The 57,347-nt window shown below is 62.2% G+C and carries 49 protein-coding genes (2 of these 49 only partly in view); 14 read left to right on the top strand and 35 right to left on the bottom strand.

The features are described from left to right. The 11 genes from casA to ACWJKU_RS15930 form a co-directional block, all read right to left on the bottom strand. Nucleotides 1–1,092: the 5' portion of a type I-E CRISPR-associated protein Cse1/CasA gene (casA, locus tag ACWJKU_RS15980; protein WP_454143818.1), read on the bottom strand. Its footprint begins 498 nt before the window's first position; 1,092 of the gene's 1,590 nt are visible here — the first part of the coding sequence; its start codon is at nt 1,090–1,092; the stop codon falls past the left edge of the window. Further along, the gene (gene cas3 / locus ACWJKU_RS15975; protein ID WP_454143816.1) at nt 1,076–3,688 is read right to left on the bottom strand and encodes a CRISPR-associated helicase Cas3'; all 2,613 of its coding nucleotides are present in this window, start codon (nt 3,686–3,688) and stop codon (nt 1,076–1,078) included. The genes casA and cas3 overlap by 17 nt, the downstream gene beginning before the upstream one ends. Nucleotides 3,689–4,240: 552 nt before the next feature. Continuing rightward, the gene (locus tag ACWJKU_RS15970) at nt 4,241–5,080 is read right to left on the bottom strand and encodes a DJ-1/PfpI family protein (protein WP_454143814.1); all 840 of its coding nucleotides are present in this window, start codon (nt 5,078–5,080) and stop codon (nt 4,241–4,243) included. A gap of 245 nt (nt 5,081–5,325) precedes the next feature. Continuing rightward, the gene (locus tag ACWJKU_RS15965) at nt 5,326–7,635 is read right to left on the bottom strand and encodes a TonB-dependent receptor domain-containing protein (RefSeq protein ID WP_454143812.1); all 2,310 of its coding nucleotides are present in this window, start codon (nt 7,633–7,635) and stop codon (nt 5,326–5,328) included. A 307-nt stretch (nt 7,636–7,942) separates the two neighbouring features. Continuing rightward, nucleotides 7,943–8,959 (bottom strand): FecR family protein, encoded by a 1,017-nt coding sequence (locus ACWJKU_RS15960; protein WP_454143810.1) that lies wholly within the window; start codon nt 8,957–8,959, stop codon nt 7,943–7,945. A 69-nt stretch (nt 8,960–9,028) separates the two neighbouring features. Further along, nucleotides 9,029–9,532, bottom strand: a complete 504-nt coding sequence (locus ACWJKU_RS15955) for an RNA polymerase sigma factor (protein ID WP_454143808.1) — start codon at nt 9,530–9,532, stop codon at nt 9,029–9,031. Nucleotides 9,533–9,686: 154 nt separating this feature from the next. After that, complete coding sequence (locus ACWJKU_RS15950) at nt 9,687–11,033, bottom strand: ATP-binding protein (RefSeq protein ID WP_454143806.1); 1,347 nt, start codon at nt 11,031–11,033, stop codon at nt 9,687–9,689. Beyond that, on the bottom strand, nt 11,030–11,731 hold the full coding sequence (locus ACWJKU_RS15945; protein WP_454143804.1) for a response regulator: 702 nt from the start codon (nt 11,729–11,731) through the stop codon (nt 11,030–11,032). Before ACWJKU_RS15945 ends, ACWJKU_RS15950 begins: the two co-directional genes overlap by 4 nt. A gap of 3 nt (nt 11,732–11,734) precedes the next feature. Then, a complete protein-coding gene (locus ACWJKU_RS15940) occupies nt 11,735–12,439 on the bottom strand; it encodes a cytochrome b/b6 domain-containing protein (RefSeq protein ID WP_454143802.1) in 705 nt (234 codons plus the stop codon). A 4-nt stretch (nt 12,440–12,443) separates the two neighbouring features. Further along, nucleotides 12,444–12,917, bottom strand: coding sequence for a diheme cytochrome c (locus tag ACWJKU_RS15935; RefSeq protein ID WP_454143800.1), 474 nt, complete (start codon nt 12,915–12,917; stop codon nt 12,444–12,446). Between the two features lie 8 nt (nt 12,918–12,925). Beyond that, entirely contained in the window at nt 12,926–13,330 is a 405-nt protein-coding gene (locus ACWJKU_RS15930) for a DUF1924 domain-containing protein (protein WP_454143798.1), read from the bottom strand. Between the two features lie 214 nt (nt 13,331–13,544). Here ACWJKU_RS15930 and ACWJKU_RS15925 point away from each other — a divergent pair, with 214 nt between their 5' ends. Then, nucleotides 13,545–16,991: an HAD-IC family P-type ATPase gene (locus ACWJKU_RS15925; protein WP_454143796.1), complete on the top strand. Its 3,447-nt coding sequence runs from the start codon at nt 13,545–13,547 to the stop codon at nt 16,989–16,991. A gap of 199 nt (nt 16,992–17,190) precedes the next feature. On the opposite strand, the gene ACWJKU_RS15920 is transcribed toward ACWJKU_RS15925, so the two are convergent. The 11 genes from ACWJKU_RS15920 to ACWJKU_RS15870 form a co-directional block, all read right to left on the bottom strand. Next, nucleotides 17,191–18,450, bottom strand: coding sequence for a helix-turn-helix domain-containing protein (locus tag ACWJKU_RS15920; protein WP_454143794.1), 1,260 nt, complete (start codon nt 18,448–18,450; stop codon nt 17,191–17,193). Nucleotides 18,451–18,454: 4 nt separating this feature from the next. Then, nucleotides 18,455–19,168 (bottom strand): C39 family peptidase, encoded by a 714-nt coding sequence (locus ACWJKU_RS15915; RefSeq protein ID WP_454143792.1) that lies wholly within the window; start codon nt 19,166–19,168, stop codon nt 18,455–18,457. 271 nt (nt 19,169–19,439) lie between these two features. Next, nucleotides 19,440–19,748, bottom strand: coding sequence for a hypothetical protein (locus ACWJKU_RS15910; protein WP_454143790.1), 309 nt, complete (start codon nt 19,746–19,748; stop codon nt 19,440–19,442). Nucleotides 19,749–20,042: 294 nt separating this feature from the next. Next, entirely contained in the window at nt 20,043–21,491 is a 1,449-nt protein-coding gene (locus ACWJKU_RS15905) for a diguanylate cyclase domain-containing protein (protein WP_454143788.1), read from the bottom strand. Nucleotides 21,492–21,739: 248 nt separating this feature from the next. Next, complete coding sequence (locus ACWJKU_RS15900) at nt 21,740–22,072, bottom strand: DUF3301 domain-containing protein (protein ID WP_454143786.1); 333 nt, start codon at nt 22,070–22,072, stop codon at nt 21,740–21,742. Between the two features lie 144 nt (nt 22,073–22,216). Then, a complete protein-coding gene (locus tag ACWJKU_RS15895; protein ID WP_454143784.1) occupies nt 22,217–22,777 on the bottom strand; it encodes an HdeD family acid-resistance protein in 561 nt (186 codons plus the stop codon). A gap of 107 nt (nt 22,778–22,884) precedes the next feature. Continuing rightward, complete coding sequence (locus tag ACWJKU_RS15890) at nt 22,885–23,298, bottom strand: PRC-barrel domain-containing protein (RefSeq protein ID WP_454143782.1); 414 nt, start codon at nt 23,296–23,298, stop codon at nt 22,885–22,887. A 269-nt stretch (nt 23,299–23,567) separates the two neighbouring features. Continuing rightward, a complete protein-coding gene (locus tag ACWJKU_RS15885) occupies nt 23,568–23,915 on the bottom strand; it encodes a hypothetical protein (protein ID WP_454143780.1) in 348 nt (115 codons plus the stop codon). Nucleotides 23,916–23,917: 2 nt separating this feature from the next. Then, nucleotides 23,918–26,629: an AAA family ATPase gene (locus ACWJKU_RS15880; RefSeq protein ID WP_454143778.1), complete on the bottom strand. Its 2,712-nt coding sequence runs from the start codon at nt 26,627–26,629 to the stop codon at nt 23,918–23,920. Further along, nucleotides 26,626–27,753: a metallophosphoesterase family protein gene (locus tag ACWJKU_RS15875; protein ID WP_454143776.1), complete on the bottom strand. Its 1,128-nt coding sequence runs from the start codon at nt 27,751–27,753 to the stop codon at nt 26,626–26,628. The genes ACWJKU_RS15880 and ACWJKU_RS15875 overlap by 4 nt, the downstream gene beginning before the upstream one ends. A gap of 178 nt (nt 27,754–27,931) precedes the next feature. Continuing rightward, nucleotides 27,932–28,174 carry a hypothetical protein gene (locus ACWJKU_RS15870; RefSeq protein ID WP_454143774.1) on the bottom strand — a complete coding sequence of 81 codons (243 nt, stop codon included), beginning with the start codon at nt 28,172–28,174 and terminating at the stop codon, nt 27,932–27,934. 185 nt (nt 28,175–28,359) lie between these two features. Between ACWJKU_RS15870 and dhaK the strand changes: the two genes are divergently transcribed. Further along, nucleotides 28,360–29,349, top strand: a complete 990-nt coding sequence (dhaK, locus tag ACWJKU_RS15865) for a dihydroxyacetone kinase subunit DhaK (protein ID WP_454143338.1) — start codon at nt 28,360–28,362, stop codon at nt 29,347–29,349. On the opposite strand, the gene dhaL is transcribed toward dhaK, so the two are convergent. After that, nucleotides 29,346–29,990 carry a dihydroxyacetone kinase subunit DhaL gene (dhaL, locus tag ACWJKU_RS15860; protein WP_454143772.1) on the bottom strand — a complete coding sequence of 215 codons (645 nt, stop codon included), beginning with the start codon at nt 29,988–29,990 and terminating at the stop codon, nt 29,346–29,348. The two genes, dhaK and dhaL, sit on opposite strands and share 4 nt — an antisense overlap. A 118-nt stretch (nt 29,991–30,108) precedes the next feature. On the opposite strand from dhaL, the gene ACWJKU_RS15855 reads away from it, so the two are divergent. Further along, complete coding sequence (locus ACWJKU_RS15855; RefSeq protein ID WP_454143770.1) at nt 30,109–30,900, top strand: HAD-IIA family hydrolase; 792 nt, start codon at nt 30,109–30,111, stop codon at nt 30,898–30,900. Nucleotides 30,901–30,947: 47 nt separating this feature from the next. Beyond that, a complete protein-coding gene (locus ACWJKU_RS15850; RefSeq protein WP_454143768.1) occupies nt 30,948–31,586 on the top strand; it encodes a transaldolase family protein in 639 nt (212 codons plus the stop codon). Nucleotides 31,587–31,975: 389 nt separating this feature from the next. On the opposite strand, the gene ACWJKU_RS15845 is transcribed toward ACWJKU_RS15850, so the two are convergent. Continuing rightward, complete coding sequence (locus ACWJKU_RS15845; RefSeq protein WP_454143766.1) at nt 31,976–32,212, bottom strand: hypothetical protein; 237 nt, start codon at nt 32,210–32,212, stop codon at nt 31,976–31,978. A gap of 55 nt (nt 32,213–32,267) precedes the next feature. Continuing rightward, a complete protein-coding gene (gene uvrB / locus ACWJKU_RS15840; RefSeq protein WP_454148161.1) occupies nt 32,268–34,322 on the bottom strand; it encodes an excinuclease ABC subunit UvrB in 2,055 nt (684 codons plus the stop codon). Nucleotides 34,323–34,372: 50 nt separating this feature from the next. Here uvrB and ACWJKU_RS15835 point away from each other — a divergent pair, with 50 nt between their 5' ends. Beyond that, nucleotides 34,373–35,557 (top strand): pyridoxal phosphate-dependent aminotransferase, encoded by a 1,185-nt coding sequence (locus ACWJKU_RS15835; RefSeq protein ID WP_454143764.1) that lies wholly within the window; start codon nt 34,373–34,375, stop codon nt 35,555–35,557. Between the two features lie 208 nt (nt 35,558–35,765). After that, the gene (locus tag ACWJKU_RS15830; protein WP_454143762.1) at nt 35,766–38,135 is read left to right on the top strand and encodes a hybrid sensor histidine kinase/response regulator; all 2,370 of its coding nucleotides are present in this window, start codon (nt 35,766–35,768) and stop codon (nt 38,133–38,135) included. Between the two features lie 18 nt (nt 38,136–38,153). Here the strand turns inward: ACWJKU_RS15830 and ACWJKU_RS15825 are convergent, their stop codons facing one another. The 5 genes from ACWJKU_RS15825 to ACWJKU_RS15805 all read right to left on the bottom strand — a co-directional run bounded on the left by ACWJKU_RS15825 (nt 38,154) and on the right by ACWJKU_RS15805 (nt 45,039). Further along, nucleotides 38,154–38,522, bottom strand: a complete 369-nt coding sequence (locus ACWJKU_RS15825) for a hypothetical protein (protein ID WP_454143760.1) — start codon at nt 38,520–38,522, stop codon at nt 38,154–38,156. Nucleotides 38,523–38,656: 134 nt separating this feature from the next. Continuing rightward, nucleotides 38,657–41,137 carry a spermidine synthase gene (locus ACWJKU_RS15820; protein ID WP_454143758.1) on the bottom strand — a complete coding sequence of 827 codons (2,481 nt, stop codon included), beginning with the start codon at nt 41,135–41,137 and terminating at the stop codon, nt 38,657–38,659. A 2-nt stretch (nt 41,138–41,139) separates the two neighbouring features. Beyond that, on the bottom strand, nt 41,140–41,886 hold the full coding sequence (locus ACWJKU_RS15815; RefSeq protein ID WP_454143756.1) for a protein-L-isoaspartate(D-aspartate) O-methyltransferase: 747 nt from the start codon (nt 41,884–41,886) through the stop codon (nt 41,140–41,142). 299 nt (nt 41,887–42,185) lie between these two features. Further along, on the bottom strand, nt 42,186–44,009 hold the full coding sequence (locus ACWJKU_RS15810) for a YVTN family beta-propeller repeat protein (RefSeq protein WP_454143754.1): 1,824 nt from the start codon (nt 44,007–44,009) through the stop codon (nt 42,186–42,188). Between the two features lie 37 nt (nt 44,010–44,046). Continuing rightward, nucleotides 44,047–45,039 (bottom strand): multicopper oxidase domain-containing protein, encoded by a 993-nt coding sequence (locus ACWJKU_RS15805; protein WP_454143752.1) that lies wholly within the window; start codon nt 45,037–45,039, stop codon nt 44,047–44,049. A gap of 259 nt (nt 45,040–45,298) precedes the next feature. Between ACWJKU_RS15805 and ACWJKU_RS15800 the strand changes: the two genes are divergently transcribed. Then, entirely contained in the window at nt 45,299–45,748 is a 450-nt protein-coding gene (locus ACWJKU_RS15800) for an Rrf2 family transcriptional regulator (protein WP_454143751.1), read from the top strand. A 24-nt stretch (nt 45,749–45,772) separates the two neighbouring features. Here the strand turns inward: ACWJKU_RS15800 and ACWJKU_RS15795 are convergent, their stop codons facing one another. Next, the gene (locus ACWJKU_RS15795; RefSeq protein WP_454148159.1) at nt 45,773–47,008 is read right to left on the bottom strand and encodes a competence/damage-inducible protein A; all 1,236 of its coding nucleotides are present in this window, start codon (nt 47,006–47,008) and stop codon (nt 45,773–45,775) included. A 6-nt stretch (nt 47,009–47,014) separates the two neighbouring features. Continuing rightward, nucleotides 47,015–47,950, bottom strand: coding sequence for an AEC family transporter (locus ACWJKU_RS15790; protein WP_454143749.1), 936 nt, complete (start codon nt 47,948–47,950; stop codon nt 47,015–47,017). 96 nt (nt 47,951–48,046) lie between these two features. Here ACWJKU_RS15790 and pyrF point away from each other — a divergent pair, with 96 nt between their 5' ends. Next, nucleotides 48,047–48,778, top strand: a complete 732-nt coding sequence (gene pyrF / locus ACWJKU_RS15785; RefSeq protein WP_454143747.1) for an orotidine-5'-phosphate decarboxylase — start codon at nt 48,047–48,049, stop codon at nt 48,776–48,778. A 37-nt stretch (nt 48,779–48,815) separates the two neighbouring features. Beyond that, the gene (locus ACWJKU_RS15780) at nt 48,816–49,769 is read left to right on the top strand and encodes an MDR/zinc-dependent alcohol dehydrogenase-like family protein (protein ID WP_454143746.1); all 954 of its coding nucleotides are present in this window, start codon (nt 48,816–48,818) and stop codon (nt 49,767–49,769) included. A 133-nt stretch (nt 49,770–49,902) separates the two neighbouring features. On the opposite strand, the gene ACWJKU_RS15775 is transcribed toward ACWJKU_RS15780, so the two are convergent. Beyond that, nucleotides 49,903–50,511: a DUF4124 domain-containing protein gene (locus ACWJKU_RS15775; RefSeq protein ID WP_454143744.1), complete on the bottom strand. Its 609-nt coding sequence runs from the start codon at nt 50,509–50,511 to the stop codon at nt 49,903–49,905. Nucleotides 50,512–50,685: 174 nt separating this feature from the next. Between ACWJKU_RS15775 and ACWJKU_RS15770 the strand changes: the two genes are divergently transcribed. Then, nucleotides 50,686–51,408, top strand: coding sequence for a sulfite exporter TauE/SafE family protein (locus ACWJKU_RS15770; protein WP_454143742.1), 723 nt, complete (start codon nt 50,686–50,688; stop codon nt 51,406–51,408). Nucleotides 51,409–51,432: 24 nt separating this feature from the next. Then, on the top strand, nt 51,433–52,374 hold the full coding sequence (locus tag ACWJKU_RS15765; protein ID WP_454143740.1) for a sigma-54 interaction domain-containing protein: 942 nt from the start codon (nt 51,433–51,435) through the stop codon (nt 52,372–52,374). An 87-nt stretch (nt 52,375–52,461) separates the two neighbouring features. On the opposite strand, the gene ACWJKU_RS15760 is transcribed toward ACWJKU_RS15765, so the two are convergent. Beyond that, complete coding sequence (locus ACWJKU_RS15760; protein WP_454143738.1) at nt 52,462–53,688, bottom strand: argininosuccinate synthase; 1,227 nt, start codon at nt 53,686–53,688, stop codon at nt 52,462–52,464. A 159-nt stretch (nt 53,689–53,847) separates the two neighbouring features. Continuing rightward, on the bottom strand, nt 53,848–55,197 hold the full coding sequence (locus tag ACWJKU_RS15755; RefSeq protein WP_454143736.1) for a sigma-54 interaction domain-containing protein: 1,350 nt from the start codon (nt 55,195–55,197) through the stop codon (nt 53,848–53,850). A gap of 231 nt (nt 55,198–55,428) precedes the next feature. On the opposite strand from ACWJKU_RS15755, the gene ACWJKU_RS15750 reads away from it, so the two are divergent. The 3 genes from ACWJKU_RS15750 to thiE all read left to right on the top strand — a co-directional run. Continuing rightward, nucleotides 55,429–56,136, top strand: a complete 708-nt coding sequence (locus ACWJKU_RS15750; protein WP_454143734.1) for an MBL fold metallo-hydrolase — start codon at nt 55,429–55,431, stop codon at nt 56,134–56,136. A gap of 97 nt (nt 56,137–56,233) precedes the next feature. Beyond that, entirely contained in the window at nt 56,234–57,172 is a 939-nt protein-coding gene (locus ACWJKU_RS15745) for a sulfite exporter TauE/SafE family protein (RefSeq protein ID WP_454143732.1), read from the top strand. Nucleotides 57,173–57,257: 85 nt separating this feature from the next. Further along, a protein-coding gene (gene thiE, locus ACWJKU_RS15740; RefSeq protein WP_454143730.1) for a thiamine phosphate synthase crosses the window boundary here: on the top strand, nt 57,258–57,347 show its beginning. It continues 549 nt past the right edge of the window; 90 of the gene's 639 nt are visible here — the first part of the coding sequence; its start codon is at nt 57,258–57,260; its stop codon lies off the right edge, out of view.

The following is a 57,347-nucleotide window of genomic DNA, read 5'->3' as shown; positions in this document are numbered from 1 at the left end:
ACTGGCCTTGTTGGTAAGGAGGGCTCCTACCCAGAGGTCAAATGGGACGTTATCGGGGATATTGCTCAGAGTTAGCGCACCGCCTGTTTGACCTTGTTTGCGGGAAGCAATAAGCGCGGATAACTCGCGCCAGATAGCCTTGGCACCAGCACCAAGCAACTGCCTTTCCTCATTGTTCCGGCTGATAACTATCGTCGCAGCAGCTTCTGCCGGAAATTCAGGAAAAGCGGGATAAACGAGGCCATTACCTAACAGTATTCCGTCGCCATTGGCTTGCAATCGGAGCAGCCGAGAAAGAGGAACCAAACGTCCGAGATAGGTTCGTGTGGCATTCTCCACCGCTGGTTTATCGTCGAGATTGGCAGGAATGCATTCCCAGACCGGTTTCCCCCAACTCACGTGGCTTACATCATTGAAATGTTGGGCCACAGTCTCTTTGGTCAGCAGGTTGACACAGATAGTGTCGTACAACGTTTCGCAGCGAAGATAGGCGTGGAGCATCGAAGAGGGAGTACATGGCGCATGAGCGCTGGATTTGCTGGTTTCCTTACCATCCCAGCGCACTTTGGCGATCAAACCACCAGGAGAGAATTGTTGTGAGGTTAGTAACATCAACGCCAGAACTGCCGGGGGAAAAGTTCGAGTAGCCGTCGGAAAACCTCCGTGATCAAACAATGTAGTGTTATTTCCCGTGGCTAGAGCGAAATCCAATTTACTTGCCGAAGTAAGAGTTCCCAAATCGCTGTCTTGATCAGCTTTTGCGTTTTTTGCTGGCTTCTCGATACAGGCGACCTGCAAAAATGGTTTTTGTGAGTGAAACAAATCGAACGAATCCCGCCATTTTTCCAAATAGTGTTCCGCCGCTTGGGGTAGGTTTTTCGGCGCTTCGTCCCAACTATCGATGTCCTCCGGTCCATCCAATGCCGCTTGAGCAACACAGATCAATAGCCGCATCAGGGCAATGCGTTCGTGCGGACGCACTGACAAATCGGAAAATTGCTGGCCTTCCGTGAAAACTTCCAAAAGGCTGGCGAGTCGGTGCTCGCCGCCCGGTTTTACCACTGGAATCCAAGGTTCAGTCACAAGATTCATGATCGATTTTCCCCTCCTTTCCGCGCCGAATTTCCAGGCCGCGGTCAACATGCCAATAAAGTGAGATGTCTTCTTTCAAGCCCGGAATCTTTATCGTGCCGTCAGGTTGCACCCAGGCGATGGCCTGTTCGCCCTTGACGTAACGGCGCGTGGTTTCTTCACGTTGAAAGACCGCAAATGCGGACTTAGGGACCTTCACCAGATTGCGGTGAAGAGCACGCGCAGTGTCGAGCCGGAAAATATCGTCCGTCAGATTAGCCACTTCTCCATTGAGTAGGGTAAGTTGTTTGCTTTGAAGTGAAACCGCCAGGATCAATTGGACGGTTTTTACCTCGCTGACACGTGTCTGTACGCCTTCCTGATCATCCAGCATAGGATTCCAAATGTTGGCCGCCATGTGGGCGACTTGTTTTTTGGCGAATTCATCGCCATGGATTTCCTCTTTCCAGGCTTGCCAACCTTCTGGTTCATTCTCGCGTTCGACATAGGTTGCCTTTAACAAAGCTCGGATATCCATTGGAATCCGGATAATCGACCGCGATGGCGATGACCATTCCTCCAACGAGCGTAGCAGCACATAAGGGGAATACACCCAAGCTTTTGCGCCGAATGTTTTTCGAATTTCTTCCTTGCCCAAGACACGCAGTTCGGCCAGCGGTTTAGCCTCCCGCAAAATCCAGCACTCCGGGCGTTCGGTCGGACGTGGGCTGCGTGGATGCCGCCATAAGCGGCCGATACGTTGCAGCAACATGTCAGTCGGGGCGAGTTCCGTAACCAACAAATCCGCATCTAAATCGACGCTTTGCTCTACTACCTGGGTCGATACGAGAATGCATCCCGATGGCCGCAGCCCCTTGGCTTCGCCATCCTTGCCCAAGGCATCCATCCAGTACTCTTCCAGTTCTTCCCGTCGGAAATGCGGAAATCGGGAATGCAGCAATCCTAAAGCCGGGACATCGGCATCATGTTGGGCCAAAGCCTCAAACTCGCCATAGATCATTTGAGCGCTGGCAACCGTGTCGCAAATCCACAGCACACAAGCACCCCGGCGAGCTTTATTCCAGACATCCCGTAAGGCCTCTTTAGGTTCTACGAAGTCGATATGGACGGAGCTGTCTTTCGGCGGCTCTATCGGGTGTGGCGTAATGAATGCTCCGCCGGACTGTCGTCCGGAAATTAACGGGTAAGCCGTGGCTTCTTCGGATGACTCGGACTCGTCCAACAATGCCGCACGGCGTTCCGGAGTTAGCGTGGCGGATAAGAGAATGACGGTGCAGCCCAAATCTTCCAAGGTCTTGCATAGCACTCGGATCAATGTGCCGGTATAGAAATCATAGGAATGAATCTCATCCAAGATGACGACTTTGCCTGCCAAGCCGAAGCGCCGAACAAAGAAGTGCTTGGCAGCAACTACCGAGAGCAAGGCTTGATCCACTGTGCCCACGCCAAATGGTGCGAGGACCGAACGCTTGGCGGAGGCGAACCAATCACGGGCGGCTCGGGCGTCTTCCGCTGGCTTGCCGGATGCGGTTGCCGAAGGTTCTGGTTGATTGACTCCATCCATCAACCAGGAATTGGCGTGGATCAGGCGAGTCGTTGGGTTCTCCGGGCAAATGACACCGATGAAGTCGTTGACCCTAAGATGAATGCGGTTGCTGGTGGCTTGGGTCGGGAGAGCGAAGTAAATGCCGTTTGCCTTGCCTTCGGTCAGCAAACGATAGGCGCAGGCTAAGGCAGCCTCGGTCTTGCCCATGCCCATAGGGGCTTCGATGACATAGACGCCGGGTTCGGTGATGGCTTCCAGAGCTTTGCTTTGCAAGTCATTCGGTGGGAAACGGAATAGTTGGTCGAAGCTGAAGCCGGTCTTCGTTGTGGGATCGGCAAAGCCGATTCTTTCCACGGCCTTCCGTGCCCGTTTCCGGCTTTCCTCGGGTGAGAAGTTCTGGTCCGCTTCCGGCGGGAAATTGGTTTCATCCGAACCGATCCAGTCGGCGACCGAGATTAAGCCGGCCAGCCACCAGAGATGCGGAGAATCCGGGCCGATTTCGGTATCCGGCAATTCTCCAAGCGCTTCTATTAGCTGACGCGCTACTTGCCTACGCTCCTTTTCCCACTCGGCATCGGTTGAAGCATTATTGTCGTTCGACATACCAGCTATTGCCTGCAAACCACGATCACCGGGACGATGCAAGCGGCCATGATGAGCGCCCACGGATACCGCCCAATAAATCGCGCTTTTGCGTTTTATGCCGGTTTCGAACAGCAGGCTTTGCACGGTGAACTGGCTTACCTTCGAGTGGTCCTTTTCCAGGTTTTGCCAACCCTGAGAGGTGCTGATTTCGGTCAAGCCATTCTGTTCGAGCCAAGCTGGACACTTGCATTGAAAGCCTTGGGAAATCTTGCCGATATCGTGCAGCGCGGCCATAACAGCTACTGCTTGCGGATTGAGCTTGAAATCTGCGAGCAAAGATGGCTTATGAGAAGCAATGAAGTGGGCTACATGGCCGACATTGAGCATATGATGAAAAACGCCTATGCCAGGGCGCTTATCTTCTGTGGTTTTGGCCCAAAACTCGATTTGATCGAGGTTAAGCATGGATTCCTCCCGCCAGGTTCGCACAATGCCAGCCGGGACATTGCTCCTGCTTCGGAGGCAGAATCGGGACGCTCTTCCCCCAATATTTCCAATAAGCGCGCTCAGCAGTCATGATTCATCCCCTATGTGTAACGTCGAGGTTATAGCATGGGTAGTGGCTCACCAGATGAGGCGATAAACGGCGGCGTTTGTCGGAAAAGGCTGAATTTTGTGTAAGCGATGGCTTACGTGTAACGATGAGCGGCGCCGTTGCAAGGGCATCGGCCGCTTCGAGGGGCGGGGCTTTTATCGTCACATCTTCCGTACACGTTGCCGCGTATGGTTTTTCCTGGGCCGACGCGGGATTTTCCCGCTTTTGTCGTGCGCGGATTTCGGGAGATGTTGAACGAGACGCGTCTTTCCGATGCGGAAGGCGGCATCAAAACGTCGCCGCCAGTTCGCCGCGGATGCACGGCCCAGATCCTGATGGAAAAAATCGACCTCGTTACAACAATGTGTTTTCCGAGCGTGGATTCCGGACCTGGCCGGCCGGGCCGAGCGTATTTCGTGACCCTAGATTTCCAATTCGATATCGGTGCGCAAGCGTTCGAACATGCCTCTGAGATTGTCTTTGACGAATACGTCGGCCTTGTCCGGCGAGCCCGAGTCATACGGCGGTCGCGGATCGTATTCCGATTGCAGTTGGATCGCTTCGGCGTAAAGCCTGCCCCGTAGCGCGGCGATGATTTGCAGGCCGAAATCGATGCCGGCCGTGACGCCGCCGCCGGTGATCAGGTTGCCGTCCCATACCACGCGTTCTTTTACCGGCGTCGCGCCGAATTTCGGCAGCAAGTCCAGGGTGACCCAGTGCGAGGTGGCTTTCTTGCCGCGCAGCAGGCCGGCCTTGCCGAGCAGCATGCTGCCGGTGCAAACGCTGGTCACGTACTTCGAAACGGCGGCCTGGGTTCTGATGAATTCGATGAATTTGGCGTCCTTCATCGCCTTCGCCAGGCCGACCGCGCTGCCCGGTACGAACAGGATGTCCAGGGCGTCCGGGCATTCTGCCTGGGTGTGGGTCGGTACGACGGACAGCCCGGTATCGCTTTTTACCGGCGCCAGATCGTTGGTCGAAGAAATCAGGTAAATCTTGGCACCCATCATCGAGGCCAGCATATATTGCGGTCCCGCCAGATCCAGCGCGGTAAAGCCGGGATAGATCAGCATCGCGATCCGTTCGCTGCCGTGCATTTTGAAGCCTTCTGCGGCCGTGACGGCCTCGTGAGCCTTGCGCGATACTTCCATGCCCCGGTTTTTTCTGGCCTCCCGGCCGGTCGGCGATTCGGCAATGGCCATGAACGGCGCCAGGCAGCCGCTCAGACAAGCGAACTTGGTGAAAAAATGTCGTCGATTCATCAAACTCTCCTGATGATAGCGATAATCGGGGCGGGACGGGTTGTCCCCGGCCTTTTCCCCATTCGAGTCTCGTTATGGCGTCCCGGCTCCAAGAGTATTTTCATCCCGCGTTGACGGCATTCCGTGCGGAACGGATGTGTCGAATGTCGTGGGGGGAGGCGACTGAAGTCGCCCCTACACCGCCCCCGCGGTCATATTGAAAACGCTCCGGTCCTCCCGGTCCGGGGGAGGAATCGGCCGCCTCGTCAGAACTCCACCCCTAGCTGGACGAATCCCACCCTCGGTTCGGTGAGCACATCGATCCACCGGGTTTCATTGCGGCGGTCGAGCAGATTGCGCACGCCGGCCGACACGTCCAGGGTGTGCTTTTCGCCGATGGGATGGCGGTAGGTGACGCGGAAATCGGCCGTCACGTACGAACCCAGGGCGTAGGCCGGATCGTTCCGGGTATCTCCTGCGATGAACTGGCGATCCACGTAGCGGCCTTCGAAGCGGCCGCTGAAGCGGTCGGATTCGTACATCAGTCCGAAGGCGGCCTTGTTGCGCGGCGTCAGCGGCAATTGTTTGCCTTTCTCCGGCAGGCCCGAGGCGCCGGGCGGCGAATCGCTGGCCGCCTCGGAGAGGCTGTACGTGTAGTTGGCGAACAGCGCCAGTTCGGGGGTGATCCGCTGCCGAATCTCCAACTCGGCGCCGTAGCTCTGCACCTTTCCGAGGTTCCGGGTCTGGTAAATCTGCCTGCCGTTTTCCAGATACATGGACTGGAGCTGGTATTGGGTCAGTTCGTTGTAATAGCCGGTGGCGGATAGGCTCGTGCCGAACGGCGTCGTCACGTCCAGGCCGAGATCGAAGCTGTCGGATTTCTCCGGCTTGAGCGACGGGTTGGGCCTGAACTCGTAAAACGGCATGTTCACCCCGCCCGTCAGGCCGGAAGAATCGGGCGGGCGAAATCCGGTGCCGACCGAGGCGCGCAGCGAGACTTCATCGCTGAACTTGAAGCGCACGCCGCCGCGCGGATTGAAGATGCCGTAGGACTGCCGGGCGGCGCGCCCGGTGACGTCGTTGGCGAGGTCGTACTCGAACCAGTCGGCGCGCCCGCCCATAGTCAGGAACAGCCGGTCCCACAAGGCCAGTTCGTATTGGCCGTAAACCGCGTAATTGGTGATGTCGTTGCGGGGATGGTTATCCAGCGTCCCCTTGGCGAGATTGATCGTGCGCAGATTTATCCAGTCCTGACTGCCGTAGAAGCCGACCAGCAGGGTGTGGCCCTCGGCGATATTCCAGCGGTTGCGGATTTCCCCGCTCAGCTTCTTGCCGTCTTCTTTCTGAAGATAAAGGGGATTGGTGCTCAGGGAGAAGGGATATAAATAACTGTCGAAGGTCAGACTGGCCTGATGGTCGCGGTAGCTCAAGTTGACGGTGAGCTGGTCGTCGTCGGTGAGCCAATGGCCGTATTCCAGGCTGTACTGGCCGTACTGGCCGTCGGCTGGGGTGTGGGGGCGATCGTAGGCATTGTTGTGATCGTCCAGATAATTGAATCCGAGCTTCAGATCGGCATTATCGGAAATGGTCCAGTTCAAGCGCCCACCGGCCAGGGTCTTGTTCCATTCGCCCTTTTCCAACGAGTGAAGCATCGTACCCATCTCGCCCGTGGGAATCGCAGGTTCCGGCGCGGATTGGTAGCCGTCCGAACTCAGGTGCTTGAAGTCCAGGAAATAGCCGATGCCGTCCACGGTGCCGCCGGTGGTGAAACCGCCGCCATAGGTGGGCAGCGAATCGAACAGGAAGAACGGGCGGGTGACGTTGGGGCCTTCGGGCGCCTCCTTGGTGATGATGTTGACCACGCCGCCCATCGCGTTCGGGCCGTACAGGGCCGATCCCGCGCCGCGCACGATTTCCACCCGATCCACGTTGTCCCAGTCGACGGTCTGGATGGCCGAACGACTGCCGATGCCGGGATCGAGGAAATCGGCGAACTGGCCGTTGATCAGCGTGGAAGTGCGCCCGAATCCGAGGCCCCGGATATCGATCTTGGCGATGCCGTTGGTGCCGGTTCGCTGCACGTCCAGCCCGGCCGCGCGTTGCAGCACGTCGCTGAGATCGCGGTTGTACATCTCCTTGATCTGCTTGTCCTCGATCACCGCCGTGGTGGCCGGGACTTCCGACGCCGGCCGCTCGATCTTGGTCGCCGTCACCACCATCGGCTCCAGGCTGATGGGCGGCGATTCTTCGCTTTGCACGGCGGGGCGCCGGGAGGCCGGGCCGCTCGGCCGGATCGCCACCGTCTGTGCGCCGGTGTATCGAAACGTCAGCCCCGTGCCCTCGAGCAGCTTTTCCAGCGCCGCTTGCGGGGTGTAGCGACCGGAGAGACCGGCCGTTCGCTTGCCGGCCACCGCTTCGGCCGGGTAGAGCAGTTGCAGCTTGGTTTCCTGAGCCAGGCGCTCCAGAGCGCCGGCGAGCGGCTGGGGTTGGATGTCCAGGGCGACCGCCTCGTCTTCCGCATGCGCGGAGCTGACGGCGAGGAGCGGAACGAGCGCGAGGTACAGCGGATTCTTCATCGGCATTTCCACAATAGTGACAAGGTTGTACCGATAAAGACGCATGAGCGAGGGCAAACTGGACAGGCGTTTCCGTTTTTTTCGGGAAGCTCCGAACAAGTGGATTCCGTTCATGATTCGACAAGCCTGTTCTGAGTCGAGTCGAAGGGCTTGATCGGAGTTTCCTTCGAATGCGCGGTTCGATCGGCATCGAGCCGGGTTGGACCGGGCTGTCGGAAGCTCAGGCCCGGCGGCCGGGAGCCGGGATGCTTTGGCGGGGCGCGAAGCCGGCGGATGGTCCGGCGGTCCGGGCCCGCAAGGCAAGACGTTACCGTTTCGCCCGTTCCACCACGATGCTGCCGTCTCCGGTCTGCCTGGTTTTCACCGGCAGGACGGCCTCCAGGGTGGCGAGAAAGAGCGGCAAGTCGTCGTTGTGAAAGACGCCGCTCAAGGACAGGCGTTCCAGGCCGGGGTCGGCGATGCGGAAGGTGGCCGCATGATAGCGGCCGAGTTCCGCAAAGACTGCCGACAACGGCGCCGCGCGGAAGACCAGCTTGCCCTCGCGCCAGGCGGTCGCCGCCGAGAGGTCGGCCGGCGCGGCTTCGGTGAGTACGCCTGCCGCACTGTAGCCGGCCGTTTGTCCCTCGTTCACTTGCCGCTCTTTCCCGGTGCCGGAGAGCCTGATCCTGACCGCCCCTTCGAGGACCGCCACTCGTACCGAACCGGGACGCAGGTCCACGTCGAAACGGGTGCCGATATCGCGGATCAGTCCGCCCGCCGCCTTCACCTCGAACGGCCTGAGCTTGCCCGCGGCGATGCTGAACAGCGCCTCGCCGCGCGCCAGTTCGACCGAGCGCGAGGACCAGCCGTAGCGCACGGCCAGCACGGTGTCGCTGTTGAGTTCGACCTGGCTGCCGTCCGGCAGGATCGCCGTCCGCCGTTCCCCTTTGGCCGTGCGGTAGACGCCGGTGTCGGCCAGGGGCCAGCCTTCGAAAGCCGCCAATCCGACCGCCATGACCAGCAGGGCGGCAACAGCGGCGCTCCAGGCCCGCCAGGGAGAACTGCGGCGGTGGACGTAGCGGCGCGCGGCGGCCAGCTCCGCCGCCGGGAGCGGCAGCTCGCTCCAGGCGGCGCGGAGCGCTGCGTAAGCCTGCCGATGCGCGGGACTGGCCGCCAGCCAGCGCTCCAGGGCGGCCCGGTCGGCGGCGTTCGCTTCGCCCGACTGGATGCGCGTCAGCCAGTAAAGAGCGCGTTCGCGGATTCCGTCGGAAGGGGAAATGGGATCGGCCATGTCAGTGTGTCGGTCGTTGTCGCAGGCGGCCTCTTGGCGATCGTTTTCCGTCATTGAACGTTCGAAGGCGATCCCGAAGGTCGCCGGTGGTTTTACAAACGGGCGGCGCGTGCATGGATCGCTCTAATTTTCCAGTCGGCTCAAGCAATGGTCCAGAGCTTTCTGGATGTGGCGCTGCACGGTTTTGGGGGACAGCCCCAGACGCTCGGCGATTTCGGTATGGGTCAGGCCGTCGAAGCGGTTGAGCACGAAGGCGTGGCGGCACAGGGGCGGGAGTTCGGCGAGCGCCGCCCGGAAGCGCTCCATACGTTCGGTGCCGATGGCGGTGTCCTCGGGATTCGGAGCGGGAGCGACGAGATGCTCTGCGATGTCGTCGACGTTTTCGTGGCCGCGATGGATTTCCCTGCGCAGATGGTCGACGACCAGATTGGCCGCGGCGCGGAACAGGAAAGCGCGCGGCTCGCGGATGGCTGCCGCCGCGGGATAGGAGATCACCCGGAGGTAGATGTCCTGAACCAGGTCGGGCGCGTCGGAATCGCCCACTTTGCGGCGCAGGAAGCCGAGCAGGTCGTCGGCATAACGGAAAAACCAATGATGGAGGGTGGTTTCGGGTAACGGTTCGATCACGGAGACGGGCCACATCGTTGCGATGACGAGGGAGCCTTTGAGCAAGACGTGTGCCGACCGGACATCGCCCGGAAATCCGCGGTCCGGCGGCGGGATCGTCCCGATGATTCTGCGGCAAAAGCCTGAGCGTTGCGGGAATTGCCGCAGCGCCGGCTTATCCGGACCCTCCCCTGACCGAGGCCGATGGCGGAAAGACCACCGAAACCCGCAAGCCGCGCCGTTCCGGACCGTCGAGCAAGCGCAGGGTCGCGCCCGACAGCCTGGCGATGCGGGCGACGATCGACAGGCCGAGTCCGGAACCTTCCTCGAAAGTCGCCAGCCGCTTGAAGCGTTCGAAAACCTGCCGGCGTTCGTCGGCCGGAATGCCGGGGCCCTGATCGATGACGTCCAGGCGATGCGCTCCGATGTTCACGGTCACGACGGTATCCGGCGGGCTGTAGCGGATCGCGTTGTCCACCAGATTGCGCAGCAGAACGCGCAGCAGGGCCGGATCGCCTCTGACGATCATCTGCTTTTCGCCGAGCCGCCGAACCGATACGCGACGGCCGTGGGCCCACGGTCCCAGTTCCGCGAGTACGCCCTGCGCCACTTCGGCCAAATCGGTCAGTCCGGGCGACGGCTGCGTTCGGCCGCTTTCCAGCCTAGCCAGGGTGAGTAGCTGGTCGATCAGATGGGCCGCCCGGTCGCCGCCGCGGATGAGGTTTTCCAGTGCCCGGCGGCGTTCCGCCGCATCGTCGGCGGCCAGGGCGACCTGCGCCTGGGCGCGAATCGCGGCGATCGGCGTCCGCAGTTCGTGGGATGCGTCGGCCGTGAACCGGCGTTCGTTTTCGAACGACTTTCCGATTCGCTCGAAAAGTTCGTTGAGCTTTTCGACCAAGGGCCGCGCCTCGGCGGGTATCCGTTTCGCGCCGACCGGCTCGAGGCGTTCGGGATCGCGGGAGGCGATTTGCAGGGCGAGATCGGTCAACGGCTTGAGGCCGCGCCCGATGGCCAGGGCGAGCGCGACGCCCAACACCGGCAGGACGACGAGCAAAGGCGTCAGCAGATGGCCTGCGATTTTACGGCCGAGTTCCTCGCGGGCGGCGACCTGCTCGCCGACCTGGATCAGCGTCTCATGGTCGTCGGTCCACGTGCTGAACACCCGCCAGTCGCGGCCTTCGACCCGGTTGACGCTGAAGCCCTCGCGCACCGGCGACAGGAGCGCCGAAGGCGCCGAGACCGAATGGAGTTTGAGGCGTCGGCCGTGCTCCCAGATCTGGAAGGCGACGCGCCGCGCATAGCGATGCAGTTGCGGGACGTGTTCGAGGTCGATTTCGTCGGCCTCTTCGCCGAGTTGCGCCACCAGAATCGACGCGGATTGGGCGAGATGGGCGTCGAGCAGTTCATCGAGTTCGTGCCGGGCGGCGAGATAGCCGGTCACGACGGCGGCGAGCCACGCGCCGGCCACCACTGCGAGCACCCCGGCCAACAGCCGCCAGCGCAGCGACCGCGCGGTCTTCATCGAAGATCCTTGGGCACCAGATAGCCCACGCCGCGCAGGGTCACGATGACTTCGGGCGCCAGTTTGCGCCGGAGACGGTGGACGTGGACTTCGATGGCGTTGGACTCGATCTCTTCGCCCCAGGGGTAAAGACGCTGGACCAATTGCTCCTTGGACAGGACCTGTCCCGCCGCGCGAACCAATTCGTGCAGCAGCGCGAATTCCTTGCCCGGCAGCTCCACGGACCGGTTGCGAAACGTCACCGCGTGCGCCGCGGGATCGAGCTTCAGCGGTCCGACTTCGATCACCGGCGCGGACAGCCCGGCTGAGCGCCGGATCAGGGCTCGCAGGCGGGCCGCCAGTTCGCCGAGATCGCAGGGCTTGACCAGGTAATCGTCGGCGCCGGCATCGAGCCCGGCGATGCGGTCGTCGACCGCATCCCGCGCGGTCAGGATCAAGACCGGCATCGGGTCCTTGCTGCGGCGAAGCCGGCGCAGCAGGTCGAGTCCGGCCAGCCTGGGCAAGCCGAGGTCGAGCACGACCGCCGCGAACCGCTCGGCTTCCAAGGCATTGCGGGCCGCGAGTCCGTCCCTCACCCAGTCGGCGACGAAACCCGCCTGCCTAAGTCCCGCCTGCAGAGCGTCGCCGAGCAGGGCGTCATCTTCGACGATCAGAATTCTCATGCGAACGATGATAACGCCGGACGCGGCGCGCAGCATGCGTCAGTCATCGTCGTCATGATCCCGATGCGAGGCGCCGACGACGGAGAACGGATGTCCGGACGATCGTTCCGCGGTCGGCGCATGGCGCCCGACACCCTCAAGGCCGGCCCAGATCCAAAAGCCGAGCAGCGACACGGCAAGCAGCAGGCCGAGCAGCGGTTTCGATCTGGGAATGGCGTCGCGCGCTTCGCCATGCTTTCGGCCGGTCACCATCGCGAGGGCCAGATTTTCGCGGTGAAGAACGCTCGACAGGATGACTCCGGCGATGTGCAACACGACCGTCGCCAGCATGCCGTTGGCGACGGCCTCGTGGAGATCCTCCAGCCAGTCGCCGCCCATCTCTTCGTAGGTCATCCAGCCGGTCACGCCGCTCGCCAGCCCCAAGCCGAGCATCAGCAGGATGGCGACGGCGCCCAAGGGATTGTGGCCGGTCGTATGTTCGGGCCTGCCGCGAACGAAGCTTTTCGCGTAGCGCCACACTTTACCGGGGCCGCGGACGAATTCGCCGAAGCGGGCATAACGAGGGCCGAGAAGACCCCAAATCAGGCGGAAACCGATCAAGCCCAAAACGGTGTAGCCGAGCACCACATGGACATCGCGCCAGCGCTCGCTTTCGGCGGTGAGAAAGGCGCCGGCGAAGCTCGCCGCGAGCGACCAGTGAAAAATGCGGGTGGGAAGGTCCCACACCAGAATGCGTTGCAGCATGGGTTTACTCCGAAGGCAAATGAACGGAATGTTCGGAAAAGCGTCCGGCGGCCGCCGAGCTATGGCAGGCGCCGCAGTTGGAGGGCGATTTGACGCTGGGAAGCCGCCAGACTCGGGCGGGGACCTCGTCGTGTTCGTGCCGGAACCGGCGGGTTTCGGTGATGCGGAGGAGCGGCCGGCCGTCGCGCGAGGTGCCGCGGGACCGCGCGGCGGATTCGAGATAGCGGGAGATATCTTCCAGAACCTGCGGTTCCAGGCTCGCATCGCTGCCGAAATGGCGATCCAGCCCCTGCATCACGGCCCGCCACGACGGGGCGGACAACATTCGGGCAGGGTAGGGGGCATGGCAGCTCCCGCATTCCTGCACGTAAGCCGGATTCGGAGGCGGCGCTTTAGGCGCGCCGGCTTCCGGCGCGCCCGATAGGGCGAGCAGTCCGAGCGCGGCGGCGGTCTGGAACCGGTATCGGATCATCGTCATGGCTCGCCTCATCGGGAAACGGACAACAGATAGGTCAGCACGTCGCCCTTCTCCTGGGCGGTGCAGACGCGGCTCAGCACATCCTTGCAGTTGCGCCGGAACCATTTCTCGGTTTTCTCGATTCGGGTGAACCGCTCGGGATTCGCCGCTGGCGCTAAGGGTTCGATCGGCTTGCCGGTGACGATATGGCGGCCGGAACCTACTGGATCGTCTGTGTGGCAGGAGGCGCAGCTCCAGTCGCCGCCGTGCCGGGATTGGAAGAAAGCTTCGCCCCGGGATGCGGAAAAGCCCGAAAAGCCGGGGCCGGCTTTGGAGGCTTCGCGCGCCAGGGCATCGAGAACGTCTTGCGGCGTTCCGGCCTGGGCCGGGGCGATGTGGATGAACGCGAGCAGCAGCAGAAAGGGGAGAGGCATGTCGGAACTCCTGAGTGATCGTTTCGGAGTTCATTCTGGCGGCCGGAGATTAAGCGAACCTTATGAACGGAAAAATACGGTCTCCGGCTTTCGCTTCGCCCAAAAAACAACCCGCTTCGGTATCGATTCCGTTCGCCCGCGGCGGATAATAGCGTTCGGATTTCCTCCGACGCCCGATACCGTCGGCCCTTTTCCCCAAGAGACCGCCACCGCCATGCGCCGCGACATTCCCGCTGCACGAACGAAAGACCTGCCGGACGACCCGCGCGGACTGTCCGCCATCGACGTCGACGACCGCAGGAAGCGGTACGGGCGGAACGACATTCTCGAGGTCGCCGGCAGCCCGTGGCTGGAATTGGCCCGCGACACACTCAAGGATCCCATGATCTGGTTTCTGGTCGGGACCGGCCTGGTTTATGCGGCGCTCGGCAGTTATGCCGAAGCGGCCACGCTGCTGGTGGCGATCCTGCCGTTGCTGGGCATGGACGCCTTTCTGCATCGCAGGACTCAGGCCTCGACCGAGGGGCTCGGCCGGCAACTCGCCCAGACCGCCCGTGTCGTGCGCGACGGCGCGCTGTTGGAAATCCCCGCCGCCGAGCTGGTTCCGGGCGACCGGGTTCGGATCGAGACCGGCGAGCCTTTTCCGGCCGATGGCCTGATCGTCGCCGGAGAACGCTTGCAGGCCGACGAATCGACCTTGACCGGAGAAGCCTATCCGGCGCCCAAGCAGGCTCTGGCGGCGATGCCGGCGGTATCCGACGAAGCCGTTTGGATCGACGGCGCCCACTGGGGATTCGCCGGTACTCGTCTCTTGACCGGGTCGGCGGAATTGACGGTGGCGTATACCGGCGGGCAAACCCTGTACGGCGAGATCGTTCGCGCGGCGGCGTATAGCGAACGGGAGCGAACCCCCTTGCAGACCGCCATTTCCAACCTGGTGGCGCTTCTAATCGCGGCCGCCGGCGTGCTTTGCCTGATTCTGGCCGGCGTGCGCCTGCGCCAGGGGCACGGCTGGGTCGACGCTCTGGTCAGCGCGGCGACGCTTGCGGTGGCGGCGCTTCCCGAAGAATTCCCGGTGGTGTTCACGATGTTCCTGGGCGTCGGCGTGTATCGGCTGGCGCGGCGGAAGGCGCTGGTCCGGCGCGGGGTTTCGGTGGAGAACATCGGCCGGATCACCTGCATCTGTTCCGACAAGACCGGCACGATCACCGAAGGCCGTCTCCGGCTCGAACATCTGGCGCCGGCCGCGGGCGTTTCCGAAGACGAACTGCTCCGCTGGGCGGCCCTCGCGTCCCGTAGGGAAACCGGCGACCCGATGGATGCGGCGATATTCGACTGCCTCGAGCAGCGGGCGGTGGCGGCCGCCGACGCCGCCGTGCTCGAGACCTATCCCTACACCGAGCAGCGCCGCCGCGAAACCGTGGCGGCCCGGATCGGCGACACGATATGCGTGGCCAGCAAGGGAGCGCCGGAAGTCTTGCTGGCGACGGCGAATCTCGGCGAGGCCGAGCGGAGCGAATGGGCTTCGAGGGTCGAGCGGCTGGCCGCCGAAGGGCACAAGGTGCTGGCTTGCGTGTGCTGGCATCTGGATGACGCCTGGAGCGGCGGCGAGCCGGACCGCGGCGGCCGGTTCGCGGGGCTCCTGGCTTTCGAGGACCCGATCCGGGATGGCGTGATCGAAGCGGTGCGGGAATGCCGCGCCGCCGGCATCCGCGTGGTGATGGTCACCGGCGACCACCCGGCGACGGCGGCCGGCGTGGCGCGGGAGATCGGGCTGAGCGGCGGCATCGTTCCGGGCGACGAACTGGTCCGCCGCCTCGACGAGGGCGTCGGCTTGAGCGCCGGCGGCTTCGACGTGGTGGCGCGCGCTCTGCCGGCCCAGAAGCTGGCCCTGGTGCGGGCGCTGAAGGCCGAGGGCGAGGTCGTGGCGGTCACCGGCGACGGCGTCAACGATGTTCCGGCGCTGCAGGCCGCCGACATCGGCATCGCCATGGGCGAGCGCGGCACCCGCAGCGCCCGCGAAATCGCCTCCATCGTCCTGCTGAACGACAACTTCAGCACCATCGTGCGCGCCGTCGCCGAGGGGCGGCAGTTGTTCCGCAATCTCCAGCTCAGCTTCCAGTATCTTCTGCTGATTCACATTCCCCTGGTCATTACGGCCACCTTCATCCCGCTGATCGGGCACCCCATCCTCTATTTGCCCGTTCACATCGTCTGGCTGGAAACGCTCATTCACCCGACGGCGCTCCTGGTGTTTCAGGAACTGCCGGCGCAAGGGCCGCTGCGGCCGGCGCCCAAGCGCCGGGATGCGCGATTTTTCTCGGGCGGGGAGTGGTTCCTGATCGCCGCGATCGGGGCGCTGATCACCGCGCTGATCGTGTGGACCTACGACCGCAGCCTTTTACCCGGCGGCAGCGTCGAGCACGCGCGCGCCATGGCCATGGTGGCGCTGACCTGCGCCAGCGCCGCGGCCACCGCCGTGCTGAGCCGCTTGCGGACGAAAAGCGCCTGGCTGATGGTTGCTGCGACGGTCGGATCGTCGCTGGTTCTGGTGCAGACGCCCTGGCTGGCTTCGCATTTGAGCCTGCAACCCTTGCACCGGGACGATTGGCTGATCGCCATGTTCGGCGGGCTGTTGTCCGTCGCCGGTCCCCTCGTCCTGTACGACGCGGCGCGGCGCCTGATCCGGGCAACGGGCGGTTTTCTCGCCGATTATCTGCGCCGCGCCGCGGAGAATGGCCGGACCGAAGTCGCCGCATCGCGATCGCCGGAAGCCCCGCTCACCCGCTATGCCTGGCTGTCGATCTTCGCGGCCCTCGCGACGATCGCCCTGAAGACGTCCGCCTACCTCGTCACCGGCTCCGTGGCCTTGCTGTCGGATGCGGCTGAATCCCTGGTAAATCTGCTGGGCGCGGGATCGGCCTTGATCATCCTGACCCTGGCCGCGCGTCCGGCGGACGAGACCCATCCCTTCGGACACGGTAAAGCCGAATACTTTTCCAGCGGTTTCGAAGGCGCGCTGATTCTGGTGGCGGCCGCCGGCATCGCCTGGACGGCCTGGGATCGCCTGATGCATCCTCAGGCGCTGGCGGCGCTCGATCTCGGGATGCTCGTCTCGGCGGCGGCTACGCTGGTCAATCTGGTGGTGGCCAGGGTACTGCTGCGGGCGGGGCGCCGCTCGGGATCGATCACGCTCGAAGCCGACGGCAAGCACTTGATGACCGACGTCTGGACCACCGCCGCCGTGCTGGCGGGGCTGGGCGGCATCGCATTGACCGGCTGGCAGTGGCTGGATTCGGCCATCGCCTTTCTGGCCGCCCTCAATATCGTGGTCTCGGGCGCGCAACTCATCCTGCGCTCGCTTTCCGGGCTGCTCGGCGCCGCCATCCCGCCCGAGGAGCGCCGCCGCGTCGAGCGCGTCCTCGACGATTACCGGCGGCAGGGCATCCAGTTTCACGACCTCCGCGCCCGCGTTGCCGGCACCCAGCGGCTGATCACTCTGCACGTGCTCGTGCCCGGCGCGACGACCGTTCAGGACGGGCACGACCTCCTCGAGCGGATCGAATCCGACATCCGCGAGGTGATCCCGAATCTACTCATCGTGACCCATATCGAACCGCTGGAAGACGTATCGTCCTTTCGCCACGACATCATCCAGTGAGCCTGGTTGCAAGATTCGGCCGGTCATTTTGGCACGAATGAGCAGGGCGAACCTTCGGCATGAAGTGGGACTCCCGATGTTGTCGGGGGACGATGCCATACCGCTCGGTCTGTGCGGCGCTCCACAGGAGCGTCTCGACGCTATCGCGACGAAACTGGGCGAGAAATGCGGGTTAACGACCCAGCGGCGGCCCTATCGATCACAGATCGAAGGTGTACGGAAGGTTGATGCCCAACGCCAAGTTGCGTGAGTCTCCGTTGAGGCCGAAACGTACCGTCGGCTCGATATAGAAATTATCCGTAAGCAAGGACGTCATGCCCAATTGAAGGCTATAACGCTGGGTGGGCGGCAGGCCGAAACGGCCGTCGACCACGGTGCGGGTACCGAAATCGCCGATAAATCGCGTGCTCAAGGTAAGGGTTTCGTTGAGGGCGTAGGCGATCCCGAACGTGGCGATGAATCGGTCCTCGGCGAATCCGAAGCCCAGCACGTCTTTTTCGTCGTCGATGAAGTTATGGAGATATTCCAGATTGGCGAACAGGATGGCGGGATCATAGCTTTTGGTGAGGGCAATGCTGCCGCCGACGCTATAAGGCCAGTCGTCGGTGGGGAAGGAACCGGAGGCGCTCAGGATGACACTCGGGTGCCCGAGTCCCTCGCGCGCCGCGCCCCAGCGGAGGCCGCTCGTGACGTTGCCCCATTTGGTGCCTGAGATATCGAGACTTTCGAGTATCCGGCTCGTTTCGATGTCGCTCTGCCGCCATGTCGTCGAGGTATGCTGCAGTGGGATCGCCGCGAACACCTGCAAGTCCTTCCACAAGCCGTAGCGTACCGTAAACCCGGATGTATAGCTGTCCACTTCCCTGTCGGTATTCCATGTGGAAAGGCCTCCCAGGTTGCCGTTGAGCATCGGTAAGTCGAGGTGATGATCCAGACGCTGATACTGAAGCCCGAGTTCCAAGGTCATTTGCCGTGGTTTCAGCAGCACGCCCTGATCGCGCAGAAAAACTTGCTCCGCCGTAGTCTCCTCGGGTTTTTGTCCCATGGTTTCCGGCTTTTCGTCCGTCGCCGGAGCGTTTGTCGAGGCTACGCCGCGTCCTTTGATGTGTTCCAGATCGGCGCTGGCCAAAAGCCGCACCTTTGGTTTGTCGCGAGCCTCTTGCGGCGGTATGAGGGGCCGGTCCTCGGAGCGCTCCGACAAAAGGGCCGCCGCCACCGGATCTTTTCCGGCAAGCCACGCCATCACGGCCGTGCGATGGAAGCGCCATTCGGACCCGATACGTCGGCCGGGGAGTTCGCTACGCGCGGCCATCTGCGATACTTCCTCGGGCTTGGCGCGCAACAACTGTGCCGCTTCATCCAGCGTCAGCACATCCTCCGCCGCTTGGCCACTAAATGCGAGAAGGCTCAACAGAGCGCACAACGGGCCGTTGATGCCGATCGTCAATGGGTTCTTCATCGTTTTATCTGATTGGGGGGAGATTCGATTCGACGGTGCCCGTGTTCAGCATCTGTCGGGCGGTCAGAACCTCGGGCTGAGCGATGCCGGGAACCTTGAGCTTCAAGGGATAGTCCGCAGGCCATTTGCCTTCCTTGGTCTCCGCAACGAAGATGACGCCTTTCCCGTTTCCGTCCAGCCACATGTCCAGGAATCGATAGGCCGGCATGCGAACGTTGCCGAGCGCCGGATCGGCGAGATAAACCCGGTCGCCTTTGACGCCCCGATAGACGGCGAAATGGGCATAGCCGCGGGGTTTGATGAAAACGATCGCCGGTCCGCCGAGCTTCGGCAGGTATTCCGGCGCCAATCGAAAACCCATGGCCTTGTGTCCCCGGCCTTTCACTACCGTTTGCAAGTCGGCGAGGGAAAAACCCTCCCGTTTCTTCAGCGCCTCGATATCTTTCGGCAAAGTTTTGAGAAGCTCCTGCATGATTTCCGCCTCGGTAACTTTATCGCCCACGCCGTAGCTCAAGAGCGTCGCCAATGCACCGGCACCGCAGGAATAATCGTAACCTTGCTTGACTACGTTCTCGTCTCTGAACGCTTTTATCGATTTGATGGGGAAATGAATCCGGGTATCGCCGCCGATGTTCAGCGTGGTTGCCGGAGACTTGGCACAGCCGACGAGCAACAGGGGCAAGATGAAAATGCTCGCCCGTCTTAAAAGAAGCGGCATGAAAATAGCCGTGTATCGCCCTTGCCCGCTCACGGAAGCAGCCTTCTCCAAGTGTTGGCGGAGCCGCGGTTTCGCCTCGTTAACGAAAGCCTAGAGCCAACATGTCGCCGTATTTTTTCGATCCTGAACGGATAGGCCGGATATCCGCTCCGCGCTTGGGTGAATGAGTTTCGGCTGAACGAAAATATAGCAGCCCGTGCGTCTTACGCCGGCGGTCGACAACAAAGACGGGCGCAAATGCGCCCGTCCATGCGCGGCTTCCGGAAACCGCTTACTGGGTGATGCCGATCGACAAACCGAGAGAGTTGCTCAGCCCCAGGCTCAGTTCGCCGAGGCCGACCAGACCCAGTACGTTCAGGTCTTTCGTCACCAGGGCCAGGGCCAGCGTATCTTCTAGTCCAACATTGACGCTCGGAAGGATGCCGCCGAGCAAATCGTCGACCAATCCTTTGCCTTCTACCGATTGCATCTCGGCGACGCTCATGGCATCGGCCGGAATGCCGTTCAAAGTCGAGAAATCTTCCGCACCCGCGCTAAAAGCCAAGGTTGATAGAACAACACCCGCAATTAAAGATTTCATGGTAACTCCGTCTATGAATGGTTAATCGTATCGATTTGTCCAAATGAACCTCTCGAGTCGAAACGTGGGTATCGGCTTTCGAGATTCGCAGAGGAATCTAGCCATGCGGTCTATCGAGAACAATCTGGAAATGTCGGAATTGCGACAACTGTCACGCTTATTCGTCGCCATGCCACTCGGGATCGCGATGCATGGAAGGCTCAAGATTAAGGACCCGATCGCTTAGAGCCTCTCTCGGTAGGCCGTTCGCCCTGAGCCTGTCGAAGGGGGCTTGGGACCAATCGGGATAGGCTCTTAGTTCCAAACCGCTCTGCCGCAACGCTGCTTGGCCCGGTACATCTCCGTGTCGGCATCCTTGAGAATCTGGTCGGGATCTTCGTCGGTACCCAGAAACAATTTGATGCCGATGCTCGCCGAGCATTGATGGCGGATGTCGCCCAGGGCGTACTCTTGGCCCAGCATGTCGCGGAGGGTATCGGCAAGAGCCGCGGCATAATCCCGCGCTTGCTCCGCTTCGGGGCCAAGTCCTTCCAGCATCACCACGAATTCGTCGCCGCCGAACCGGGCGACGGTGTCGCTTTCCCTGACCGCGCCTTGCAAGCGGTGGGCGACATCCATCAGGAGCTGATCGCCGATATCGTGGCCGTGGGTGTCGTTCAGCTCCTTGAAGTTGTTCAGGTCGAGAAACATGACGGCGACATGGGATCTTTGGCGGGCGCTGTTGAGTTGCGCCTGATGAAGGCGGTCCAGAAACAGGCGTCGGTTGGGCAATCGCGTCAGGGCATCATAGAAGGCGAAGTGGCGCAGCTCTTCTTCGAGGCGTCTGCGCTCGACGATTTCCGCGACCAGCCGGGCGTGGCTTCGTTCGAGTTCGGTCGTGCGCTCCCGCAATTGTTCCGAGAGCCGTTCGCGCCGGGCGGCGAGCAGCAGCGCTTGATGAAAGGATCCTCCCAGCAGAATGCCGACCAGCCAGAAGCCGGTGCGCAGCCAGCCGAAGCGATTGCCGTGGCCCCAGCCTTCGAGAGGCCGCGCCGCCAGCTCCCAGGTTCCGCCCGGCATGGTGACTTGCGTGATGACGGCATCGGCGGCGAAGAGCGCGCCATCGCCCAGGAACGCCTCGCCTTCCGCACCGGCGCCGTCCCTGCCGCGCAAGGCGAGCTGCAATCCCCGCGCGGCGGGAGCGATGCCCGCGCCGGCATACAGGCTTTCGGCATCGATCACCATGCTGAGCAGGCCCCAATAGTCCTGCTGAACGCCGAGGAACACCGGAATCCGATAGATCAGGCCGAATCCGCCCTGCTTCAGTTGCCTCGGACCTGCGAGGCGCGGCTTGCGTTCGCGGATGGTTCGCTCGACCGCCGGCCATTGCTCCTTCAGGTCCGGGTAGTAGAGTCCGAGTGCCTTTTCGTTGCCCTCGAGCGGATAGATGTAGGTCAGACGGTTGCCGGGCGCGAGCCCGATGTTGCGGATATGCCGCCCGTGCTCGTGGAGCGTTTTCAGCATCGGTTCGATGACGTCCGGTTCGAGAGTCGAGCGTGCGACGACATAGGCGATCATGCCCTGCGTCAGATGCAGCGTGGCGTTAAGCTCGCTTTCCAGCGACGCCCTGAGTTGGCCGACTTCGCTGATGACTTGGCTGCGCTGCTCGCGGTCGGCGTTTTCTCGCTCCAGCCGCACCATGTATTCCCCGAGACTGCCGACGCCCAGCATTACGCTGAGCGCCAGCGCGCGGGACAGCATCATTCGTTTGCGCCGACGCGCGGAAACGGGGCTCGACCGGGCGATAGAGGCGGAATTCAGGGATATCACGGGACAGCGTTCTATGGCTGGCGGGTAAATGCTTATAAGTGTAGGTATTTTTTGAAATGCCGAAAACACGGCGGGACAAGGGTGGAGGCGCCGTAATCTCGATCTGTTTTCCGGGAATTCATCGAAAAAAGCTTGTCGGCAAATGCCCGAGCATCCTGGCTGCCGAGCTCCGCGGCGTTTCCCTATCGCCGAGCCGTGCTCGACGGCGCCAGGCGCGGCCCGATGTTGATCAGGGTGACGTTCCGGCCGAGGAGATGGACACGTCCGCGGCGGCGATTGTCGCCGGTATCGCTGTACTCGAATTCATAAATGCGCTGTGCCGATAGCCTGCCGTTCTCGTTTCGCCTGGGCTTCAGGCTGACGAGGGCGATCGTCTCGTCCAGCAGTTGCAAACCTTCCGCCTCGCACGCGAGCCGCACGGCCTCGATGCCGGTCTCGCGCGCTTTGGCGCTGTCGAACCATAGCCAGACCAGCCCGCCCAGCACGCTGAAAACGACGATTTCCAAGGTGGTCATACGAATCGGGATTGAGCGTATCGGTGCAGTGTTCTCGGAACGAATCGGTCCCTCAGTATACCGTCATGCCCGTGCGATCGGCCATGCGCCGGACCGGAAGCGGCTCGAATGGAAATCGAGGGTTGTGCCGGGGCCGTTCCGGCCTCAAGCCTGTCTCAATTCTGAACTCTTCTTCAACCAGGCGCGCGCACGGAAAGCCAGCGTGAGCAACAAAACCCCGGTGGCGATGGCGTAGATGCCGATCAGCCAGACCAGGGCCAGTGCTCCCGCCCCCGGGAACAGGAAAACCAGGACGCCGAACAGAATGGAGACGAGCCCCGCCAGGATTAGCAGCCACTCGCCTGCGATGGCCTTGCGCAGCCGGATGGCGGCGGCGATGTCGAGAATGCCCGTCGCCAGCGCGTTCGCGCCCATGATCAGCACGAGCACCAGCGCGGTCAGCGCCGGATGGATGACGGCGATCGCCCCTGCGCCGAGGCTGACCAGGCCCAGCAGCAGAATCAGCCATCGATTTTCGTCGCCCGCCGGGTTTTTCCAGGCGGCGGCGACCGCCGAGGCGCCGCCGACGAAGGCATAGGCCGCAAACAGGACGACCAGCCACAACAGCGTAAGGCCGGGCCATAGCATGGCGAGAATGCCGAAGAGGACGGCAATGGCCCCGCGTACGGCGAGCATCCACCAAGCTCGTTCGAGTAATTCCTTCATGGCGTTCCCTCGCTCGGAATGCCGGTTGCAACGATCTCCCGGACAGCCGCGGATGCCTGCGATCCGGCATCCGCGGCCGGGATGCCTTTTGAATCTCTCGCGGCCGGCTACGAGCCGTACCGGAACTCGGGCACCTGTTTCAGCGAATCCTTGGTGGCTCCCGGCAGAACGATCTTGGGAGAGACCTGGCTGAATTGCTGCACGGGTATGGCGACGCGATGCGCTCCCATGCCCAGGAACCCGCCGACGTCCACGACGGCGACCGACAACGATCCGTCCGGGGCGACGATGAAATCGTCGATTCTGCCGATCTTCTGGTTCTGGTCGTTGTAGACGTGCTGGTGGATCAGCTTCGAGACCCGCCAACCCTTGGCGACGATTTCGGTCTGAGCGACCTCGACGCCGAGGGTCGTTCTGCCCGCGATCGGAGCTTCCTCCCGAGGCTGCGCGGCGACTCCGCCGCTCAGGGCCAAGCTGCAAAGCGCGGATAGGATGAGCGTTTTCACGAGGTTGAATTCCATAACTTCACTCCCGATAGTTAGGATGGCCGAAGCCGTTCGGCGGATCGTTGGTTCCGTTCCGCGCGAAATTCCGATGACGCCGGGGATTTGAACTCCGGGTTTCGGTTGGCGGGCGCGGCGAAGCGCCGGAAATCACGGATCCGGCCGTCTTCGCCTCGACCAGACTTCCATGCCATTCGATCTCCCCGGCCGTTCAGCCCACAATATATTTGGGTCCCTAGCCTCCAGGGAAGTTCACGGCGTCGGCCGAATTCGCCCGGCGGCCGGGATTAGCCGAACTCTACCGCGCCATGATCGTCGCAATGGCCGTCATGAGGGTGGTGCAAATGCCCATTCACCAGATAATCGACATGGTCGCCGTGCGGAACCGCGTCGTGCCCGCATCCGGGGCCGTGGACATGGCCGCGGTCGTGCCCGGCGCAGTCGTGCCCGCCGGTGCAGGCGTCGGGATTGGCGGCGCAAACCGGGAGAACGTGCTCATCGATATGGCCTTCGTGCGGATGATGCAGGTGTCCGTCGTGCAGATAGTCGAAGTGGTTTTCGTGCCGGATCGTCCGATGTCCGCAATTTAGGCCGTGTTCATGAGGATGGTCGTCGTGGATGTTGCAAGTCGTCATGGCTATTCTCCGCTATCGGGGGCAGTGCAAGCGTCGGGCCGGGACGAAGCCGGACACCGCGCCGAAAAAGACCGAATCGCCTCCAGCGATCTCGCTCCGACGCCCAGATCCCGCCACTTCGCCGGATGGCAGGTGAATAGCAGAATCTGATGCCGCGTCGCGGCGTCGAACAACACCCGCTTCATTTGCGCCAGCCGTTCCTCGTCGCTGTGGACGAGGGCGTCGTCGAGGATGATCAGGGTGGGGCGGCCGGCTTCCCGCAAGAGTCCCGCATAGGCGAGCCGGCTGATGATGCCCATTTGTTCGCGCGCGCCGAAGCTCAAATCTTCGACGTCGCCCAGCTCGGTTCCGTTCGATCCGGTGCGCGTCAGCGGGCCGGGCGAGAGGTTTTCGTCGATGCCCAGGTAGGCGCCGGGGAACAGGAGCTGAAGATAGCGGTTCAGGTGTTTTTGCAGCGGGGCCTGAAGTCTTCGGGTCAAGGCGCGGCGCTTGTCGCGCAGCAGTTTCAGCAGGTAATCCAGCGCGTCGGCCCGACGCCGCAGTTCATCGACTCGGCGCCCGGCCTGGGCCAGGTCGCGCGCCAGTTCCGAACGACGCTCTTCCAGCCCTTGGGCGCCGGCCGTCTGAAGCTCGACCTGCAATGTCATCAACTGGTCGCGGCGCTCGTTGAAGCGCTTTTCGATCTGCTCGGCGCTCAGGCGGAAGCGCTCGACGTCCTGTTCCAGAATATCGGGCCGCGCTTCGGCCAGTTGCAGGGCCAGCGTTTCGATGCGGGCGGCCAGAGTGGACTGCTCGGCGCGCGTATCGGTCAGGTCCCGGTTCGTCGCCGCCACGCGCGCGGCCCGGTCCGGTGCGTCCAGCAGCGCGCGCGCAGCCGAGAGTTCCCGCGTCGCGGTTTCGAACGCGGTCTGTTCTTTGCCGGCGGCGAGTTGAGCCTGGTGCAGGCTGTCGCTGATATGTCCGAGCGATTGCCGGGCGACTTCCTCGGCGGCTTCCGCCTCGGCGACGGAGGGGCGTTCCGCCGCGCGCTCGGTTTCGGGCGGCAACTGGCGCAGGGCTTGCTCGATTTCGCCGGCACGCGCTTGCTGCGCGGCCCATTCGGCGCGCAGCGGCTCGATGCCTTGCGGAGCGAGCGCTTTCAGCGTCGCCTCGGCCGTCGTGATTTCGGCGAGTCGCTGGGTGTGAGTCTGATGGCGGGCTTCGGCGGCTTCCAGCGACGTAAGACCCAGACGCTGCAGCAGGGCTTCGTGCCGATCGGCGAGTTCTTTCTCCCGGGCGCGAAGCTGGGACAGATCCGAGCCGCCCGGCGCGATCTCGAGTCGGCCGAGCCCCGGCAGCGCGAGGGCGGTCGCTTCGAGCAGCAGCCTCTCGCCCGAGCCGGCGACCGACTCGGCGCCGATCCGGATATTTTGGCCCTCTTCGAGCGTGAAGCGCAGCCGGGTCGCAGCCGTGTCGAGCCGGATTTGCGTTTCGCGGATTTGCCGATGCTGCTCGCGCAGCAGTTCCAGGTCTTTGAGCGCGATTTCGGAAGCGGCGGCCCGCTTTTTCAACTCCAGCACGGCGGCCTGTTCCGCCTCGGCTTTGGCGATCGCGGCGGCGGCGTTTTCCGCCTTGAGCCGAATCGACTCGAGTTCGCGCGTCAGGCTGCGGCGCGTGTCTTCCAGGCGGGTCAGGCGCAATGTCTCGCGCGCGGCTTCGTGGCGCCGTTCCGCTTCCGCGCGCTTCGACTGCCATTCTGCGACGAGCGCCGTCGCCGCCTCCAGCTTTTGGCGGATGGATTCCAGTTCCGCGCCGCGCGTTTCGACCTCTTTCTCCTGGCTCGCGAAAGTGTCCAGTCGACCGCGCAGCAATTCGATCTTGTCTTCGATCTGGGCGGCGCGCCGTTTTTCGGCCGCGAGGGTTTCTTCGATGCGCCGGACGGCTTCCAGCTTGGCCGCCGCGGCCCGTTCCCGTTCGCGGAAGCCTAGCCACGGCTTTTCGGCCTCGTCGTCGGCGTGTTCGCGGCGCAGGGCGGCGAGCGTATCGACCTTCTGGCGATACGCGGCGATTTCCGCATCGAGTTCCCGGATGGCCTTCGCGAGCGTGGCCGCTTGATCGATCGCTTCGGCATAAGAGCCCCGCGGTCTGCCGGTCGCCGAAGTCAGCAGCTCGTTGCGCGCGGCTTCGACCGTGGCCAGCACCGCCTCGCCGCCGCTGCCGGCCACTTCGCCCAGCGACTCGTTCAGCGCGGTGCGCAGGTGGTCGGTGGCGTGCGTCACCGAATCCCGGATGTCGTGTCCGGCTCCCTGCCGGATCCACAACAGACCCGGAATGCCCCAGTGCTCGGCGCCGCTGGCGCCCCGGCCGGCATAGCGAAAGCCCAGGAGTTCGGCGAGATGGTCTTCGGCCTCGCTGCTGTCCAGCCGCTGTGTGCCGATGTGCAGTTCGCAGCGCTTCTTGCCGAGAAAACTCTTGGTGAGCTTGTACTGTTTATCGCCGATCGCGAATTCCAGTTCGACGGTCGGGGAGGCCGACGGATCGCCCCAGGGACGCAGGTCGTCGACGCTGCCGGAGCGATGCCGCTCGAAGAACGCGGCGCGAATGGCCGCGACGACGGTGCTCTTGCCGGCTTCGTTGGGGCCGGTGAACAGGTTGAGGCCGGGTTCGAGATTCTCGATCTCGATCGGCTGCCGGAACCGTTTGAACTGTTCGATGCGGATGCGGGAAAGTCTCACGGCGAACCTCCGGCATTCGCGCCTTGCGTATCGAGAATGCCCGCCAAGAGGGCCAGGGCTTCCCGGGCGACTTCCGCGCCGGCTCCGTCCTGGCTGGCGCGAAGTTCGGCGATGACTTCGCCCAGATAGCCGTCGGCTTTCAGCGCGTCGATGTCGTCCGCGGTGGGTTCGAGACGTAACGCGGACAGGTCGGCCAGGAGGCTCCGGGCTTTGCCGCGGGCTTGCTCGACGGCCGCACGAAGCCGCCGATAGCCGCCGAGATCGGTTTGTCCGGACAGTTCGAGCTGCACGACGTCGGCCGGTCCGAAAGTGGAAATTTTCTGCAAGGCCGGCTCGACGTCGCTGGGCACCCGGAGCGCCAGCGTCTCCGAATGCCAGCGGTATTGCCCCGTCGCGAGCGGCGTCACCGTCGGCGGAACGCCCGGCTCCGGCAGTTCGACGAGGAGCGCCCGGCCGGATTCGTTGGATCTGAATCGATCGGTTTCCGGCGTGCCGCTGTACCAGGTGCGCGCATCGATCTGCTTCATGCCGTGCCAGTCGCCGAGCGCCAGGTAGTCGAGGCGGGCCTGCCCGGCGCGTCCGGCGGCGATCGGGTTGGGCGAATCGATGTCTTCCGCCAGGATGCCCTGAACGCTGCCGTGCGCCAGTCCGATCCGCCGCATTCCGGCGGGTGTCTCGGCCGCGGCGAACCATTCGGTGAGGTCGGCATGGGTATGGCGCTGGGTCAGCGGCGCGGGCAGCACGGCGACGCCGAGCGCTTCGAGCAGCACCGGTTCCGGCCGCAGACAGACGGTCACGCTGCCGGGAACGGCCCCCAGGCGGTCCGCGCGGGTCCAGACGGATTCGGCGAGCGCGGCGTCGTGGTTCCCTGGAAGCAGGATCCATGGCCCTTCGAACCCCGCCATCAAATGGAACAGGCGGTGGATGGTCTTGTCGGCGACGCCCTGCGCATCGAAAACGTCGCCGGCGACCAGCACGAGGTCGGCCCGGCGCTCGGTGGCGAGGCGCGCGAGCCGCTCGACGGCCTGGAATCGGGCCTCGGCGAGAAGCGCGGCCTCGTCGGGCTCGAACTGGCCGAACAGCTTGCCGATCTGCCAGTCGGCGGTGTGCAGCAGCTTGATCAAGATGTGCCCCGGTCGTGAACGATTCGTATCGGCGGAGAAACGCATTTCAACGGTCGGTAACGGTCAATATACATCTTGCAAATGCGGCTTGAAGAAAGTTTTCAGGGGTCGTGCGGATCGCGAGAAAGCCCGGCTTTTGACCGGGCTTTCGGGGCGGAAGCCGGGCGGGATGAACCGATCAGTGCGCCTTTATCAGTTCCTGATCCTGATAAATGACCCTGGGCTCGAAATAAGCCGCGGGATAGTCGGGGTCGGCTTTGGTCGCGGCCTGATCGGGCTGCGCGAGCTGGGCGTCCCGGTAGATCACGACCGGCTCGTAATGATAGGCGGGATAGTTTTGATCGTCGTCGGCCCGGGCGATCGACGCCGATCCGAGGCAAAGGCCGATGCTCCCCAAGATCAGAATGGCGAATTTTTTCATGTTCGACTCCTCTTATTAGGATTTCGTCTGTGTTCCGGCGGCACATGCTTGCCGGTCCAATGATATCCGATCGTATCGCGGCCGGAAAACGCCCGGTGTGCGATCGGCTCGGGAAGCTTGACCGCAAGGGGCCGCGATGGTTTGCTTTCGGGCACATCTATCCATGCCTGCGGTTGAGGAACGCCATGAAGAAATTCATCAATTCTGTCGAGAGTCTGCTGGACGAGAGCGAGCGCGGCTTTGCGCTGGCCCATGCCGACATCGTCCGCTTCAATCCGGACCCCCGCTACATGGCCCGCACCGCCCCGCGCGCGCCGGGCAAGGTGGCGCTGATTTCCGGCGGTGGCTCCGGGCACGAGCCCCTGCACACCGGTTTCGTCGGTCTCGGGATGCTGGATGCCGCCTGTCCGGGGCAGGTGTTCACCTCGCCCACGCCCGATCAAATGCTGGCCGCAGCACAGGCGACCGAAAACGGCGGCGGCGTGTTGTTCATCGTCAAGAATTACGCCGGCGATGTCATGAATTTCGAGATCGCGGCGGAAATGCTCGAGTGCCCCCACGAGACCGTACTTGTGCACGACGACGTGTCCATTCCCGAACACCAGGGCATGGGGCGGCGCGGCGTGGCGGGGACGACCGTCGTCGAAAAGGTCGTCGGCGCGGCGGCGGAAACCGGAATGGATCTCGCCAATTGCAAGGCGCTGGGCGAGCGGGTGGTGCGGGCGACGGCCTCGATGGGCGTGGCGCTGACCAGTTGCACCGTTCCGGCCCTGGGCAAGCCCACCTTCGAGATCGCCGACAACGAAATGGAAATGGGCGTGGGCATTCATGGCGAAAAGGGGCGGGAGCGCATGGCCTTGGCCGGCGCTTCAGAAATCGTCGAGCACCTGACGCACGCCATCGACGGCGAGCTGAAACCCGCCAGAGGCCAGCCGGCCTTGCTGCACGTCAACGGCTTCGGCGCGACGCCGCTGATGGAGCTTTATCTGGTCTACGATCTGGCTCGCCAATTCTGGGATCGGCGCGGAGTGAACGTCGTCCGTTCGCTGGTCGGCAATTTCACCACATCGCTGGATATGGCGGGTTGCTCCGTCACCCTGACTCTGCTGGATGACGAGATGATCCGGCTGTGGGACGCGCCGGTGCACACGGCGGCGTTGCGGTGGGGGTGTTAGGCCGACGGCGAATTCTTCGCCACGGCGCCGGCGATCGCCCCGATCATCAACTGGCTGGTCCTCGCCCCCGCATCGATATGGCCGCGGGCGCGTTCGCCCAGGAACGAGGCCCGTCCCTTGGTGGCGATCATGTCGCGGGTGGATTCGCAGCCTTCCGCGGCTACGCGGTTGATGGCCTCCACGGCCTGCGGCACGCCCCAGGATTCCCGTACCGCCTGTTGCAAGGCGTTCGCCACCGGGATCAAGACGTCGAGCATGGTTTTTTCGCCCAGATCGGCCTTGCCCCGCTGTTTCATCGCCTCGACGCCCTGGCCGAAGGCTTCGGCCAGGTTCGGCAGGTTCATGTCCTTGTCCCGCATGGCCTTGCTCATAGCCAGGAAGAACGTGCCGTAGAGCGAACCGGAAGCCCCGCCCACGCTGCTCATGAGACTCATGCCGATTTTCTGGAAGGCGGCGGCCCAGTCCATCCGTCCGAGTTCTTCCGCCAAGGCGGCCAGTGCGGCGAGGCCGCGCTGGAGATTGACGACATGATCGCCGTCGCCGATCGCCTGGTCGAGCGCGGCGACTTCCTCGGCGTGTTCGCGAATGACGGCATCGGCAGCCCGGATATAGGTCCTGATTGGGTTGGTGCTTGCTGACATGGGATTGCTCTTCGGGTTGTGTGGAGTTACGGATAAGCGGCCAAGTCTCGACGAGCCGGCGATCAAAGGGTAATTTAGGCGCGCTTCGATCGGCAATCCTTAATCGAGAATCGATCTTATGACACTCAACGACATTCGCGCCTTGATTATCGATATGGATGGCGTGCTCTGGGAGGGTGATCGCCCGATGCCCGGATTGGTGGAATTTTTCGAGAGCTTGCGCACACGCGGAATTCGGTTTGTTTTGGCAACCAACAATGCCAGCAATACGCCGGAACAATATGTCGCCAAGCTTGCCCGCATGGGCGTCGGCGTCGATCGCGAGCAGGTGATCGGTTCCGGCCTCGCCGCCGCGCTGTATCTCAAGCAGCATGCCCCGACCGGGTCCAAGGTGTTCCCCATCGGGGAAGACGGTGTCTGCCAGGCTTTGCTCGAAAACGGCTTTCGCTTGGCGGAACTCTATGAAAAGGATGCCGATTACGTGGTCTGCGGCCTGGATCGAACGCTGTCCTGGGACAAGCTAGCCACCGCTACCCTGAACCTCCGCGCCGGGGCGAAATTCATCGGCACCAATCCCGACACCTCGCTGCCGACCGAGCACGGCATGACCCACGGCAACGGCGCCGTTCTGGCCGCCTTGCAGGCCGCCACGGGCATAGAGCCCACCATCATCGGCAAGCCCGAGCCGATCATGTATCGGCTGGCGATGGAGCGCTTGCAGGTGCCGCCGGAACAAACCGTCGCCCTGGGCGATCGCCTGGACACCGATATCCTGGGCGCCGTGCGGGCGGGAATCCGGAGCATCCTGGTACTTTCGGGCATTTCCACGCGGGAGCATTTGACCGATCTCGATTATGCGCCGACCTGGGTGATGGAAGACATTCGCGCAGTCATCGAGGCGATTCGATAAAAATCCGATCGGCTGAGGCCGATAGACCAACTTTTGAGGAAAACGGCATGTCCCTGTTTTTGGATTCGGCCTTTCCCGCCGATGCGCGGCAGGCGATGACGCTCGGCTTCGTCGCCGGAATCACGACCAATCCGGTCCTGATGGCGAAAGTCGACCGCAAGCCGGAAGACGTGATCGCCGAATTGGCCGACATTTGTCCCGGCCCGGTCTTTTATCAACTGACCGCACCGAGCGTGTCCGAGCGGGAAGCGGAAGCGCGACGTTTCTTGGCCCTGCGCCCCAACGTCGCGCTGAAGATCGGAATGACCGCCGAGAATCTGGCGTTGGCCGCCAAGTTTGCCGGAGAAGGCGTCAAGGTCGGCATGACCGCCAGCTACAGCGCGGCGCAGGCCTATTTGACCTGCGAGGCGGGCGTGGCCTACTCGATCGCTTACGTCAACCGCAGCACGCGCTTGCAAGGTGACGGTACGGCGCTGGTTTCGGAGATGCGGGCGGTGGTCGATGCCTGCGACACGACGACCACGATCCTGGTCGCGAGTCTCAAATCCGCGAGCGAAGTGGTGCAGGCCGTCATCGCGGGAGCCCATCACGTCACCATTCCTTGGCCCCTGCTGCTCGAACTGGGCGATCATCCCTTGTCCGATCAGGCCATCGAGGAATTCGGACGCGTGGTTCGCAACGGTTGACTTTCCAGTTTTCCAGACAAAAAGGCACGGAGCCTGTGTCGGATAGAGCGGCTCATTAGGGAAGCTCTGAATAAGCCCTCTCCCTCTGGGAGAGGGTTGGGTGAGGACCTGTTGGATCAATCGGTTGCACAGGCCGCTTCTCCGAATTGGAGACTTGATCAGAGCTTCCTTAGAGCGGATTCCATTCGGAGGTAAGGATGGTTTTAGAGCATTTTCGAACTCGGCGTACGGTGTTTTTGTATGGTCTCGATATGGTGCGCCCGAGCATCGCCGGCGGGGCGAGACCCGCTTCAAACTCGCTTGCCGCTGAAGGCGGCTTCCTTTTCGCCCGTAAAGCCGCAATGAAAACGCTCCCACGTTCTTCAGCGCGCTATTCCGGATGGTAAACCTCAATTACTCCGGGATGTGTTCTTGCCTTTCGAAGAGTCGGCCAGCGATCTCTCCAACCGCTTGCATGCCTTCAGCGCGACCTGACGCAGCGCATAGGTTCTGGCGAAAACGACCTTTCCGTTCGACCAGGCCACGACACGGTATCCGCCCAGGGTGCAGTACAACTCGATCGAGATGCCCGACTTGACCATGAAAATCAGCCCTCGATGCACCGCGAGGAAAGGCGATACCGGCAAGGGCGAACGGATCGAAGCGCGCGTTTTCGTACTGGTGCGGCTTCTGCGGGTACGCTTACGTCCTTGAAAACACCTCCGCCTGAATCCGCCGAATCTCGTCGCGCAGCCGCGCCGCTTCCTCGAATTCGAGTTCGCGGGCGTGGACGTACATCTTTTCTTCGAGCTGCTTGATCAGCTTGGCCGCTTCCGCCGGTTTCGCCGCGCGATAGTCGGCGCCTTTCTCGGCCACCTTGGCCAGCTTCTTTTTCCCGGAACCGGTTTGCAAGGCGCCCGGTATCGGGACTTCCAGGATGTCGGTCACGCGCTTCGAAATGCCGGTCGGCGTGAGCCCCGTCCGCCTGTTGTACTCGATCTGCTTGGTGCGGCGCCGCTCCGTTTCCTCGATCGCCCGCTGAATCGAGCCGGTGACCGTGTCGGCGTAAAGAATCGCCTTGCCGCGGAGGTTGCGGGCGGCGCGGCCGATGGTCTGAATGAGCGAAACGGTCGACCGCAGGAAGCCTTCCTTGTCGGCGTCGAGGATGGCGACCAGCGAGACTTCGGGGATGTCCAGACCTTCCCTCAGCAGGTTGATGCCCACCAGCACGTCGAACTTGCCGAGCCGGAGGTCGCGGATGATCTCGACGCGCTCCACGGTTTCGACGTCGGAATGGAGGTAACGCACGGCGATGTCGTGCTCGAACAGATATTCGGTCAGGTCCTCCGCCATGCGCTTGGTCAGCGTTGTCACCAGCACGCGTTCGTTTCGGGCGATGCGTTCGCGGATTTCCGAAAGGAGGTCCTCCACCTGGCTCAGGGCCGGACGGATTTCCACCTCGGGGTCCACCAGCCCGGTCGGCCGCACCACCTGTTCGATGACGGCCCCGGAATGCTTGAGTTCGTAAGGTCCCGGCGTCGCCGAAATGTAGATGCGCTGCGGCGAGCGGGCCTCGAACTCCTCGAACTTGAGCGGCCGGTTGTCCAACGCGGAGGGCAGGCGGAAACCGTATTCCACCAGCGTCTCCTTGCGCGAGCGGTCGCCCCGGTACATGGCGCCGAGCTGCGGAATGGTGACGTGGCTTTCGTCGACCACCAGCAAGGCATCGGCCGGCAAATAATCGAATAGGGTGGGCGGAGCTTCGCCCGGCGCGCGGCCCGAGAGGTAACGGGAGTAATTCTCGATGCCCGAGCAATAGCCGACTTCCAGCATGATCTCGAGATCGAACAGCGTGCGTTGCTCCAGGCGCTGGGCTTCGACGAGCTTGTTCAAAGACCGCAGCTCCTCCAGCCGTACCTTGAGATCGGCCTTGATCTGGTCCACGGCTTCCATGATTTTTTCTCGCGGCGTGACGTAATGGGTTTTGGGGTAGACGGTGTAGCGGGCGGTGCGCGAGATGATTTCGCCGGTCAGAGGATCGAATAGCGACAGCCGTTCGATCTCGTCGTCGAACAGTTCGATGCGCAAGGCCTCTTTTTCCGATTCCGCCGGGAACACGTCGATCACGTCGCCGCGCACCCGGTAGGTGGCGCGGCGCAGTTCCGTCTCGTTGCGGGTGTACTGCAATTCGGCCAGCCGGCGCAGGATCGTCCGCTGATCGATCATGTCCCCGCGCACCAGATGCAGCACCATACTGAAATAGGAAGCGGGTTCGCCCAGTCCGTAGATGGAGGACACGGTCGCTACGATGACCGTATCGCGCCGTTCGATCAGCGCCTTGGTGGCCGACAGGCGCATCTGCTCGATGTGCTCGTTGAGCGAGGCGTCCTTCTGGATGTAGGTGTCGGATGCCGGGACGTAAGCCTCGGGCTGATAGTAGTCGTAGTAGGAGACGAAATATTCCACCGAATTCTCGGGGAAAAATTCCTTCATTTCTCCGTAAAGCTGGGCGGCCAGCGTCTTGTTCGGCGCCAGGATCAGCGTCGGGCGCTGCACGGTCTGTATGACGTTGGCGACGGTGAAGGTTTTTCCGGAACCTGTGACGCCCAGAAGAGTCTGGTGTAGCAAGCCGTCGCCGAGACCTTCGACCAGTTGCCGGATCGCTTCCGGTTGATCGCCCGACGGATTGAACCGGCTATGAAGATTGAAACTTTTTCCCTTGGTGGGATTCAGGGGCGAGGTTTCATCGAGTATCATTTTTTGCGGCATTGAGCCTGACCCATTCGATCAATCTTTAACTCGACACAATGAACATCAAACTTTCCGACCGCGTACAGTCGATCAAACCTTCTCCTACCTTGGCCGTGACCGCACGAGCGGCCGCCATGCGCGCCGCCGGCAAAGACATCGTGGGCCTCGGCGCCGGCGAGCCGGATTTCGACACGCCCGAGCATATCAAACAGGCCGCCATCAAGGCCATCCAGGACGGTTTTACCAAATATACGGCGGTCGACGGCACGCCGGGCCTCAAGAAGGCGGTGGTCGCGAAGTTCAAGCGGGAAAACGGCTTCGATTACGACGTCAAGCAAGTGCTGGTGTCTTGCGGCGGCAAGCAGAGCTTCTACAACTTGGCGCAGGCCCTGCTCGATCCGGGCGATGAAGTCATCATTCCGGCGCCGTATTGGGTGTCCTATCCGGACATGGTGCTTCTCGCAGGCGCCGTCCCCGTCATTATCGACGCGCCGCAGTCGCAGAAGTTCAAAATCACGCCCGCTCAACTGAAAGCGGCGCTGACACCGAAAACCCGCTTGTTCGTCATCAACAGCCCGTCCAATCCGACCGGCATGGCGTACAGCGAAGCGGAACTCAAGGCCCTGGGCGAGGTGCTGAAAGAGCGTCCCGACGTGGTGGTCGCCACCGACGACATGTACGAGCACATCGTCTGGAAGGCCGGCAGCTTCCGCAACATCCTCAACGTCTGCCCGGAGCTGTACGACCGCACCGTGGTGTTGAACGGCGTATCCAAAGCCTATTCCATGACCGGCTGGCGCATCGGCTATGCGGCGGGGCCGGCCAAGCTGATCGAGGCGATGACCAACATCCAGTCGCAAAGCACCTCGAACCCGACCTCCATCTCCCAGGTTGCGGCCGAAATCGCTTTGAACGGCGATCAGTCCTTCATCGGCGAGATGGTCAAGGCGTTCAAGGAGCGGCACGATTACGTGGTGAGCGAACTGAACGGCATTCCCGGCGTATCCTGCCTGGAAACCGACGGAACCTTCTACGTGCTGCCCGACGTGCAGGGCGTGATCGCGCGGATGCCGGGGATTTCCGACGACTTGGGCCTATCGGAACACCTCATCGAGCACGGCGGCGTTGCCGTGGTTCCGGGCTCCGCATTCGGCGCTCCGGGGCATGTGCGCCTCTCGATTGCCACCAGCATGGCCAATCTCCAAAAAGCCGTGGAGCGATTGAAGATCGGCCTGGCTTAAACCTTCGATTTCGGGGCGCGGGGCCGGCGCGGATGCCGGTTCCGCGGCGCCGAGCCCGATTTTTCCGGATCCGCTCGGCGCAGCCTGCCCGGCCGAACCGTGTTAACATCGGCCCGGTGATGCGGAGCGCTTGGCATGACCGCTGCCACAGGGTTGTGATGCCCGCTCATCGGAATCTCGCCGCATTGATGGAGACAGGATTCTCGTCATGGTTCACCCCAAGCTCTCGTCCGTATCGGCGTACGCCCTGACAATCGGCGCGGTGATGGCCGCGGTGCTGGTCGTATGGCTTCTGCCGCAACCGCGCCCGGGTACGCTCGTGGCGGCGTCCTTTCTCCTTCCGGTGTTGCTGGGCGCCGTTTTCGGCGGCCTGGGTCCCGGGCTGCTGGCAACGCTTTCAGGCGCGGCGTTGAACGTCGGTCTCGGTGCGTCTTCCATCGATCCGTCATGGACCGAAGCGATGACGGAATGGTTTCGGACAGGCGCTTTTGTCGTTGCCGGACTCGGCATAATCCTGTCGCTCCATGCCTGGCGGAGTGGACGCGCGATGAGCGAGTTGCAAGCCTGCCGGCAGAAGCAACTGGAAGACGAGATTGCCAGGCGCAAACAGGCGGAAGAGCGGTTGCGCGTCGAACGCGAGCGCTTTTTCGTCACCTTGACCCGCATCGGCGATGCGGCGATCGTCACCGATCCGGAGGCGCGCATAGAACTGCTCAACCCGAGGGCAGAGTCGCTGACCGGATGGACTCAGGATGACGCGCGAGGTCGGCCGCTGGAAGAAGTGTTTCGCATCGTTGACGAACAAGCACGCGAACCGGTTGAAAACCCCGTCGAGAAGGTCTTGAGGACCGGCGCCATCGTCGGGCTCGCGAATCATACGGTGCTGATCGCCAGGGACGGGCGGGAAATTCCGATCGACGACAGCGCCGCGCCCATTCGCGGCGAGGACGGCCGGCTGTTGAGCGTGATCCTGATATTCCGCGACGTGACGGAAAACCGCCGGTCGGAGGCCGCTCTGGCCGAGTCCGAAGCGCTTTACCGCGCCATCGGCGAGTCGATTCCTTTCGGAGCGTGGGTCTGCGATCCGAACGGAGATATCCGCTACGTGAGCGATTCGTTCCGGCAAATGACCGGAATGACGCTGGAAGAGTGCAAGTGCGGCGGCTGGGTGTCGCGTCTGCATCCGGAGGACATGCAGCCTCTCCTGGATCGCTGGAGGGACTGTATCAAGACCGGCCGTTTCTGGGATTACGAGTACCGCATTCGCAGCGCGGACGGCTCTTACCGCTGCATTCTCAGTCGCGGCGTGCCGATCCGCGACGCCGAGGGCAAGATGACGGCCTGGGCAGGCATGAATCTCGACATCACCGAAATGAAACGGCTTCAGGAGGCGCTGATCCGCGAAACCCAAAAGCTGACCGCCGCGGACCGGCAAAAGGACGACTTTTTGGCCACCCTGGCGCATGAATTGCGCAATCCGCTGGCGCCGATCCTGAACGCCGTGCAGATTCTGCACCGGACGGACGGCACCGGGCCGCAGGTTTCTTGGGCGAGAGACGTCATCGAACGGCAGACCAAGCACATCACGCGACTGGTCGACGACCTTTTGGACGTGTCCCGCATCAGCCGCGGGAAGGTCACCCTGAACAAGCAACCGCTCGAACTAGCCGCCATCGTCAATCACGCCATGGAAACCAGCCGGCCGATGATTCAGGCGCACGGCCACAGGATCAGCCTGTCGCTGCCTTCCGAGCCGGTCTGGATCGAAGGCGATCCGATCCGGATCGCGCAAGTCATATCGAATTTGCTCAACAATGCCGCCAAATATTCCGAGCCGAACCGGCAGATTTGGCTGGTAGCCGCGGAGGAGGACGGGCGGGCCGTCATCCGGGTGCGGGATGCGGGCGTGGGCATCAGTCCGGAGGTGCTGCCCCGCATTTTCGACCTTTTCGCCCAAGCCGACCGCTCCCTGGGCCGCTCGAAGGGCGGGCTGGGCATCGGACTCAGCCTGGTGAAACAACTGGTCGACCTGCACGGCGGCAGCGTCGAAGCCATCAGCGAGGGCATCGGCAAGGGGGCCGAGTTCATCGTCCGGTTGCCGTTGCTGTCGGATATTCCGGCAGAGCATCCGATGCCCGAGTCGGAGGTCGCGGCCGATGTTCAGCCGCGTGCCGCGCGGCGCGTGCTGGTGGTCGACGACAATGCGGATATCGTCGAAGGACTGTCGATCCTGCTCGCTCTGGAAGGTTGCGAAGTCGAGCGGGCCGGGGATGGCCCTGCGGCCCTCGCCGTCGCGCAGAAATTCGCTCCGGATGTGGTGCTGCTGGATATCGGGCTGCCCGTGATGGACGGCTACGAAGTGGCGCAGAGGCTGCGCGCCATGCCTCAAACCGAGCAGGCGCTGCTGATCGCCATCAGCGGTTATGGCCAGGATCAGGATCGTCACCGGTCCTTTACGGCCGGGTTCAACCATCACTTCACCAAGCCGGTCGCGCTGGAGGACATCGTCCGAACGATCGCCGAGTATCGCGTGCCCACGCGCGCCGGTTCGTCGGTCAAGACCTCGAGCCGCTGTTAGTCCGCCCGGCGATGGCCGTCATTGCAGATATTTGATCAGCCGGGCGCGGATTCGAGTCATGGGAACGGTATTGATCCCGCCCGCCAAATGTCCTTCGATATTGCCGCCGGCGAACAAAATGACGACATCGCCGTAGTGATACGGCGGTCCGAACAGAACGGCATCGGCCCCGTCTTCCTTGGCCCGGTCGATGATTGCGGCAACCGAATCCTGATCGGCGCGGGCGGTGATCTCCGCAATCTCGACGAATGCCCTGTTCTCGGGCCAGGAGTCCAGAATGTCGATCCGGGTCGTAGCCGGATAAAACCGGCCGGTAAGGGGCTCTTCGTGCAATATCGGCGCGCAGCCGCAAAGCAGCAACGCCCCGGTCAAAAGCAGATACTTCATGGCAGAACCTCGCGTCCTTGCGAAGTTTGAGCTTCGTATCGCCCAAACGTGGCTGTCGATGGAAGACCGGATCTGCGGCGTTCCGGTCAAAAATATAGACGCAGCGGGGTGGCTTCGGTTCCTGCGCTTCGATGTCAGCGCCGGTGAGGCCGTGCGAAGCCCGCCAGCCCGTAAAGCGACAAGGCGGCGATCAACAGCCGGAACTGGCCGAACTGGATGGCCAGCACCGTGGCCAGAATGGCGGCGATCACCGACGCGCAGCCGTTGATGCCGAATGCCCAGGGAACCAGGTGCTCCGCTTCGGCCGCCAGCCGCGAAAGCCCCAGCGGAAACGGCCACCCCATGAAAAACGCCAATGGCGCGATCAAGACGAGAACGGCCGTCACTTTGGCCGGAGCCGGAAGGGCGATGGAGGCGTCGAACAGCGCCGGAAGCAGCGCGAGATAAATCGCCGAGACCGCGATTATCGCCTTGGCCGCCCGCGCGATGTGCAGGTCGGCGTGTTGCGGCGCGATGCCTGCCGCATACCGGCTTCCCATTCCCGCAAAAATCAGAAATCCCGCCAATACCACCGCCACCGCATAGAGCGGATGGCCGAGATAGAGTATGAATTTCTGGATGTAAACGATTTCCGTGAACATGAACGCCAGTCCGATCGCGAAGAAATAACCGAAAACGCCATATCGCAGGCGTTTTTCCGTGCCGCCGTAGCCCCGAGGCATCAGTGCCCCGAGCGGTGCGAGGATCAGCAGTGCGGCGATGACCGCCGATTGCAGCAGCGTTGCGAGCAGAATCGGATAACCCATGTCCAGCAGCGAAAGTCCCCCCGATCCTTTCAGCTTGAAGGCTTCCGATAACAGCGGCCATTTGAAGAAGTGAAAGAAATACGGCCGGTCGTCGATGGCGGGGCGGACGTCGAATTTGTAGCGCCGGATGAACGATTCCCGTTCGGGGCTCAGCAAAGCCGTCGCCGCCTCGAAGAAATAGGGCTCTTTCAGTTGGTTGTAGACATTGGTTTGTTGCGCTTCGATTCCGGGGTAGTAGGCAAGGTCGAAGGAACGTTCGTCGCAGAACTGCCGCAGCGCGGCGATCTCCGGACCCGAAATCTCGCCGTTTTTGATCAGGAGCGCGCTGGTCTGCCAGCCGCGGATCCACATCAGCCGGCGTTCCGGTTCGGACATGCCGGAGCGCGTCAGCGCATCGGTCGCGGTGGCGAACAGCTTGACCTCGTCGCGGGGCGGCAGCCGGACCCAGCGAGTGATGGCGAGAAAACCGTCGGGTCTCAGGTGCGCCAAATAGGCTTGTAGAGCCTCCACCGTATAGAGATAGCTTTCGTTCAGCGCATACGAACCCGCCGACGAGGTGTTGAACGCATCCAGCAGCGCGATCTGGATCAGATCGTAACGGCTCGGCGAAGCGGCGACGAAACTTCGCGCCTCGGCCGCATGCACGCTGACCGAGGGGCGGTCGTAAACATGTCCGGCGAAATCGGCAAAATCGCGGGACACCAGGTCGATCATCTGCGGGTCGAGTTCCACCGCGTCGATGCGTTCCGCGCCGTGATAAATCGCCTGGAGCACCTCGCTGCCCCCGCCCGCGCCGAGAACGAGCACTTTTGGCTTCCGCGGCAGCAGATGGTACGGCAAGGCGGACGGCACGTAATCGAGAAAGCCGAGGCTGTCGCGGTTTCCATCCCAGCGATTGATGGCGCTCATGCCTTCGCCGTCGGTGAAGACCGCCAGTTGTTCCGGCACCGGAGCCGGACTGTTCAGGCTGAGACCCGGCGCATAGCGGAAGGGTACTTCCGGGCTGCGCACCACGCTCAGCAGCCCGAGCGGACTGGAGCGCTCCTCGATCCGCGACGCGCCGGCGACGCGCAAAGCCTGGGGGAGGCTCTTGTATTCCACGGGCCGCAATTCCGCGCCGCTCCAATGAATCAGAAACCACAGGGCGGGAATGGCGGCGACGAGCGGCACGACCCGCTTGCGGGGACGCATCGCCAGCGCGATCCAGGCCAGGGCCGCCGCCGCGAAGCCCGCGCCGCCGGCGAGGGCCAGCGCATTCAAGGGAAGCATCGGGAACAGCAGCAGGATGATCGCCAGCGCGCCGGTTCCCGCGCCCGAGAGATCGGCCGCATAGACCCGTCCGATCATCGCTTTATAGCGCAGAAAGGTCAGGCCGATGCAGTTGGCGGCGAAGAAGAAGGGCGGCGTCAGGAGCAGATAGATCAGGACGAGATGTCCCCATTCGCCCGGACTCCAAAGCACCTCCAGCGGATTGAAGGGCACCCGCTGCGCGGCCAGGAAGCACAACGCCGCGCCTGCGCCGAACAAAGCCGCGTTGAGAACGAACGCGGCGCCGAAACGCGGCAACAGAAATCCTCGGGCGAGGGTCAGAAAGGTTCCGCTGGCGCCGTAGCCGAGCAGTGCCAGGCTGATCACCATGTAGGCGAAATGGTGCCACTGGATGATGGAAAACAGTCGCATCAGGAGAATTTCGTAGCCGAGCGCCGCGGCCGAAATCAGGGATATCGAGAGCAAAAGCAGCCGGGGCGGGGTGGCATCGAGCGCGAGTCGCCCATTCTTGCGGAGCGGTCGGATTCCGGAATTGCCCATGACTAATGTGCGCCCATCAAAGGCACGAACTGCACCGGCACGATCTGCCGGGTCGAAACTTTGCCCTGCGCGCTTTTCTCCACGAGCACCAGGTACTGCGGCAGGAACTGGCCGCCGACCGGGATGGCCATGCGCCCGCCCGGCTTGAGCTGCTGCACCAGCGGCGGCGGGATTTGAGTGGGGGCGGCGGTGACGATGATGGCGTCGAAAGGCGCGTGCTCCGGCCAGCCGTAATAGCCGTCGCCGGTCTTGGTCTCGATATTGGCGTAGCCCAGCCGTTTCAGACGCTCCGCCGCTATCTCCGTCAATTCCGGCACGATTTCGATGGAGTAGACCCGCTTGGCCAATTCCGCCAGGACGGCCGCCTGATAGCCGGAGCCGGTGCCGACCTCGAGCACGGAACCGTCCGGCTCGACGCGCAGCAGATCGGTCATCAGCGCCACGATGAAGGGCTGTGAAATGGTTTGCCCATAACCGATGGGCAGAGGCCGGTTCGCATATGCGATGCTGCGCAGTTCGTCGCTGACGAACTCGTGCCGGGGCACCTTCTCCATCGCGCTCAAGACCCGGCCATCCAGTTCGGATTTGCCGATCTCGCTGCTGACCCATCGGGTTTCCCGGCGGATTTCGTCGATCAGGGCCTGGCGTTTGACGGCATATTCGTCGGCGCGTGCAGCCGCACCCAACAGGCCGATGCACAGCAGCGCGGCCGAAAATCCGAGGCGGCGGACGAAAGGCATCGTGGGCATGGCGGACCTCATCCTGATGGATCGCCCGATGCGATCATATCGTTAGAGAGGGATCATGCTCCCCGGTATCCGCGAAAGCCTGAATAAAGTCGAGCATGCCGCCGCATCCGAAAGGGCTCTTGGGCCGATTTCGCGATTCAGGGCAAGGCGTGGAAGGTATTCCGTCGAGATCGGAGCGGAGGTAGGTGCCCGCCGAGCGGCGTGGCGCTCGGCGGGCGGGGCGGCCCTAAGCCTGGACGAAGGGGGGGGCTGCGTCTAGGTTGGGACCATGCACTTGGTCGAACAAGTGTTCGCGGCGATTAAATTCCCCGCTGTTCTTTCGTCAGCGATTTCAGCCAGCCTTCGACTTCCGAGGAAAGCTTGCCGGAGCCGGACAGTTTGGCGGTCTCCTCGATCCAGCCGTGATCGGCGATAGGCAGAGGAAGAACGCCCTGGCCGCCAAAGCCATTGTTGCCGACGATATCGGCATCCTTGGCGTCGGCGAGCATGACGCGGCCGGCGACTTCGAGCTTGTCCATATCGACCACGATGAGGTCGTTGGCGAACTTGCTGGCGACATAGGCATAGTAGCCGCCGCCTTTCTTCATGCCGAAGTTGACGCCGTGGCAGCCCGGCTCGCAGGGCAGGCTCTTGACCACCTTCTGAGTCTTCGTGTCGACGATGGTGATGGTCGCGCTCAGAGTATTGGCCGTGACCACGTACTTTCCGTCCGGGCTGATCGGGGTCTGGATCGGCAGCAGGCCGGTGGCCTCACCCGTCGTTTTGCCGCTGATCGGATCGTAATCCGCCGCGAGATCGATGTCCTTGATCTTCTTTTTGCTCTTGAGGTCGATAACGCTCAAGGTGCTGAGCAGCGGCGGCGTGCCGAGCAAGTTGGCGACATAGACCGTGTCGGTCGCGTCACCCCAGATGGCGATCGGAATCACGCCTACATTCGGTATGTTGGTGACCTGGCCGCTGTCTATCTCGGCGATGGAAACGCTACCCGCCAAGGCATTCGGCGTCAGCACGTATTTGCCGTCGTGGGTCACGTGATGCCCGTGCGGTCCTGTATTCGGGCCGAGGTTAAGGGAGTCCTTGGGCGTCGGGTTTTGGCCGCCAATCAGCTTTAATACGCGGTCTTCACCGTTGAGCGCCACCGTAAGGCTGTCGTCCGTCGGTCGCGACATGACATGGGAAGGCGATTGCCCAACCGTCAGCGTGCCGTAAATCTGCCCGCTTTCACGGTCGAAGGTGACCAAGCGCTTGTCGAACCATTCGGTTTGATAAATGTATTTGTAGGACCGATCCGTCCACATGTTGTGGGGATGGTTCATGTTGATCTCGGTCCCCTTGACCTTTTTCTTGAGGGTCCAGTTCTCTGCATCGACTTGCGTGGCGGAACCCGGCTTGGTCTTGCCCTTGATGGTTTCGAACTGAGCGTTCACCCAGACCTCGCCGACGCCGGGCGTGGCCGGTTTGAGCAGTTGGTTCGGCACCGACAGGTTGAGCGCGTCGAGGCCGATCACCGTTCCACCGAGGTTGAGGGGGATGGACGGTAACTTCAGGTCCCAGGTCGGCTTGGAGTAATCCCGCCACAGCGAAGGCGTGGTGGCGACGAAGAAGGTCCGCAGCAGCTTTTTGGCGACATCGCTGGTGGTGGGCACTTTGGCGCCGGTGACGAGCTGAATTTCGCTGCCCAGATCCAGTCCTTCCGTCTTGGGATCGTCCACGATGACGGCACCGAACATGTACGGGTGGACCTTACAGGTAAATACGTACAAGCCGGGTTTGTCGAAGGTTTGTGTGACGCTGGCACTCGACGGCTTGTCCTGGTCGACCGGGAATTTGGCGGCGCCGGGCTGCCACAACAGGCTGGTAATCGTGTGTTCGGCGTTGACGTCGGTCATCTTGATCAAGACCGCGTCGCCGGGCTTGACCACGACCAGGCTGTCGCCATCCGTCGGGTCCTTGAACCATTTGCCGGGCTCGTCGGTCATTTCCAGCGCGGCGACCGGCATGACGCCCGCGACGCTCAGAATGGCATCTTCGGGAGTTTCGGTTTCGGCGTTCACGACGGAAACCAGGCTCATCGTTCCGAGGCTCATGGCAACGGCTGCGGTCAGCTTGCAAAATTTATTCATATTCATAACCTCTTGTTTTTAGAAGTCTATATCGAATTTATTTGACTACTCTGAAATCGCCCATCATGCCGGCCTGCATGTGCTGGATGACGTGGCAGTGGAAATGCCAATCGCCGGCGCCGACGCCTTCGCCGGCCTGGACGACGAACGTATCGCGGCTGATCGGTCCGATGTTGACCGTGTCGACGACATTGCTCGTGCCGGGCAGGATCCAGCGGTGTCCGTGCAAATGGAATGTATGGAAGGCGGTTCCCAGTCCGACCACATGGAAGCGGACTTTTTCGCCTAGACGGGCGCCCACCGTGGGATTGGTCCACAGCGGAATCTGCTTGCCCTTGAGTATGTTGTTGACTTCCATGCCCCAGAAGGTCGTCTCATGCATCCACAGGACGAATTCCCGTTTGATGTCGCTGACGTTCACTTCCTCGATCTTGCCGTTGATGAGCGCCGGCACCTTTCCGCTCTGCGGATTGACGATCAGTGTGCCGAACAGCCCCTTGTCCTCGGCGCCTACCATGGGATGGCCAAAGGCGTGGTCGTGGTAGGGCCAGGTACCTGCGGTGCCGGGCGCCGCGACCCACTTGTAGGTGTACGGCTTGCCGGGGAAGGCGGCTTCGTCGACGATGCCGTTGAGCACCTTCATCGTGCCGTCGCTGCGGATATCGAAATGCACCCCGTGCACGTGGAGGCTGACCGGCTGGTCAGTGTTCTGGATGCCGTTTTCCAGGGTGATCTCCGCAACGTCGCCCTCGGTCATGACGATGGTGGGTCCCGGAATGGTCGGCTGACCGCTGTAGCGGGAAGTGACATCCTCGGTTTGACCGCCGGCGGCCTGGATCTTGTGGCTCACCATCTGATAACCGAGTTGCCCGGAGGGCAAGGCCGCCGCGCGCAGGGTAATGCGATGGGTGTTGCCCGTCGCCGCTCCTGCGTTCGCATCGGCCTGCGCGGCCGGGACGAGAAAGGCGGCGAGCAACGTTGGCAATAAGAAAAACAATGGCTTTCGCTGGAGAAAATAAGAGAGACTCATGGTCGATTACTCCTAAGAAGGCTTCAGTCCGCGTCTGGGTCTGATACCGGTTGAAAAATAGATGCCCCTCCCACGGCATCTAGATTATCATGCATTTGAGATGCATGAATACATTTCTAATGTACCTCATATGCATGTTTATTCAAGGCGGCTCGATCAAGAAAGTCAATAACTTTTTGAGTCGATACTTTTTTGTTGTGTTTGTCTTGCGACCGATTGATGTCGTAAAACTGCCTTAACCTGTTCGCTGAGGTGCTAAATGCAGTTGACCCGTTATACCGATTACGCGTTGAGAGTGCTGATGTATGTCGGCGTACATACCGGACGCATGGTGACCATCGCCGAGATCGCCGGCGTGTTCGAGATGTCTCATAACCATTTGATGAAGGTCGTGCAGGAGCTTTCCGCAAGAGGCTACGTCAAGAGCACTCGCGGGAAGCACGGAGGAATAGAACTCGGGCGCGCTCCAGAGGAAATCAATATCGGCGAGGTCGTACGCGATATGGAAAGCAACTTCCACATCGTGGAGTGCTTCGATCCCCAACACAAGTTGTGCCGCATCATTCCGGGGTGTGTCCTGAAAAAAGTGCTCCAGGAAGCGGCCACGGCATTTCAGGAAACTCTAAACCGATACACGTTGGCGCATCTCCTTAAAAATCGTACCGTGCTGAACCGGTTGTTGATCGAACGGCGCGTGAGCGGGACCTGAGGTTGCGGGCGCTCGGACGCCTTTTCAGGTCTGGCGGTTCGGCTTTTTCAGACCATGCCGGCGCAGCAGATCGAGACTGAGCGCCGCGGCGATGGATTGTTTGCGTTCGACATCGCCGCCGATCAGCCGGGTTTGCTGCCGGATACCGTCCGGCGCCGAGAGGATGAAGCGGACTTCGACGCTTTCGGCATCGTCATGCAGCCTGTCCCGATCGCACTGTGCGATTTGGACGAGCACATGATCCGCGCCTTTCTCCCGCCGTAGCCGGGGGATGATTCGGATGGCGGCCTCGACAAGGTCGTCCGACGGCCGTACGCCGAAGTATCGGCGCAATCCTGCCGGGTCCGGGATCACGGCCGCGCCGAGAAACCACGACTGACCGGCGCAACGCATCGCCAGCCTGCCGCCGCTCAGGGTTTCGACGGCATAGAGCGTCGCGCAGCGCGCCGCGAGTTCGCGGCCTGCCACGGAAGCCAGGTCGCTTCCCGGTTTCTCGGCGCCGCCGATCGAAAATACCGCATTCCCGATCGCGTCGGCGGCGCGTTTCACGATGTCGTCGAGCTCGGTTTCCGGAAAGTTCGCCGGAAACAGCAGCTTGACCCGGTTTTCCGGCCCTCCGGCCCGAAAGCCGAGCTTCACCTCGGGTGGCAAGACGATGCGGTCGAGCCGCTCCTGAAGCTCCGATTCGCCCGCGCCTACGGTGTTCAAGACCACCAGCCGAGCCGGAAGCAATCGGAAATGCCGGTGCAAATCCGGTTCGACCCAGCGCCGGAACATCGCCTTCATTTCGTTCGGCACGCCGGGCATGAAGACGAAGCGGCAGCGCCCGGAGCGCAAGGCGAAGCCGGGGGCGGTGCCCCATCGATTGTCGAGCCGTTCCGATCCGCGCGGGAGAAGAGCCTGCTTTTTGTTGACTTCCGGCATGACGCGCCCGCGCCGCGCGAAATACGCCTCGACCTGGACCAGCGCGGTTCCGTCCAGTTCGAGCGGCAGACCGAACGCGCGGCCGACCGCTTCGGCAGTGAGGTCGTCGCAAGTCGGCCCCAATCCGCCGGTGCACACGCAAAGATCCGCGCGACCGGCGATTTCGCGGAGCAGGTCGACCAGATCGTCCAGACGGTCGCCGGCCGCGGTATGCCGGGCCACGTCGAATCCCAGGACCGTCAACTCGTGCGACAGCCAGGGCGCATTGGTATCGGTGATTTCGCCGGTGACGAGTTCGTCCCCTTGCGACAAGATTTCTGCGGCGGGTCTTTGCATACTCACTCAATGTCCGGAATGTAGGGCGGCCACCCGCTGATGCCAGAACGGCAGGGAGAGCATGGCGAAAAGCGTGGTCAGAGAGACCGCCAGGGCGTAAAACGACGTGTCGAGCCGGTAGCGGTCGCAGTAGACGACGCCGAGCAGCATGCTCGGCATGGCGGCCTCCAAGACCAATGCGGTCAGGGTGTCGCCCTGGAATCCCAAGGCCAGCCCCAGCCCCAAACCGAACAACGGCACGGCGCCCATTTTGAACGCCACGACGACCGACGCAAGCGGCAGATTGCGGCCGTGCCAGGCGTTCCAGCGGAGGCCGAGCCCCAGCGAAATCAGCATGAGCGGCACGACGGCGGCGGACAGGCCCGCTAGAAACCGCGCCATCCAGGCGGGTTGCGCCACTCCCGTGAAATTCAGGCCCAGCGCGATGGTCGCCGCCCACAGCGGCGGATTGATCAGCAGCGAGCGGAGCATCGAACCGTTTTCCGAATTCGTCGTGCCGTAATGCCGGGCGATCAGGATACCGAGGGTGAAAACCAGCGGCATGGATGCGAACAAATCGATTTGAACGACGATGGCGCGCGCCCAAGGGCCGAAGGTCTGTTCCAGCACGGGCAGTCCCATGTAAGTGACGTTCGAGAAGGCGATGGCCAGCATCGCGGCGCCCATGCGCTGCGGAGCGAGCTTGACGAGACGGGCGGCCAGCCAGGTGATGGTGGCGCCGAACAGAATGATGCCCGCGCCGAACAGCGAAATTTTCAGCGTCTCGAGACCCAGATCGGCGCTCCACAATACGGAAAGCACCAGCGCCGGCAGCAGAAGATGGAATACCACGCCGGTCAGCACCAGGCGAGTCTGATCGGCATCCAGCCCGCCAGGCCGTATAATGCGCCACATCGCGCCGCACAAGATCAATACGGCCATCTGCATCAGCACGGAAACCATTCGCGACTCCTGGATTCGAGGAGGCGTTATTCTAGCAATCGCTGCGCGGGTGCCGGGACTACAGCGGTCGAACGACCGAAACATAGAGGAATATCCATGACCGACCTGCTTTCCAAGAAACCCATTCCCGCCCAAGACCGCCTCATCATGGCTCTGGACCTGCCGAGCGTCGCCGAAGCCAGGAATCTGGTGGAAGCCCTGGGCGATTCGGTGAGTTTTTACAAAATCGGGCTGGAATTGTTCATGGCCGGCGATTACTTCGAACTGATCGAATGGCTGCAACAGCGGGGCAAGAAGATCTTCGCCGATCTCAAGTTTTTCGACGTGCCGGAAACGGTTGCGCGTGCGGTTCGAGCCCTGAGCGCCCACGGCGTCGAATTCGCCACCGTCCACGGCAACGACGCGATCATGGAGGCGGCCGCGAAAGCCAAGGGCAATCTCAAGATATTGGCGGTCACGGTGTTGACCAGTCTCGATCAAGGCGATCTCAGGGATCTCGGCTTCGAATGCGACGTCCAGCGTTTGGTCCTCTCCCGCGCCCGGCGCGCCTTGGCCCTGGGCTGCGACGGCGTGATCTCCTCCGGCCTCGAAGTCCCTGCACTGCGGCGGGAGATAGACGAAAAGCTGCTGGTCATTTCGCCCGGCATCCGCCCGGTGGAAAACCGTCCCGCGGACGACCAGAAACGGGTGGTGACGATCGAGCAAGCCTTTCTGAACGGCGCCGATTACATCGTCGTGGGCCGCCCGATCCGGGATGCGGCCAATCCGCGCGAGGCGGCGGAAAAGGTCCGGGCGCAAATCGAAGACGTGTTCAAGAGGGCGGGTTAAAACGCAAGCTCTGGCTCGGCATTTCGCGGGTCTCGCTATGCAAGCCCTTTGGCTGGAAGGCAGGCGGCTCTCCGTTCGCGACGATCTTCCCGTTCCCGCGCCGACTGCCGGCGAAGCGTTGGTTCGGGTGCGGCTCGCGGGAATCTGCGGCACCGATTTGGAACTGGTGCGCGGCTATTATCCTTACACCGGTATTCCGGGACACGAATTCGTCGGTGAAATCGTGGACTCGCCCGACGGCACGCCGGCAGGCTGCCGGGTGGTCGGCGAAATCAATGTCTCCTGCGGCGAATGCGAGACCTGCCGGCGAGAGTTTCCGACGCATTGCGAGCGCCGTACCGTGCTCGGCATCCGGGACCGGCACGGCGCGTTCGCCGAATACCTCACCTTGCCCTTGCGGAATCTGCATCGGGTGCCGGACACCGTGCCGGACGAGGCGGCGGTCTTTACCGAGCCTCTCGCGGCGGCGCTGGAGATTCGGCAGCAAATGGCCATTACCGCCGATGATCGAGTTTTGTTGATCGGCGCCGGCCGGCTGGGACAGCTCATCGCTCACACGCTGGCGCTCGCCGGCTGCGATTTGCACGTTTCGGCGCGACATCCCCGGCAGAAAACGCTGCTTCTGAGCCGGGGCATCCGGTTGATTGCCGAGGGCGAGATTCCCGCTCGCCATTACGACATCGTCATCGAGGCGACCGGCTCGCCGTCGGGATTCGATCTCGCCCGGCGCGCGGTCCGGCCGCGCGGCACGCTGGTGCTGAAATCGACTTACCGGGACAGCGTAAACGTGAACCTGTCGTCCCTGGTCGTGGACGAGATTTCGCTGATCGGTTCCCGCTGCGGCCCGTTCGACGCCGCCTTGCGTCTGCTGGAGCAAAAAGCCGTCGATCCCGTTCCGTTGATCGACGCCGAATATCCGTTGGTCCGCGCCATCGAAGCTTTCGAATCGGCCCGGGAACCGGGCTCGCTCAAGGTGCTGATCCGCCCATAGCCGAATTTCCTGTAGCCTGTACGAAATTGCTCCAAGGCATCGGCTTTTAGGGGCGACCGGCGCTGTCATGCCGGCCGGAGTCAAAGCTGGCCGACCGATTTGACGGTCGAAAATCAAAGGTTCGCAACGCGCTTTAGTAGCATTCGACAATTCCCGGAGCCACCGGGTAGCAGTCGATGATTCCCGGAGCCATCAGCGGATATGGCGCATAAAGAAAATCGGCCTTCCGGCGCTCCCGCTTCAGTTGGTTCTGCTGGGCTTGGATCGTTTCATCCTTCGAGGTCAGGGTTTCCTGCAGGCGGGCTTTTTCCTGCTGATATTTTTCCTTCAACTGCTCCATTTCCTGCCCGCTCGGAGATCTGAATTCGGACGCCTTCCTGCCGGTCAGCAAGGCCGCCCGATGGGCGAGCAGGTCCAGGATCAGCTCTTGCTTGGCGGCCGGCGTGAATTCGTATTTCGGCCCCAATCCTGCCGGCATGGCTTTTACCCGCTCGATTTCCCGGTCGATGCGGCGCAAATGTTCCTTGGCCAGCGTACGACAGACCGCATCGATCGGGCCTTTGTAAAGTTCCCGCTGCGCTTCCTCGGCCGGAGCGGCATTCATGCCTGCGGGCGGGTTATAGCCGTAGCGGACGGTGCCCGAATTATCGGTCCAGCGATAAAGCGTCGACGCTCCCGCGGCCTCCAGGCTCACAACCAGGCTCACAAAAAGAATACAAACGGCCGCAAAACGCAATGTCATGGAATTTCTCCGGCAATAACGGTTCTTGAATCTGAGTCTGACCGGCCGGTTCCCGATCCGCTCCCTCCAAATCGGCTTGGGCACCGCACGGTGAAAGGCGGGCCGGGAGGTTGGCTTATCGTCCGAACCCGATCTGTCGTATCCGCAAGCTTTTGTGCTATCGTTCCCCCTCTTATGCATCATCTCGATACTGCGTTCAGCACGTCTTATTTCGTTGCCCTGCTGATGGGGCTTTTCAGTTCCCTGCATTGCCTGGGCATGTGCGGCTCCATCATCGGTTCGCTGACCTTGAGTTTGAGGCGGGAGATCCGGGAGCAAAAATCCCTGCTCATGCCCTTCGTATTTAGCTACAACTTGGGGCGCATAGCCAGTTATTCGCTGGGCGGATTGCTTGCCGGCGTGGCTCATCACGTCCTCAGCCTGCCGTTCGGAGAAGGTCACGGGCATCGCGTCCTGCAGATCGTATCGGCTTTGATCATGGCCGGAGCGGGCCTGCACATCGCCGGCTGGTTCCGGCGCTTTGCTTACATCGAGAAGGCCGGCGGAGTCATCTGGAAGCGGATAGAGCCCTACGGCCGGCGCCTGATTCCGGTGGAGACCCTGCCCAAGGCTTTCGTGTTCGGCATGATTTGGGGTTGGCTGCCGTGCGGGCTGGTCTATGCGGCATTGGCGCTCGCCGCCACCACCGGCGATGTGGTGCGCGCCACCTTTACCATGCTGGCGTTCGGTCTGGGTACTTTGCCCGCCGTCATGGGCGTCGGTATAATGACGTCCTGGATGGTGCGGTTATCCAATATGAAAAAATTTCGTCAGGCGGCAGGGGTCACTCTGATCGCTCTGGCCCTGTTGGCGGCGTTCCCTTGGCTCAATCCGATGGTTCGCCATACAATAGGTTAGCAATGTGCAGAGGAGGGTGAGATTATGTTTGATAAGCTGATCGGCCAATCGCCAAATTTCGAGGCGTTGTTGCGTAGCGCCAGAATGATTGCCGCGACCGACGTAACCGTTTTGGTGGTCGGCGAGACCGGCACCGGCAAGGAGGTGCTGGCGCATGCTTTGAAAGAACATAGTCCTCGTGCAAACAAACCTTTTATCACGCTGAATTGCGCCGCGCTCCCCGAGGCGCTGGCCGAGTCCGAATTGTTCGGTCATCGCAAAGGCGCATTCACCGGCGCCGTGAGCAGCCAGATCGGCCGTCTTCAGGCCGCCGACGGCGGCACCGTGTTCCTCGACGAAGTGGATTCGTTGCCCGTGTCGCTCCAGGCCAAATTCCTGCGCTTCCTCGAAACCGGCGAGATTCAGCCGGTCGGCGAAACCCATACCTTGAACGTGGATGTCCGGATCATCGCCGCCACCAATGCCAATCTTCAGGAAAAGATTTCGCGGGGAGAGTTCCGCAAGGATCTTTTTTATCGTCTCAATGTCGTGCCGATCGAGATTCCGCCGTTGCGCGAGCGCATGGGCGATATCCAGTTGTTGCTCCAGTACTTCATGAAGCGGTTTGCCGAAGAGCACAAGCTTCCCGAGGCTTCGTTCAGCAAGGCGGCGCTCGGCCGGCTCACGGCTTACGCCTGGCCAGGCAATATCAGGGAGCTGCGCAACGTGTGCGAGCGATTGTCCATCCTGCTGGCCGGCCGGACCATCGATGAGGGCAATCTGCCGCTGGAGATCGTCAACCGGGCGCCGTCGCAAAAACCGCTGTTCGACCTGCCGGAACTGGGCATCAATCTGGAAAAGGTCGAAATGGACCTGATTCGCCAGGCCTTGTCGCGGACCAACGGCAATCGCAGCCGTTCGGCCCGACTTTTGGGAATCTCTCGAGATACCCTGCTTTATCGCATGCAGAAGTACGGGATCAGCTAAACACGATCTCCCACGGTGGGGCGGTTTCGCGCTTCCCCGCTTCGCAGAATCCGAAAGCCCGCGGCAAGCGCCGCGGGCTTTTTCGATTCAAACGAACTTCATGCCTTTTTTCGCGGCAATCCGCATGCGCAAGGCGTTGAGCTTGATGAATCCTTCCGCATCCTTTTGATTGTACGCGCCGCGATCGTCCTCGAAAGTGGCGATGCTCATGTCGAACAGGCTGTTGGTCTCGGATTTGCGGCCGACGACCGTCACATTGCCCTTGTAAAGCCTTACCCTGACTTGGCCGTTCACCGCCGCCTGCGAGGCGTCGATCAGTTCTTGCAGCATCAGGCGTTCCGGGCTCCACCAGTAGCCGTTGTAGATCAGGCTGGCATAACGCGGCATCAGTTCGTCTTTCAGGTGCGCCACTTCGCGATCCAGCGTGAGCGATTCGATGGCGCGGTGGGCGCGGAGCATGATGGTGCCGCCCGGCGTTTCGTAGCAGCCGCGGGATTTCATGCCGACATAACGGTTTTCGACGATATCGAGGCGTCCGACGCCGTTCGCGCCGCCCAACTGGTTGAGCTTTGCCAGGATTTGCGCGGGCGTGAGCCGTTCGCCGTCGATGGCCACGATGTCGCCGCGCTCGTAGGTCAGCTCGATGTAGGTCGGCTTGTCCGGCGCTTTTTCCGGCGAAACGGTCCAGCGCCACATGTCTTCTTCGGGCTCGGCCCACGGATCTTCGAGAATGCCGCCTTCATAGGAGATGTGCAGCAGGTTGGCGTCCATAGAATAGGGTGATGCCTTGCCGCGCTTCATTTCGATCGGGATGCCGTGCCGCTCGGCGTAGGCCAGGAGCTTCTCGCGCGAATTCAGGTCCCATTCCCGCCAGGGCGCGATGATTTTGATGTCGGGGCGCAGCGCGTAAGCGCCCAATTCGAACCGGACCTGGTCGTTGCCCTTGCCGGTGGCGCCGTGGGCAATGGCGTCGGCCCCGGTTTCGTTGGTGATTTCGATGAGGCGCTTGGCGATCAAGGGGCGGGCGATGGACGTGCCCAGCAAGTACTCGCCCTCATAGATCGCATTGGCACGGAACATCGGGAATACGAAATCCCGGGCGAATTCATCCTTGAGGTCGTCGATATAGATTTCTTTGATGCCGAGGGCCTGAGCTTTGGCGCGCGCCGGCTCCAGTTCCTCGCCTTGGCCGATGTCGGCGGTGAAAGTGACGACTTCGCAGCCGTAGGTCTCCTGCAACCATTTGAGGATGACGGAGGTGTCGAGCCCGCCGGAATAGGCGAGAGCGACCTTTTTTACAGTCTGGTTGGACATGGCGTTTCCGTTGAGTTGAATAGCGAAAAAAACGGCAAATTATAACTGTGCGGCCGAAGCGGTGCAGCCCGATACGGTCAAACGAAGCGGTTTTCCTGTAAAGCGCCCGGCCGATGGCCGGATCCGGTTCGAAGCCGGACCGCATCGGAGCGACGTTCCTCACAGTCCGTACTTTTTCCGCTTCCGCCAAAAGGTTGCCCGGCTCATGCCGAGCATTCGCGCGGCGCGGTCGATACGTCCGTGGGCGGCGGTCAGCGCTTGGCCGATGCGCTCGGCTTCGGTCTCTCCCGCGGGTACGGCAGCGGCAGCGAGCGATGCGGGCTCCTCCCGGAATTCCGGCGGCAAATCGTCCAGTTGCAGCGCTTCGCCCCGTCCTACGGCAAAGGCATATTCCACGACGTTTTGTAGTTCGCGTACGTTGCCCGGCCAGCGATGGTCCAGCAGCATCCGCATGGCGTCGGGCTCGATGCGCTGGATGCGGCGCGGTCCCTGGACGTTGTGCCGATCGATGAAGTGTTGCAAAAGCAAGCCGATATCCTGCCGCCGTTCCCGCAGAGGCGGCAGGAAGATGGGCACGACCCGCAAGCGGTACATCAAATCTTCGCGGAAACGGCCGGCCTTGACTTCCTCGCGCAGCGAGCGGTGGGTGGCCGCGACGATGCGGACATCCACGGTAATCGGATGATCGCCGCCCACCGGGATAAAGGTTTTTTCCTGGAGTACGCGCAGCAGCTTGGCTTGCAGCTCCAGCGGGAGTTCCGCGACCTCGTCGAGAAACAGGGTGCCGCCCTCGGCGCGCTTGAATAGCCCCTGATGGTCCTTGACCGCCCCGGTGAAGGCGCCACGTACGTGTCCGAAAAGCTCGCTTTCCAGCAGGTTGGCGCTGAGCGCGGCACAGTTGATGGCCAAAAACGGATGACCGCGGCGGTGGCTTTCCTCGTGCAGGGCTTGGGCAACCAATTCCTTGCCGGTGCCCGAGTCGCCCCGTATCAATACCGTCGCATCGGTTTCGGCCACGTTTCGGATGATTTGAAAGGCCTGCTTGAGCGCGGGATCGCGCGTGATGAGACCATGAAAAATCTCGGCTTCGTTCGCCGCGTGCGCTCCGGCGCCTTTGCTTCCGGGTTCCGCCTCCGGCCAGAGCACCTCGATAGATCCCGCAAACTGGCCTTGGGCATCGAAAAAGGCCCGGGTCGAGCGTTTGACGCGGACGGTCCCGCCATTGGCGTGGTCGAACTCGGTCGAAAGGCTGTCGATCCGGCCTTTCTGGGCGGCGCTATCCCGAACATCGCTCTCGCGGCATCGAAGGGCCGCTCTGCAAGGCCGGCCCAGCACTTGGTCGCTGGAGAACCCGAGCAGGCGCTCGGCGCCGCGGCTCCATAGCAGAATTTCGCCATCGGCGTTGACGGCGAAGACCGCGCCGCCCGTCAATTCGGCCAGCGCCGACAGGGCGGTATCGGGCCCGACGGCGCTCAGCCAGCGATTCAGAAAAGGCGAGAATTGGCTCATGCGAGAGAAGAGTTTCAATCTGTTTCAGAACGATGTGTCCTGTTGCACCTAATGTATCACGCGAAACGCCGCTTGAAACATCGAGGCGAGCCGCGACCCGTCCGGAATCGTAAAACCCTGCAAACACACGGGTGCGGCGCGGATGCAAGAGAGCATTTCGGTTTGGGCACGGTCTTTGTAGGTAATCGATCAAATAGTCTTGACGGGCATCTGATCCACGGGAGAAACGCGATGATCTTCAAACAATTATTCGAACCGAATACCTGTACCTACACCTATCTGCTCGGCTGCGAACGCACCCGCCGCGCGGTGCTGATCGACCCGGTGGCCACCGAGATCGAGCATTACGTCAGGCTGCTGAATGAACTCGATCTCAAGCTGCTCTACACGATGGAAACCCATGTCCATGCCGACCATATCACCGGAGCCGGTATCCTGCGCGAGCGCTTGGGTAGTAAAAGCGTGGTACATCGCGATGCCGGCGCCATGTGCGCCGATCTTCTGGTTACCGACGGGATTCTGCTTCAGGTGGGAGACTTCGAGATCGAAGTGCGGCACACGCCCGGCCACACCAACGGCTGCGTGAGCTACGTCGTCGGCGACCGGGTTTTTACCGGCGATGCCTTGTTCATCGGGGGCTGCGGGCGCACCGATTTTCAGCAAGGCGATGCGGGGCGGTTGTACGATAGCATTATCGATAAGCTGTTCACCCTGTCGCCCGATGCGCTGGTTTATCCGGGCCATGACTACAACGGCAATACGGTATCGAGCATCGGGCAGGAAATGGCCAAGAATCCCCGTTTGGGCGGCGGCAAAAGCCGGGAGGAATTCATCGGCATCATGAATGAATTGGACTTGCCGTATCCCAAATACATCGACCGAGCGTTGCCGGCGAACCAGGCCTGTGGCGGGCGCGAGCCCGTCGTACGCCAAGGCTGAGGGCCGCATCGTCTCCGAAACAGCGCCGGGACGCCGGCCATCTTGCATTTGGCGCAGAGGCCGGACTCGTTGCAGGGCCTATGAGGGAGCCGAACCCATGACCTTGGTCGTTATCTTGTCGCTCTTGATCGGCTTGCTGCTGGGTTTGCTCGGTGGCGGCGGATCGATACTCACGATCCCGGTGCTGGTCTATTTGCTCGATATCGAGCCGAAAACGGCCATTGCCACATCGCTGGTCGTCGTGGGCGTCACCAGTCTCGCCGCCGCGCTCAATCATGCCCGCAAAGGGCGGGTCTGCTGGCGTACGGGGCTGGTGTTCGGCGCCGCCGGCATGCTGGGCGCATACGGCGGCGGGCGGCTGGCGGCCTATGTTCCGGGCGGCGTTTTGCTGTTGCTGTTCGCCGTCGTCATGTTCGCCACGGCCTTGGCGATGTTGCGCGGGCGACGGCGAAACAATGCGGAGCCCGGCGCCTTAAAGCCTTTCTGTCCGACCAATCTCCCCTTGTTGGTCATTATGTTCGACGGTTTCATGGTCGGCCTCGTTACCGGGCTGGTCGGCGCCGGCGGCGGTTTCTTGGTGGTGCCGGCGCTGAACTTGCTCGGCGGATTGCCCATGCACGCCGCGATCGGGACTTCGCTGCTGGTCATCGCCATGAATTCGTTCGCCGGTCTCGCCGGATATATCAGCCACGTCGGCATCGACCTCGAACTGGTGTCGATCATTACCGGCGTAGCCGTCGTCGGAAGCCTGCTCGGCGGTTTTTTGTCCCGCTACGTCAGCGGGCGAGCGTTGCGGCGCATGTTCGGCGTATTCGTCATCGCGATTGCCTGCCACCTTCTGTACAAGGAGCTGACGCCCGAATTGATCGCGGAAATCAGGGAACTGCTTCGGCGCCATCCCGACTTTCTCTGGGGCATGGCCACGATGTCGGGCATCGTGGCCATTTGGCAGATTGGCAGATGGATTCACGCTCGAGGTCTGCACCGGAAAAAATCGTTCATATTGCGTCGCGACGGCAAGGGCACGAGGCGCTAGGGCTGTCGGTTCGGCTCGCACTTTCGGTATCATCGGCGCCGGGCGGCCGGAGAACCGGCCTGATTCATAATCGGTCTCTCTGAATATGCGCGACATCCGCTTGCCGTTTCCGCGTTCGGGGCTGTATGCCATTACCCGAGACGCTTATCCGAACGAAGAATCCTTGGCCGAAGCC

It is taken from the genome of Methylocaldum sp. MU1018, assembly GCF_053646775.1.
This window is presented reverse-complemented; position numbering and strand designations above follow the sequence as displayed.

Coding starts and splice junctions, on each gene's coding strand:
- cas3 (WP_454143816.1), bottom strand. CDS start 3,688: ATGCTTAACCTCGATCAAATCGAGTTTTGGGCCAAAACCACAGAAGAT.
- ACWJKU_RS15970 (WP_454143814.1), bottom strand. CDS start 5,080: ATGAATCGACGACATTTTTTCACCAAGTTCGCTTGTCTGAGCGGCTGC.
- ACWJKU_RS15965 (WP_454143812.1), bottom strand. CDS start 7,635: ATGAAGAATCCGCTGTACCTCGCGCTCGTTCCGCTCCTCGCCGTCAGC.
- ACWJKU_RS15960 (WP_454143810.1), bottom strand. CDS start 8,959: ATGACGGAAAACGATCGCCAAGAGGCCGCCTGCGACAACGACCGACAC.
- ACWJKU_RS15950 (WP_454143806.1), bottom strand. CDS start 11,033: ATGAAGACCGCGCGGTCGCTGCGCTGGCGGCTGTTGGCCGGGGTGCTC.
- ACWJKU_RS15945 (WP_454143804.1), bottom strand. CDS start 11,731: ATGCTGCGCGCCGCGTCCGGCGTTATCATCGTTCGCATGAGAATTCTG.
- ACWJKU_RS15940 (WP_454143802.1), bottom strand. CDS start 12,439: ATGCTGCAACGCATTCTGGTGTGGGACCTTCCCACCCGCATTTTTCAC.
- ACWJKU_RS15935 (WP_454143800.1), bottom strand. CDS start 12,917: ATGACGATGATCCGATACCGGTTCCAGACCGCCGCCGCGCTCGGACTG.
- ACWJKU_RS15930 (WP_454143798.1), bottom strand. CDS start 13,330: ATGCCTCTCCCCTTTCTGCTGCTGCTCGCGTTCATCCACATCGCCCCG.
- ACWJKU_RS15925 (WP_454143796.1), top strand. CDS start 13,545: ATGCGCCGCGACATTCCCGCTGCACGAACGAAAGACCTGCCGGACGAC.
- ACWJKU_RS15920 (WP_454143794.1), bottom strand. CDS start 18,450: ATGAAGAACCCATTGACGATCGGCATCAACGGCCCGTTGTGCGCTCTG.
- ACWJKU_RS15915 (WP_454143792.1), bottom strand. CDS start 19,168: ATGCCGCTTCTTTTAAGACGGGCGAGCATTTTCATCTTGCCCCTGTTG.
- ACWJKU_RS15910 (WP_454143790.1), bottom strand. CDS start 19,748: ATGAAATCTTTAATTGCGGGTGTTGTTCTATCAACCTTGGCTTTTAGC.
- ACWJKU_RS15905 (WP_454143788.1), bottom strand. CDS start 21,491: ATGATGCTGTCCCGCGCGCTGGCGCTCAGCGTAATGCTGGGCGTCGGC.
- ACWJKU_RS15900 (WP_454143786.1), bottom strand. CDS start 22,072: ATGACCACCTTGGAAATCGTCGTTTTCAGCGTGCTGGGCGGGCTGGTC.
- ACWJKU_RS15895 (WP_454143784.1), bottom strand. CDS start 22,777: ATGAAGGAATTACTCGAACGAGCTTGGTGGATGCTCGCCGTACGCGGG.
- ACWJKU_RS15890 (WP_454143782.1), bottom strand. CDS start 23,298: ATGGAATTCAACCTCGTGAAAACGCTCATCCTATCCGCGCTTTGCAGC.
- ACWJKU_RS15885 (WP_454143780.1), bottom strand. CDS start 23,915: ATGACGACTTGCAACATCCACGACGACCATCCTCATGAACACGGCCTA.
- ACWJKU_RS15870 (WP_454143774.1), bottom strand. CDS start 28,174: ATGAAAAAATTCGCCATTCTGATCTTGGGGAGCATCGGCCTTTGCCTC.
- dhaK (WP_454143338.1), top strand. CDS start 28,360: ATGAAGAAATTCATCAATTCTGTCGAGAGTCTGCTGGACGAGAGCGAG.
- dhaL (WP_454143772.1), bottom strand. CDS start 29,990: ATGTCAGCAAGCACCAACCCAATCAGGACCTATATCCGGGCTGCCGAT.
- ACWJKU_RS15855 (WP_454143770.1), top strand. CDS start 30,109: ATGACACTCAACGACATTCGCGCCTTGATTATCGATATGGATGGCGTG.
- ACWJKU_RS15850 (WP_454143768.1), top strand. CDS start 30,948: ATGTCCCTGTTTTTGGATTCGGCCTTTCCCGCCGATGCGCGGCAGGCG.
- uvrB (WP_454148161.1), bottom strand. CDS start 34,322: ATGATACTCGATGAAACCTCGCCCCTGAATCCCACCAAGGGAAAAAGT.
- ACWJKU_RS15835 (WP_454143764.1), top strand. CDS start 34,373: ATGAACATCAAACTTTCCGACCGCGTACAGTCGATCAAACCTTCTCCT.
- ACWJKU_RS15830 (WP_454143762.1), top strand. CDS start 35,766: ATGGTTCACCCCAAGCTCTCGTCCGTATCGGCGTACGCCCTGACAATC.
- ACWJKU_RS15825 (WP_454143760.1), bottom strand. CDS start 38,522: ATGAAGTATCTGCTTTTGACCGGGGCGTTGCTGCTTTGCGGCTGCGCG.
- ACWJKU_RS15820 (WP_454143758.1), bottom strand. CDS start 41,137: ATGGGCAATTCCGGAATCCGACCGCTCCGCAAGAATGGGCGACTCGCG.
- ACWJKU_RS15815 (WP_454143756.1), bottom strand. CDS start 41,886: ATGCCCACGATGCCTTTCGTCCGCCGCCTCGGATTTTCGGCCGCGCTG.
- ACWJKU_RS15810 (WP_454143754.1), bottom strand. CDS start 44,009: ATGAATAAATTTTGCAAGCTGACCGCAGCCGTTGCCATGAGCCTCGGA.
- ACWJKU_RS15805 (WP_454143752.1), bottom strand. CDS start 45,039: ATGAGTCTCTCTTATTTTCTCCAGCGAAAGCCATTGTTTTTCTTATTG.
- ACWJKU_RS15800 (WP_454143751.1), top strand. CDS start 45,299: ATGCAGTTGACCCGTTATACCGATTACGCGTTGAGAGTGCTGATGTAT.
- ACWJKU_RS15795 (WP_454148159.1), bottom strand. CDS start 47,008: ATGCAAAGACCCGCCGCAGAAATCTTGTCGCAAGGGGACGAACTCGTC.
- ACWJKU_RS15790 (WP_454143749.1), bottom strand. CDS start 47,950: ATGGTTTCCGTGCTGATGCAGATGGCCGTATTGATCTTGTGCGGCGCG.
- pyrF (WP_454143747.1), top strand. CDS start 48,047: ATGACCGACCTGCTTTCCAAGAAACCCATTCCCGCCCAAGACCGCCTC.
- ACWJKU_RS15780 (WP_454143746.1), top strand. CDS start 48,816: ATGCAAGCCCTTTGGCTGGAAGGCAGGCGGCTCTCCGTTCGCGACGAT.
- ACWJKU_RS15775 (WP_454143744.1), bottom strand. CDS start 50,511: ATGACATTGCGTTTTGCGGCCGTTTGTATTCTTTTTGTGAGCCTGGTT.
- ACWJKU_RS15770 (WP_454143742.1), top strand. CDS start 50,686: ATGCATCATCTCGATACTGCGTTCAGCACGTCTTATTTCGTTGCCCTG.
- ACWJKU_RS15765 (WP_454143740.1), top strand. CDS start 51,433: ATGTTTGATAAGCTGATCGGCCAATCGCCAAATTTCGAGGCGTTGTTG.
- ACWJKU_RS15760 (WP_454143738.1), bottom strand. CDS start 53,688: ATGTCCAACCAGACTGTAAAAAAGGTCGCTCTCGCCTATTCCGGCGGG.
- ACWJKU_RS15755 (WP_454143736.1), bottom strand. CDS start 55,197: ATGAGCCAATTCTCGCCTTTTCTGAATCGCTGGCTGAGCGCCGTCGGG.
- ACWJKU_RS15750 (WP_454143734.1), top strand. CDS start 55,429: ATGATCTTCAAACAATTATTCGAACCGAATACCTGTACCTACACCTAT.
- ACWJKU_RS15745 (WP_454143732.1), top strand. CDS start 56,234: ATGACCTTGGTCGTTATCTTGTCGCTCTTGATCGGCTTGCTGCTGGGT.